Annotated in this window: 56 protein-coding genes (1 of these 56 running past the window's edge); 26 read left to right on the forward strand and 30 right to left on the reverse strand. The window is 60.7% G+C overall.

What is annotated here, in order from left to right; translation table 11 throughout:
- From FIV35_RS29790 to exaC, 11 genes are all read right to left on the reverse strand, one after another.
- The coding region (locus FIV35_RS29790; RefSeq protein ID WP_211363915.1) for a hypothetical protein at positions 1–201 on the reverse strand (201 nt) is incomplete at its 3' end.
- Positions 171–1376 (reverse strand): tyrosine-type recombinase/integrase, encoded by a 1206-nt coding sequence (locus FIV35_RS22850; RefSeq protein WP_017736573.1) that lies wholly within the window; start codon positions 1374–1376, stop codon positions 171–173. The genes FIV35_RS22850 and FIV35_RS29790, both read right to left, overlap by 31 nt.
- 364 nt (positions 1377–1740) lie before the next feature.
- Complete coding sequence (locus tag FIV35_RS22860; protein WP_034139436.1) at positions 1741–2514, reverse strand: LexA family transcriptional regulator; 774 nt, start codon at positions 2512–2514, stop codon at positions 1741–1743.
- Positions 2515–2728: 214 nt separating this feature from the next.
- On the reverse strand, positions 2729–3256 hold the full coding sequence (gene ppa / locus FIV35_RS22865) for an inorganic diphosphatase (protein ID WP_003176323.1): 528 nt from the start codon (positions 3254–3256) through the stop codon (positions 2729–2731).
- Positions 3257–3365: 109 nt separating this feature from the next.
- Positions 3366–4181: a M90 family metallopeptidase gene (locus FIV35_RS22870; RefSeq protein WP_034139435.1), complete on the reverse strand. Its 816-nt coding sequence runs from the start codon at positions 4179–4181 to the stop codon at positions 3366–3368.
- A gap of 6 nt (positions 4182–4187) precedes the next feature.
- On the reverse strand, positions 4188–4844 hold the full coding sequence (locus tag FIV35_RS22875; protein ID WP_034100938.1) for a DedA family protein: 657 nt from the start codon (positions 4842–4844) through the stop codon (positions 4188–4190).
- Positions 4845–5230: 386 nt separating this feature from the next.
- Entirely contained in the window at positions 5231–5689 is a 459-nt protein-coding gene (locus FIV35_RS22880; RefSeq protein ID WP_034139434.1) for a GNAT family N-acetyltransferase, read from the reverse strand.
- Positions 5690–5778: 89 nt separating this feature from the next.
- A complete protein-coding gene (gene eutC / locus FIV35_RS22885) occupies positions 5779–6615 on the reverse strand; it encodes an ethanolamine ammonia-lyase subunit EutC (protein ID WP_034100936.1) in 837 nt (278 codons plus the stop codon).
- On the reverse strand, positions 6612–8006 hold the full coding sequence (locus tag FIV35_RS22890; protein WP_034100935.1) for an ethanolamine ammonia-lyase subunit EutB: 1395 nt from the start codon (positions 8004–8006) through the stop codon (positions 6612–6614). Before FIV35_RS22890 ends, eutC begins: the two co-directional genes overlap by 4 nt.
- A 62-nt stretch (positions 8007–8068) precedes the next feature.
- On the reverse strand, positions 8069–9502 hold the full coding sequence (eat, locus tag FIV35_RS22895; protein WP_034100934.1) for an ethanolamine permease: 1434 nt from the start codon (positions 9500–9502) through the stop codon (positions 8069–8071).
- 146 nt (positions 9503–9648) lie between these two features.
- On the reverse strand, positions 9649–11169 hold the full coding sequence (gene exaC / locus FIV35_RS22900; protein WP_034115221.1) for an acetaldehyde dehydrogenase ExaC: 1521 nt from the start codon (positions 11167–11169) through the stop codon (positions 9649–9651).
- A gap of 274 nt (positions 11170–11443) precedes the next feature.
- Between exaC and FIV35_RS22905 the strand changes: the two genes are divergently transcribed.
- Genes FIV35_RS22905 through FIV35_RS22920 form a run of 4 tightly spaced genes read left to right on the forward strand, consistent with a single transcriptional unit; the run spans position 11444 to position 15667 of the window.
- Entirely contained in the window at positions 11444–13357 is a 1914-nt protein-coding gene (locus FIV35_RS22905) for a sigma-54-dependent Fis family transcriptional regulator (protein ID WP_034139433.1), read from the forward strand.
- Positions 13358–13414: 57 nt separating this feature from the next.
- Positions 13415–14764 (forward strand): UDP-N-acetylmuramate:L-alanyl-gamma-D-glutamyl-meso-diaminopimelate ligase, encoded by a 1350-nt coding sequence (mpl, locus tag FIV35_RS22910; protein WP_034139432.1) that lies wholly within the window; start codon positions 13415–13417, stop codon positions 14762–14764.
- A complete protein-coding gene (gene ubiX, locus FIV35_RS22915) occupies positions 14761–15390 on the forward strand; it encodes a flavin prenyltransferase UbiX (RefSeq protein ID WP_034100928.1) in 630 nt (209 codons plus the stop codon). Before mpl ends, ubiX begins: the two co-directional genes overlap by 4 nt.
- On the forward strand, positions 15383–15667 hold the full coding sequence (locus FIV35_RS22920; protein WP_034139431.1) for a YceK/YidQ family lipoprotein: 285 nt from the start codon (positions 15383–15385) through the stop codon (positions 15665–15667). The genes ubiX and FIV35_RS22920 overlap by 8 nt, the downstream gene beginning before the upstream one ends.
- Positions 15668–15729: 62 nt before the next feature.
- Here the strand turns inward: FIV35_RS22920 and FIV35_RS22925 are convergent, their stop codons facing one another.
- The 3 genes from FIV35_RS22925 to FIV35_RS22935 form a co-directional block, all read right to left on the reverse strand.
- The gene (locus FIV35_RS22925; protein ID WP_034139430.1) at positions 15730–16371 is read right to left on the reverse strand and encodes an oxidoreductase; all 642 of its coding nucleotides are present in this window, start codon (positions 16369–16371) and stop codon (positions 15730–15732) included.
- A 29-nt stretch (positions 16372–16400) separates the two neighbouring features.
- Positions 16401–18119, reverse strand: a complete 1719-nt coding sequence (locus tag FIV35_RS22930) for a C13 family peptidase (RefSeq protein WP_034139429.1) — start codon at positions 18117–18119, stop codon at positions 16401–16403.
- Positions 18120–18224: 105 nt separating this feature from the next.
- A complete protein-coding gene (locus tag FIV35_RS22935) occupies positions 18225–18680 on the reverse strand; it encodes a MaoC family dehydratase (RefSeq protein ID WP_034139428.1) in 456 nt (151 codons plus the stop codon).
- Positions 18681–18883: 203 nt separating this feature from the next.
- Between FIV35_RS22935 and FIV35_RS22940 the strand changes: the two genes are divergently transcribed.
- The 3 genes from FIV35_RS22940 to FIV35_RS22950 are packed head-to-tail and all read left to right on the forward strand — an operon-like array spanning position 18884 to position 20571.
- A complete protein-coding gene (locus tag FIV35_RS22940; RefSeq protein ID WP_034139427.1) occupies positions 18884–19246 on the forward strand; it encodes a CidA/LrgA family protein in 363 nt (120 codons plus the stop codon).
- Complete coding sequence (locus tag FIV35_RS22945; protein WP_034100922.1) at positions 19243–19959, forward strand: LrgB family protein; 717 nt, start codon at positions 19243–19245, stop codon at positions 19957–19959. Before FIV35_RS22940 ends, FIV35_RS22945 begins: the two co-directional genes overlap by 4 nt.
- 21 nt (positions 19960–19980) lie before the next feature.
- Positions 19981–20571, forward strand: coding sequence for an LON peptidase substrate-binding domain-containing protein (locus FIV35_RS22950; RefSeq protein WP_034139426.1), 591 nt, complete (start codon positions 19981–19983; stop codon positions 20569–20571).
- Here FIV35_RS22950 and FIV35_RS22955 read toward each other — a convergent pair.
- Positions 20568–21884 (reverse strand): bifunctional DedA family/phosphatase PAP2 family protein, encoded by a 1317-nt coding sequence (locus tag FIV35_RS22955; RefSeq protein ID WP_034139425.1) that lies wholly within the window; start codon positions 21882–21884, stop codon positions 20568–20570. The genes FIV35_RS22950 and FIV35_RS22955 overlap by 4 nt on opposite strands.
- Before the next feature lie 30 nt (positions 21885–21914).
- Complete coding sequence (locus tag FIV35_RS22960) at positions 21915–22598, reverse strand: DNA-3-methyladenine glycosylase (RefSeq protein WP_034139424.1); 684 nt, start codon at positions 22596–22598, stop codon at positions 21915–21917.
- Positions 22599–22772: 174 nt separating this feature from the next.
- On the opposite strand from FIV35_RS22960, the gene FIV35_RS22965 reads away from it, so the two are divergent.
- The 13 genes from FIV35_RS22965 (at position 22773) to FIV35_RS23025 (ending at position 35249) form a co-directional block, all read left to right on the forward strand.
- Positions 22773–24038, forward strand: a complete 1266-nt coding sequence (locus FIV35_RS22965) for a glutamate-5-semialdehyde dehydrogenase (protein ID WP_034100918.1) — start codon at positions 22773–22775, stop codon at positions 24036–24038.
- A complete protein-coding gene (gene nadD, locus FIV35_RS22970; RefSeq protein WP_034139423.1) occupies positions 24038–24682 on the forward strand; it encodes a nicotinate-nucleotide adenylyltransferase in 645 nt (214 codons plus the stop codon). Before FIV35_RS22965 ends, nadD begins: the two co-directional genes overlap by 1 nt.
- Before the next feature lie 69 nt (positions 24683–24751).
- Positions 24752–25246, forward strand: a complete 495-nt coding sequence (gene rsfS / locus FIV35_RS22975; protein WP_034100916.1) for a ribosome silencing factor — start codon at positions 24752–24754, stop codon at positions 25244–25246.
- 9 nt (positions 25247–25255) lie between these two features.
- Positions 25256–25723: a 23S rRNA (pseudouridine(1915)-N(3))-methyltransferase RlmH gene (rlmH, locus tag FIV35_RS22980; RefSeq protein WP_003176297.1), complete on the forward strand. Its 468-nt coding sequence runs from the start codon at positions 25256–25258 to the stop codon at positions 25721–25723.
- Positions 25724–25738: 15 nt separating this feature from the next.
- A complete protein-coding gene (gene mrdA, locus FIV35_RS22985; protein ID WP_034100915.1) occupies positions 25739–27637 on the forward strand; it encodes a penicillin-binding protein 2 in 1899 nt (632 codons plus the stop codon).
- A 31-nt stretch (positions 27638–27668) separates the two neighbouring features.
- Positions 27669–28772 (forward strand): rod shape-determining protein RodA, encoded by a 1104-nt coding sequence (gene rodA / locus FIV35_RS22990; RefSeq protein ID WP_015886065.1) that lies wholly within the window; start codon positions 27669–27671, stop codon positions 28770–28772.
- 17 nt (positions 28773–28789) lie between these two features.
- Positions 28790–29800: a lytic murein transglycosylase B gene (gene mltB / locus FIV35_RS22995; protein ID WP_034139422.1), complete on the forward strand. Its 1011-nt coding sequence runs from the start codon at positions 28790–28792 to the stop codon at positions 29798–29800.
- Positions 29800–30798: a septal ring lytic transglycosylase RlpA family protein gene (locus FIV35_RS23000; RefSeq protein ID WP_034139421.1), complete on the forward strand. Its 999-nt coding sequence runs from the start codon at positions 29800–29802 to the stop codon at positions 30796–30798. The genes mltB and FIV35_RS23000 overlap by 1 nt, the downstream gene beginning before the upstream one ends.
- A gap of 185 nt (positions 30799–30983) precedes the next feature.
- Positions 30984–32141, forward strand: coding sequence for a D-alanyl-D-alanine carboxypeptidase family protein (locus FIV35_RS23005; protein WP_034100911.1), 1158 nt, complete (start codon positions 30984–30986; stop codon positions 32139–32141).
- Between the two features lie 84 nt (positions 32142–32225).
- Entirely contained in the window at positions 32226–32501 is a 276-nt protein-coding gene (locus tag FIV35_RS23010; protein ID WP_034100910.1) for a DUF493 domain-containing protein, read from the forward strand.
- Positions 32501–33148, forward strand: a complete 648-nt coding sequence (lipB, locus tag FIV35_RS23015) for a lipoyl(octanoyl) transferase LipB (RefSeq protein ID WP_034100909.1) — start codon at positions 32501–32503, stop codon at positions 33146–33148. Before FIV35_RS23010 ends, lipB begins: the two co-directional genes overlap by 1 nt.
- Before the next feature lie 26 nt (positions 33149–33174).
- Positions 33175–34176: a lipoyl synthase gene (gene lipA / locus FIV35_RS23020; RefSeq protein ID WP_162276709.1), complete on the forward strand. Its 1002-nt coding sequence runs from the start codon at positions 33175–33177 to the stop codon at positions 34174–34176.
- Positions 34177–34328: 152 nt separating this feature from the next.
- Entirely contained in the window at positions 34329–35249 is a 921-nt protein-coding gene (locus FIV35_RS23025) for a S66 peptidase family protein (protein ID WP_034139420.1), read from the forward strand.
- A gap of 250 nt (positions 35250–35499) precedes the next feature.
- Here the strand turns inward: FIV35_RS23025 and FIV35_RS23030 are convergent, their stop codons facing one another.
- From FIV35_RS23030 to leuS, 5 genes are all read right to left on the reverse strand, one after another.
- Positions 35500–36825, reverse strand: coding sequence for a lytic murein transglycosylase (locus tag FIV35_RS23030; protein ID WP_034139419.1), 1326 nt, complete (start codon positions 36823–36825; stop codon positions 35500–35502).
- A gap of 61 nt (positions 36826–36886) precedes the next feature.
- Complete coding sequence (gene arfA, locus FIV35_RS23035) at positions 36887–37051, reverse strand: alternative ribosome rescue factor ArfA (protein ID WP_003176285.1); 165 nt, start codon at positions 37049–37051, stop codon at positions 36887–36889.
- A gap of 112 nt (positions 37052–37163) precedes the next feature.
- The gene (holA, locus tag FIV35_RS23040) at positions 37164–38201 is read right to left on the reverse strand and encodes a DNA polymerase III subunit delta (protein WP_034139418.1); all 1038 of its coding nucleotides are present in this window, start codon (positions 38199–38201) and stop codon (positions 37164–37166) included.
- A 39-nt stretch (positions 38202–38240) separates the two neighbouring features.
- Positions 38241–38852 (reverse strand): LPS-assembly lipoprotein LptE, encoded by a 612-nt coding sequence (locus FIV35_RS23045; protein WP_034139417.1) that lies wholly within the window; start codon positions 38850–38852, stop codon positions 38241–38243.
- 88 nt (positions 38853–38940) lie between these two features.
- A complete protein-coding gene (leuS, locus tag FIV35_RS23050; protein WP_034139416.1) occupies positions 38941–41547 on the reverse strand; it encodes a leucine--tRNA ligase in 2607 nt (868 codons plus the stop codon).
- Positions 41548–41809: 262 nt separating this feature from the next.
- Between leuS and FIV35_RS23055 the strand changes: the two genes are divergently transcribed.
- From FIV35_RS23055 to FIV35_RS23075, 5 genes are all read left to right on the forward strand, one after another.
- Complete coding sequence (locus FIV35_RS23055) at positions 41810–42127, forward strand: hypothetical protein (RefSeq protein WP_034100902.1); 318 nt, start codon at positions 41810–41812, stop codon at positions 42125–42127.
- Positions 42128–42226: 99 nt separating this feature from the next.
- Positions 42227–42988, forward strand: a complete 762-nt coding sequence (locus FIV35_RS23060) for a YdcF family protein (protein WP_034139415.1) — start codon at positions 42227–42229, stop codon at positions 42986–42988.
- 507 nt (positions 42989–43495) lie between these two features.
- Positions 43496–44578, forward strand: coding sequence for a hypothetical protein (locus FIV35_RS23065; protein WP_146375072.1), 1083 nt, complete (start codon positions 43496–43498; stop codon positions 44576–44578).
- 105 nt (positions 44579–44683) lie between these two features.
- The gene (locus tag FIV35_RS23070; RefSeq protein ID WP_231980900.1) at positions 44684–45673 is read left to right on the forward strand and encodes a hypothetical protein; all 990 of its coding nucleotides are present in this window, start codon (positions 44684–44686) and stop codon (positions 45671–45673) included.
- A 29-nt stretch (positions 45674–45702) separates the two neighbouring features.
- Complete coding sequence (locus FIV35_RS23075) at positions 45703–46485, forward strand: hypothetical protein (RefSeq protein WP_052199007.1); 783 nt, start codon at positions 45703–45705, stop codon at positions 46483–46485.
- 52 nt (positions 46486–46537) lie between these two features.
- Here the strand turns inward: FIV35_RS23075 and lnt are convergent, their stop codons facing one another.
- The 5 genes from lnt to miaB all read right to left on the reverse strand — a co-directional run bounded on the left by lnt (position 46538) and on the right by miaB (position 51931).
- A complete protein-coding gene (gene lnt / locus FIV35_RS23080; protein ID WP_034115195.1) occupies positions 46538–48061 on the reverse strand; it encodes an apolipoprotein N-acyltransferase in 1524 nt (507 codons plus the stop codon).
- Between the two features lie 8 nt (positions 48062–48069).
- Positions 48070–48909, reverse strand: coding sequence for a CorC family transporter (locus FIV35_RS23085; protein ID WP_010206772.1), 840 nt, complete (start codon positions 48907–48909; stop codon positions 48070–48072).
- Positions 48910–48951: 42 nt separating this feature from the next.
- Positions 48952–49410, reverse strand: coding sequence for an rRNA maturation RNase YbeY (gene ybeY / locus FIV35_RS23090; RefSeq protein ID WP_034100899.1), 459 nt, complete (start codon positions 49408–49410; stop codon positions 48952–48954).
- The gene (locus FIV35_RS23095) at positions 49403–50407 is read right to left on the reverse strand and encodes a PhoH family protein (RefSeq protein ID WP_034100898.1); all 1005 of its coding nucleotides are present in this window, start codon (positions 50405–50407) and stop codon (positions 49403–49405) included. Before FIV35_RS23095 ends, ybeY begins: the two co-directional genes overlap by 8 nt.
- Positions 50408–50602: 195 nt before the next feature.
- Positions 50603–51931: a tRNA (N6-isopentenyl adenosine(37)-C2)-methylthiotransferase MiaB gene (gene miaB / locus FIV35_RS23100; protein ID WP_034100897.1), complete on the reverse strand. Its 1329-nt coding sequence runs from the start codon at positions 51929–51931 to the stop codon at positions 50603–50605.
- 131 nt (positions 51932–52062) lie between these two features.
- Here miaB and FIV35_RS23105 point away from each other — a divergent pair, with 131 nt between their 5' ends.
- A complete protein-coding gene (locus tag FIV35_RS23105; RefSeq protein ID WP_003215457.1) occupies positions 52063–52389 on the forward strand; it encodes a DUF1820 family protein in 327 nt (108 codons plus the stop codon).
- Positions 52390–52433: 44 nt separating this feature from the next.
- Here FIV35_RS23105 and FIV35_RS23110 read toward each other — a convergent pair whose 3' ends face one another.
- The 4 genes from FIV35_RS23110 to FIV35_RS23125 form a co-directional block, all read right to left on the reverse strand.
- Entirely contained in the window at positions 52434–52988 is a 555-nt protein-coding gene (locus FIV35_RS23110) for a tetratricopeptide repeat protein (RefSeq protein ID WP_034100891.1), read from the reverse strand.
- Positions 52989–53213: 225 nt separating this feature from the next.
- Positions 53214–54497: a glutamate-1-semialdehyde 2,1-aminomutase gene (gene hemL, locus FIV35_RS23115; RefSeq protein WP_034139414.1), complete on the reverse strand. Its 1284-nt coding sequence runs from the start codon at positions 54495–54497 to the stop codon at positions 53214–53216.
- 11 nt (positions 54498–54508) lie between these two features.
- On the reverse strand, positions 54509–55138 hold the full coding sequence (thiE, locus tag FIV35_RS23120; RefSeq protein ID WP_034100889.1) for a thiamine phosphate synthase: 630 nt from the start codon (positions 55136–55138) through the stop codon (positions 54509–54511).
- A gap of 32 nt (positions 55139–55170) precedes the next feature.
- Positions 55171–55835, reverse strand: the 3' portion of a protein-coding gene (locus FIV35_RS23125; RefSeq protein ID WP_034100888.1) for a hydroxymethylpyrimidine/phosphomethylpyrimidine kinase. 133 nt of this gene lie beyond the right edge of the window; the window shows 665 of its 798 coding nt (coding positions 134–798); its start codon lies beyond the right edge, outside the window; it ends in the stop codon at positions 55171–55173.

Raw genomic sequence — 55835 nt, forward strand, 5'->3', positions numbered from 1 at the left:
TATTAACCAAGCTGCAACGGTCAACGCAGAACTGGAAAGCCACGCAACGTGGTGACCAGGTTCTGAAGCGAGGGCCAACGTCGCCTTCTTCCAGCCTGAAATTCCGACTTTTTCAACAGAATCGGCCGGTTTCTGCCTGTTGTTACCGGCTGCTTTGGGCTGGCTGTGGGTCACTTCTTGCTCGTGCAGAACTTGGCCCATTCCGCCATCAGTGCCCTGCGCTTCTCCAGAAGGTCGGAGCGCGAATAGGCCGCCTCGGTCTGGTCGCGTTCATCATGGGCAAGCGCAAGCTCGCATACCTCTCGCGGGTAGTTGGTGCATTCGTTTGCCCAGTCCCGGAAGGTCGATCGAAAGCCATGTCTCGTGATGTCTGCATATCCCAGCTTGTGCAGCAGGTTGCGTATGGCGTTGCCATGCATGACACCATTCTTCCCTTGCCCAGGGAAGAGATATATTGAATGAGTCGTATTCATGATATCCAGCATCTCGACTACCGGGGGCGATAGAGGAATGACGAAAGGTTTTCGCATCTTCATGCGCTCAGCCGGCAGTGCCCAAGTGCCAGTTTCGAGGTCAAACTCAGACCATTGAGCATGTTGGATCATGTGGTAACGAGCACCGGTCAGAATCAGTAATCTGGTTGCGATGGCGTCACGTGTATCGATGTTGGCCAGGGTGGATATCAGCTTCGGAGTGTCTTTCCACTGCAGTGCTGGGAAGTGTTGGCGCTGCCTGGCCTTCTTCTTCTCTGCCTTGCTCAGCAAGTTGTCCAAGTGCCCGCGCCAGCGGGCAGGATTGTCTCCCTCGCGTAAACGCCGAGTCTTGGCTGCATCCAGTATTTGCTCGATCTGGCCCCTGATTTCATCAGCAGTCCGTGTCTTGGTTACCCAGATGGGTTGCAATGCAGCAAGCACATGCTCGGTGCTGATGATGTCAGCCGACAACTTGCCCATGGTCGGGAAGGCGTAGAGCTCCAGTTTGCGCAGCCAGCCTTTCCGCCACTTCTCAGACCAACTGCTGCCGTGTGCTTGTTGGTATTCGCGAGCGAGATCTTCGAACGTCGTGCGACGTGCTGCAGCCTGGCGTTCCGCTTCGCGCTTGGCTTCCTTTGCTGCATCGCGGGTTGCCAGTGGGTCGCTTCCGGAAGCTAGAAGCTTGCGTTGATCGGCGGCCAACTGCCGGGCTTGGCTGAGTGTGACGGTTGGGAAGGGGCCTAGCCCCATTTCGCGGCTGCGGCCATCCAGCTTGTAGCGGAAGATCCAGCTGGTGCCGCCGCTCTTGGATACCTGGAAGTACAGGCCATCGCCATCATTGGTTTTTCCTGGCGTTGCAGCCTTGGTTATCGACTCCACGGTCTTGCTGGTCAGCTTGCCCATTACTAGCTCCTACTCCAACCCACACCCCTCGACCCACACTTTGACCCACACCTTGGTCGCGGATTTTATGGATGGTTACTGGATGTCCTAGGACGAATGCTAAGCTGCAGGGCCCGTATTTGCTAGTGCTGTAGGATCTTGTCGGATTTCTTCGGGCAATAAAAAAGCCGGCTTGTGGCCGGCTTCTCGGGGACTGCTTCAATTTGTTTTTGACAAACCTTACCAGCCTTCAAATCGCTCAGCCCACATGGCGTCGGGCTGAATAGTAGGGGCATCCGCGGGAACTCCTCCGCTTCGCCGAGCAGGGTGGATAGCTTTGGGCCACCCCCTGCCAAATGTGCGGCGGATGATACCCACATTCCTCTCAGTTGCCCACCTCCGTGTCCGAATTAGAGCCTTCCCAGCCTAATAGGTGCTCATCCAGCGGTACCGGAGGGCGGCGGTTGTTGAGGGTGGACCACCAAAACACCCAGCCTACAATCTCGAAGTTCTGTTCGAAGCGTTCCTCGTGGGTGAGGTATTCATCCGGGTGTTCGCTGGCGTTGTGACTGCGCATGCGCAAACCGCCGCCAGGCCGGTTGTAGAGGTATTTGATGCGTAGCATGCCGTCGTGTTCGACGGCGTAGATTTCGCCGTCAATGATTTGGGTACGGCCTTTGTCGATGGCGAGGGTGGCGCCTTGCTGGATGATGTCGATCATGCTGTTGTCGACCATGTAGGCGCCCAGCGCGCGGTCGGGGTTGATGTTGAGGGTTTTGAGAGCGTGCACAGAGATGCGAATACGTTCGGTTGAAGTGAAGGTGGGGTGGAGGGGGATTTCCACATCCAGTTTTTCCGGCGGGCAGGCGGGGCCTGTGAGGTATTTGCCACTTTCTTCGCGGGTGGGGAGTCCTTTCCGTGTACCGGGGCCTTCCAGCAGGAAGTTGGCCGGTGGGTGTTTGGGGCCTTCGCCGGTGCGTAGCCAACGGCTGGAGACACAGAGCAGTTCTGCGATCTCATTGAGTCGGCCCATGGGCACGCCGCGTTTGAACCAGTTGTTCACATGTTGAGGTGTGACACCGCGGTTCTTGGCGAAGTCGGAAGCGGAAAGATGAACTTCCCGCAGTAGCGCTTTTAAACGATCACCTGATTTATTCATAAACGCAGAGTTTACTGGCCGAGAAAACTAATCAAATAAACCATGCGTTGATTTGCACTTGTAGGTTTTTGCTTAGTTGTGGCCTATTTTTTCATTTTTATTGCGCGCTTAAACGTTAGTTGCTGTTTGTTGAACTATGCGTTTATTTTTTCCAAAAAAAAGCCCCGAATGAACGGGGCTTTTTCTCATGGCCTCAGGCAATGAGGATTCGGTATCAGCCTTTGTAGGCAGCCACCGACTTCATGATCTCGGCACGGGCGGCGTCTGCGTTGCCCCAACCGTCGATCTTCACCCATTTGCCTTTTTCGAGGTCTTTGTAGTTCTCGAAGAAGTGTTTGATCTGTTCCAGCAGCAGTGGCGGCAGATCGGTGTATTCCTTCACGTCCACGTACAGCTGGGACAGTTTGTCGTGAGGCACTGCGATGACTTTGGCATCGCCGCCGCCGTCGTCGGTCATGTTCAGGATGCCGACTGGGCGTGCGCGGATAACCGAGCCAGGGGTAACCGGGTAGGGGGTTACGACCAGTACGTCGAGGGGGTCACCGTCGTCAGCCAGGGTGTTGGGGATAAAACCGTAGTTGGCCGGGTAGAACATCGGGGTGGCCATGAAACGGTCAACGAACAGGCAGTCGCTGTCTTTGTCGATTTCGTATTTGATCGGCGCGTGGTTGGCCGGAATCTCGATGGCGACGTAGATGTCGTTCGGCAGGTCTTTGCCAGCCGGAATCTTGCTGTAGCTCATTGGGCGTTGCCCCCGTTAGTTGGCCAAGAAACTTGGCCGGATTGGCCTAAAAGTGGCCGCGATTATAGGCACATTCTGACGCCGATGCCATGCGCCAGACGTCTTACGGTCATTCGCCTTGTGGCTGATAGCGCGGGTCAGCGGCTTGCAGTTGGGTCAGGCGGGCCAGGGGATCCTGGCGATAGAAGCGGCTGAGTTGGGCGTATACCTGGGGATAACTGTCGACCAGCAAATCCGGGGCGCTGAAGAAATATTCGCTGGTAACGGCAAAGAACTCCGCCGGGTTTTCCGCCGCGTACGGGTCTATCTGCGTTTCGGCATCGGGGTGGGCGTCCAACTGGCGATTGAGGTCATCAAACGCGCTTTGCATCACGCTGGCCCACTCCTGCACGCGCATGTCGCTGTGCAGCGGCGGCAGGCCGTTGGCGTCGCCGTTGAGCATGTCGAGCTTGTGCGCCAGTTCGTGGATCACCAGGTTGTAGCCTTCCCACTGGCCGCTGGCTAGCACGCCGGGCCAGGCAAGGATCACCGGGCCTTGTTGCCAGGCTTCGCCGCTGTGCTCGCCATCCCACTCGTGCTCGACGCCGCTGGCGTCGCGATGACGTTGCGGGCTGAGGAAGTCGTCGGGGTACAGCACGATTTCGTGGAAGCCCTGATACCAATCGAGGTCGCCAAGGTTCATCAGCGGCAATTGCGCTTGGGCGGCGAGCAGCAGGCGTTGTTCCTGATGCAAGTCGACGCCGGGCAGGGCGGTGAGGTGTTTTTCGGCGAGGAACACCACGCAGGCTTCACGCAGCCACTGGTCCTGCTCGGCGCTGATGCCGTCGAGGAAGGTCAGGTGATGGCGCACCCGCTGCCACGTGTCGTCGGCAATCGGGTGCTTGGCCAGCAGGCGCCGACGACGCCAGGCGCTGAGGGACCACATCGCCGGTTACTGCTGTTTGGCTTCGGAGCTGGTGCGGCCAAAGCGGCTGCGAAACACGCCGATGATCATCGGCACCAGGGACAGCAGAATGATGAACACCACCAACAGCGACAGGTTTTTCTTGATAAACGGCACGTTGCCGAAGAAGTACCCGAGGGTCACCAGGCCGCCGACCCACAGCACGGTACCCAGCACGCTGAAGCCGAAAAAACGGGCGTACGGCATTTTGGCGATGCCGGCGACGAACGGCGCAAAGGTGCGCAGGATCGGCAGGAAGCGCGCCAGGGTCACGGTTTTGCCGCCGTGCTTGTCATAGAAATCGTGGGTTTTTTGCAAGTAGTCGCGGCGGAAGATCTTCGAATTCGGGTTGCTGAACAAACGCTCGCCGGCGGTTCGCCCGATCACATAGTTGGTGCTGTCGCCAAGGATCGCCGCCAGCATCAACAGGCCGGCCAACAACACCGGGTCCATACCGCCGCCGGCCGCCACCGCACCGGCAATAAACAGCAGCGAATCGCCCGGCAGGAAGGGCATGACCACCAGGCCGGTCTCGCAAAAGATCACCAGAAACAGAATGGCGTAGATCCACGGACCGTAATTGGTGACCAGCAGATCGAGGTAAACATCGAGATGCAGGATAAGGTCGAGCGGGTTGAAATCCATGGATGGCACCTGTGTGAACGGCCCGACTCAGCAGGCCTGTGCGGAAGCTCGGGTAAGTAAGGCTACAAGTGTATGCCGCGATTCTTACAACCCTGAAAGGTGCGCATTATACGGATCGGGAGGTGAAAAGCGTGTGGCTTTTGTAGCGGGGGATGTCGTTGAACCCGGTCTGCAGATCGCCACCAATCCAGCGTGTTCGCGAAAGTGGTGGGTCAGTCAGACCGTCATCGGGGGCAAGCCCCCTCCCACATTGGAGTAGTGTCAAGGTACTTGGCTCGGAGCGTTTCCCTGCATTTACACCCGCAGAGCCGGTCGCAAACCCGCCATGACAATAAGATCAATGTGGGAGAGGGCTTGCCCTCGATAACAGTGTGTTTATCCGGGCATCAGTCTTCGCTGATCGGCAACGTGTAGTTCTTGAATTCGGTGTCCTCGCGAAAACCCATCGACTCGTAGGTTTTTTGCGCCACCTGGTTATCACTGCTGGTCGACACCCGCAGCCGCACCGCGTGGGTCTCCTTGGCCATTTTCTTAGCCGTGCGCATCAGGTTGTCCGCCACCAATTGGCGACGTGCGTCTTCGGCCACATAAATATCATTGAGGATCCACACCCGCTTGAGCGACAGCGACGAAAAGCTCGGGTACAGCTGGCAAAACCCAAGCAGCTTGTTGTCGTCGTCATCGGCCAGCGCCAGGTAGATCACCGACTCCTTGCGCCGCAGGCGTTTTTCCAGGAAGGCCCGGGACGAGTCCGGGTAGGGCAGCGCCCCATAGAACTCGCGGTATTTGACGAACAAGGGGGTCAACAGGTCCAAGTGTTCCAGGGTCGCTTGAGTAATCCGCATGCCAGGCCTCAACTTCCAAATGGGGTATGACCACACAAGCGGCCGTGACCGGATGCTGCCTAATGGCGCCAAAAAGCGCAATCGTGCCGCTATTGGTCATCCGGTGAGCTGAGCAGAAAATTCCCTTTCATCAGGTCCGGATCGTCCGACTCGATCGTCTGAACCTGCGCCTCGTCCTTGAGATTGACCCCCGACAGCTGCCGTCGACACGCCTCTCGCATCAAGTAAAGCAGGCGATGCGCTGCCATGCCGTAACTTAGCCCTTCCAAACGCACGTTGGAGATGCAGTTGCGGTAGGCATCGGTGAGGCCGACCTTGGGGTTGTAGGTGAAATACAGGCCCAGGCTGTCCGGTGAGCTGAGCCCCGGTCGTTCGCCGATCAGGATCACCACCATTTTGGCGCCGAGCAATTGCCCGATCTCGTCGGCCACGGCCACACGGCCCTGTTCCACCAGTATCACCGGCGATAACGACCAGCCCTCGGCGTGGGTTTGTTCCTCCAGGCGCGTCAGAAACGGCAAGGTGTGTTTATGCACCGCCAACGCCGATAAACCATCGGCCACCACCACTGCCAGGTCCACGCCTCCCGGATTGGCCTGGGCATGCGCGCGCAGGGCCTGGGCCGATTCATCACTCAAGCGGCGGCCCAGGTCCGGGCGTTGCAGGTAGCTGTGGCGGTCGGTGGCGGCGCTGTGCAGCAACAGGCTGTCACGTCCGCGTTCGGCCAGTTGCTGGCTCAGGCCCGCATGGTCGAACGGCAGGTGCACCGCGTCGCGCGCCTGGGCGTGGGCGAACTGGAAATCCAGTTGCGCACTGGTGGGAATGCTGGTGCCGGTGCGGCCCAGGGCAATGCGCGCCGGGGTGAGGCGGCGCAGTTCCAGCCAGGGGTTGTCGGGCAGGTCGGGTTGCACGGTAGGCTCCTTCATCCCAGTTGCGCCAAGGCTTGGCGAAAAGCCGGTGGCAGGCTGCTGCCGAAGCGCACCTTACCGTCGGCCTGCGTGAAAATGCCCATTTTCGCCAGCCACTGTTCAAATTCCGGTGCCGGTTTTAACCCCAAGGTCTGCCGGGCGTATAGCGCGTCATGGAAGGAGGTGGTCTGGTAGTTGAGCATGATGTCGTCGGAGCCGGGGATGCCCATGATGAAGTTGATCCCGGCCACGCCCAGTAGCGTCAGCAGGGTATCCATGTCGTCTTGGTCGGCTTCGGCGTGGTTGGTGTAGCAGATGTCGCAGCCCATCGGCACGCCCAATAGCTTGCCGCAGAAATGATCCTCAAGGCCGGCGCGGATGATTTGCTTGCCGTTGTACAGGTATTCCGGGCCGATAAAGCCGACCACGGTGTTGACCAGAAACGGCTTGAAATGCCGCGCCACCGCGTAAGCGCGGGTTTCGCAGGTTTGCTGGTCGACGCCAAAGTGCGCGTTGGCTGACAGGGCGCTGCCCTGGCCGGTTTCGAAATACATCAGGTTTTGTCCCAGAGTGCCGCGCTTGAGGCTCAAACCCGCCTCGTAACCTTCCTGCAGCACGCTCAGGCTGATGCCGAAACTGGCGTTGGCCGCCTCGGTGCCGGCAATCGACTGAAACACCAGGTCCAGGGGCACGCCACGGTTGATGGCTTCGATAGAGGTGGTGACGTGGGTCAGCACACAGGCTTGGGTGGGGATCTCGTAGCGTTGGATGATCGCGTCGAGCATCTCCAGCATCGCGCAGATCGAGGCGATGCTGTCGGTGGCCGGGTTGATGCCGATCATGGCGTCGCCGTTGCCGTAGAGCAGGCCGTCGAGAATGCTGGCGGCGATGCCCGCCGGTTCGTCCGTGGGGTGGTTGGGTTGCAGGCGCGTCGACAAGCGCCCGCGCAGGCCCATGGTGCCGCGAAACTGGGTGACGACGCGGATCTTCTGCGCCACCAGCACCAGGTCCTGCACGCGCATGATCTTCGACACGGCGGCGGCCATTTCCGGCGTCAGCCCGGGCGCCAGGGCGCGTAGGGATTGTTCGTCGGCGGCGTCGCTCAGCAGCCAGTCGCGCAGGCCGCCGACGGTCAGGTGGCTGACTGCGCTAAATGCCTGTTTGTCGTGGGTGTCGATGATCAGACGGGTGACTTCGTCGCTTTCGTAGGGAATCAGCGCTTCTTCAAGGAAGTGTTTCAACGGAATATTCGCCAGCGCCATTTGCGCCGCCACCCGCTCGCCGTCGTTCTGCGCGGCCACGCCGGCCAGGAAGTCCCCGGAACGGGCGGGGCTGGCCTTGGCCATTACGTCTTTGAGGCTATCAAAGCGGTAGGTTTGTGCACCGACCGCGTGGGAAAAGCTTGCCATACAGTGTCTCCTTGACGACGCGGGCCAAATGAATGAACAGCGCCCGCGTCGAGGTTTACGGCTTAGTGCAAGGCGGCCTCTGCGGCCTGGATCGCGGCGAATTCTTCTTCGGGCGTGCCTGCTACCAAGTGATGCCGGCTGTAGAAAGCAAAGTAAGCAATTAATACTCCATAGATGATCGCCGCGCCAATCACCACCCGCGGATCCACCAGAAAGCCCGCCACCACGGCCACACAGGCCAGTACCAGCGCGACGCCGGACGTGAAAATGCCGCCGGGCGTGCGGTAAGGACGTTCCATTTTGGGGCGACGCACGCGCAGAGTGATGTGCGCAGCCATCATCAACACATAGGAAATCGTCGCACCGAACACCGCCACCAGGATCAGCAGATCGCCCTGGCCAGTGAGGGACAGGCCGAACCCGATGATGCCGGGGATCACCAGCGCCAGTACCGGCGCCTTGCTTTTGTTGGTTTGCGACAGCTTGCGCGGCAGGTAGCCGGCGCGGGAAAGCGCGAAAATCTGCCGCGAATAGGCGTAGATGATCGAGAAAAAGCTCGCGATCAGCCCGGCCAGGCCGACCAGATTGACGAAGCTGCCCATCCAGGTCGAGCCGCCGTAGGACAACGCCAGTGCTTCCACCAACGGGTTACCCGATTTGACCAGCGCATAGGTGCCGGCGCCGCCCGGTGCGATCACCAGAATCAGCAGGGCAAAACTGGTGAGCACCACAATGGCGCCGATCAGGCCACGGGGCAGGTCGCGCTTGGGGTTCTTGGTTTCTTCAGCGGCCAGCGGTACGCCTTCCACGGCGAGGAAAAACCAGATCGCATAAGGGATTGCCGCCCATACCCCGACGTAGCCGAAGGGCAGGAAGGTGCTGGCGCCCTTGGCTTCGGTCACCGGCACATCCAGCAAGTTGGCCATGTTGAAGTGCGGCACCATAGCCACAAGGAACACGCCCAGGGCAATCGCCGCAATGGCGGTGATCACGAACATCAGCTTCAGCGCTTCGCCGACGCCGAAAATATGGATGCCGATAAACAGGATGTAGAACGCCAGATAAATCATCCAGCCGCCAATGCCGAATAGCGACTCGCAATAGGCGCCGATAAATACCGCGATAGCGGCCGGGGCGATTGCGTATTCGATCAGGATGGCCGTTCCGGTGAGAAACCCGCCCCAGGGCCCGAAAGCGCTGCGGGCAAAGCCGTAGCCACCGCCGGCGGTGGGGATCATTGAGGACAGTTCGGCCAAGGAAAAGCACATGCACAAGTACATGGTGGCCATCAGTAAAGTTGCGAGGAACATGCCGCCCCAGCCGCCTTGGGCCAGGCCGAAGTTCCAGCCGGCATAATCGCCGGAGATCACGTAGGCAACGCCGAGGCCCACCAGCAGTACCCAGCCGGCGGCGCCTTTTTTCAGTTCGCGTTGTTGGAAGTAGTCGGTGTCGACTTTTTCGAAGTCGACAGAAGATCCAGTGGGTTCGCTAGGCATGGAAAAGTACCTTTCATTGTTATTGTTTTTAACTCGGCCTCTGTGGGCCGGATGTATTCGCAAGTACTTATAAATATCTAAATGTGGGAGGGGGCAGGCCCCCTCCCACAGTTGATGGCATTTCAAAGATGGGAGGGTGTTGTGAGTTAGAAGAAGCCCAATGGATTAATGTCGTAACTCACCAGCAAGTTTTTGGTCTGCTGGTAGTGATCCAACATCATCTTGTGAGTCTCACGGCCCACGCCGGACTTCTTGTAACCGCCGAACGCGGCGTGCGCAGGGTACAGGTGGTAGCAGTTGGTCCATACGCGACCTGCTTTGATCGCCCGGCCCATGCGATAGGCGCGGTTGATATCGCGGGTCCACACGCCGGCACCCAGGCCGAACTCGGTGTCGTTGGCAATTGCCAGGGCTTCGGCTTCGTCCTTGAACGTGGTGATGCTCACCACCGGGCCGAAGATTTCTTCCTGGAACACGCGCATTTCGTTGGTGCCCTTAAGCAGGGTCGGCTGGATGTAGTAACCGCCGGCCATGTCGCCGCTGAGTTTCTCGACCTGGCCGCCGGCCAGCAGTTGCGCACCTTCGCCCTTGGCGATGTCCAGGTACGAGAGGATCTTGTCGAATTGCTGCTCGGACGCCTGGGCGCCGACCATGGTGTCGGTGTCCAGCGGGTCGCCGCGTTTGATCTGCTCGATCTTCTTCATCACCACTTTCATGAAATCGTCGTAGATCGACTCTTCCACCAGCGCGCGGGATGGGCAGGTGCAGACTTCGCCTTGGTTGAAGAATGCCAGCACCAAGCCTTCAGCGGCCTTTTCGATGAACGACGGTTCGGCTTTCATGATGTCGGCGAAGAAGATGTTCGGCGACTTGCCGCCCAGTTCGACGGTGGACGGGATGATGTTGGTGGCCGCCGCGTGCATGATGTGCGAGCCCACCGGGGTTGAACCGGTAAAGGCGATCTTGGCGATGCGCTTGCTGGTGGCCAGGGCTTCGCCGGCTTCTTTGCCGAACCCGTGCACCACGTTCAGCACGCCCGGTGGCAGCAGGTCGCCGATCACTTCCATCAACACGTTGATGCCCAGCGGCGTCTGCTCGGCCGGCTTGAGCACGATGCAGTTACCGGCGGCCAGGGCCGGGGCGAGTTTCCAGGCGGCCATCAGCAGTGGGAAGTTCCAAGGAATGATCTGACCGACCACGCCCAGCGGCTCATGGAAGTGATAGGACGCGGTGTGCTCATTGATCTCGGCGCTGGTGCCTTCCTGGGCGCGGATGCAGCCGGCGAAGTAACGGAAGTGGTCGGCAGCGAGGGGGATGTCGGCGTTGAGGGTTTCACGCACGGCTTTGCCGTTGTCCCAGGTCTCGGTAATGGCCAGCAGTTCGAGGTTCTGCTCGATGCGATCGGCGATTTTCAGCAGCACCAGCGAGCGGTCCTGGGCTGAGGTTTTGCCCCAGGCGTCGGCGGCGGCATGGGCGGCGTCCAGCGCTTTATCGATGTCCTTGGCAGTGGAGCGGGGGAATTCGGCGATAGGCTTGCCGTTGACCGGCGAGGTGTTGGTGAAATAGTTGCCATCGACCGGCGCAACGAACTCGCCACCGATGTAGTTGCCGTACTTGGCCTTGAACGAAACGATCGCGCCTTCAGTACCGGGGTGTGCGTAACGCATGGTGGGTATCTCCTGGCTTTTTTATGTTTATTGGAGTGCAGCGCTCAAGCGCTTGGTAAAGCGTAGAGCAAAGGTTGGGCCACTGCGTTGTGGGCCAGGTAAATCAAGGGGTTGGGGTTTGTTGCAAAGGGTTGCTGTGGCACGCGCGATACAGCGGGTGTGACAGTTTGTGCCATAAACGGTACAGCTTATGACCAGTGGGCCGACTCGGGATTGCATCCATCACAGGGCTGGAGGATGCTGGACGCTCTCACGCCGGGAGAATAATAAGAACATGCACAACGATCATTTCAGTCGCCATGCCCAGCAGGTCCTGACAGTGGCGCGTGGCCGCGACCCATCGAGCGATCCTTCCATCGCTCGTTCCTGGCTGCGGTGCCTGGAGGATTACCACCTCGACCCTGCGCAAACCATCGCTCCCACCGTGCTCGAACACGGCCGCCTGCTCGAAAGCCGTGAGCGTCTGCAGCAAGTACTGCAAATCGCCGGCAGCGAGATGAACAGCCTGCACCAACAACTCTCAGGTGCCGGCCACGCGGTGCTGCTGACCGATGCGCGCGGAGTGATCCTCAACTGTGTCACCGCGCCCTCCGAGCGTAGGGTTTTCGAGCACGCCGGGTTGTGGCTCGGTGCCGATTGGAGTGAGGCCAGCGAAGGCACCAATGGCATCGGCACCTGCCTGGTTGAACGTCAACCCTTGACGATTCATCGGGATGAGCATTTTCGCGGCCGGCACACCGGGCTGACCTGTTCGGCCAGCCCAGTGTTCGACCCCCATGGCGAGCTGCTGGCCGTGTTGGATGTGTCATCGGCTCGCGAGGCGGTGTCGCGCCAGAGCCAGTTCCACACCATGGCGCTGGTGAACCTGTCGGCCAAGATGATCGAAAGCTGTTACTTCCTGCGTCACTTTGAGCACCACTGGCTGTTGCGTTTTCATTTACAGGCCGAGTCCGTGGGGTTATTCAGCGAAGGCTTGCTGGCCTTCGATGGCGAAGGACGCATATGCGCGGTCAACCAGAGCGCCTTGAACCTGCTGGGTCAAGTGCGCGACGGGTTGTTGGGGCGACCGGTGGAGGCCTTTTTCGAGTGTTCCCTGGATCAACTACTCTGTCGCGCCAGCGCTACGGCCACTGCCAGTTGGCCCCTGCGCACGCGGGAGGGGCGGCATTTGTTCGCCGCCTTGCGTGGCCGGCCGCGCCGCGTGTCGGCCGTGCTGGCGCCTGCGCCGAACCCAGCCCCGCAACCTGCGCGCCAGCCCGATATCTGCCTGGGCGACCCGTCGTTGCAGGAGGGGTTTCGCAAGGCGCTGCGGGTATTCGAGCGCGACGTGCCGTTGCTGATCAACGGCGAAACCGGCTCCGGCAAGGAAGCCTTCGCCAAAGCCGTCCACCACGCCAGCCAGCGCGTCGACAAGGCCTTTATCGCCCTCAATTGCGCGGCGATCCCGGAAAGCCTGATCGAAAGCGAACTGTTCGGTTATCGCGGTGGCAGCTTTACCGGTGCACGCAAAGAAGGCATGCCCGGCAAATTGCAGCAGGCCGACGGTGGCACGCTGTTTCTGGATGAAATCGGAGACATGCCGCTGGCCCTGCAAACCCGGCTATTGCGGGTGCTGGAAGACCGCCAAGTGGTGCCCATTGGTGGCGAGCCCCAGGCGGTGAACGTGCGCATCATCAGTGCCACTCACCGAAACCTGTCGGAGCGCGTACGGAACGGTAGCTTTCGCGAAGATTTGTATTACCGGCTCAACGGTCTGGAAGTCAGCCTGCCACCGTTGCGTGAACGCAGCGATAAGGCGCAGTTGCTGGAGTTTCTCCTGGCGCAGGAGGCGCATGGGCAGACAATAGTGTTGGATGCGGCGGCGCGCTCGGCACTGTTGGGTTTCAGCTGGCCGGGGAATGTGCGGCAACTGCGTACGGTGCTGCGCACGCTGGCAGCGCTGTGTGACAACGGACGTGTGGGCTTGGAAGATCTGCCTGTCGCGATCCGTCAGGCCCACCCGCAGGCCCTGACCGAGGCGGCGCAGCTGGAGTCGCCGTTGGACGATGCCGAGCGCCTGGCGTTACTGGCCGTGCTGGAGCAACAACGCTGGCATATGACACTCACGGCGCAGCAGCTCGGTATCAGCCGCAATACCCTTTATAGAAAGCTGCGCAGACACGGGATCGCCCGCCAGGCTATCAGCTAAAGAGTGCGAATTTCCCCACCCTACGCTAACCTGCCTCGATGTTTTACGAGGTCGACTATGCACATTCATATTCTCGGTATTTGCGGCACGTTCATGGGCTCGATGGCGGTTCTGGCCAAAGAGCTGGGCCATCATGTCACCGGCTCCGATGCCAATGTTTACCCACCCATGAGCACGCAACTGGAAGCTCAGGGCATTGAGTTGACCCAAGGCTACGACCCGGCGCAATTTGAGCCGGTCCCGGACCTGGTCGTGATCGGCAACGCTATGTCCCGTGGCAATCCGGCGGTCGAGTACGTGCTCAATAAAGGCTTACCTTATGTGTCCGGCCCGCAGTGGCTGGCGGACCATGTGTTGCAAGGTCGCTGGGTATTGGCTGTTGCGGGCACCCACGGCAAGACCACCACCAGCAGCATGCTGGCCTGGGTGCTGGAGCATGCGGGCATGAGCCCGGGCTTCCTGATCGGCGGCGTGCCGCAGAACTTCTCGGTATCGGCGCGTCTGGGCGAGACCCCGTTTTTCGTGATCGAGGCGGATGAATACGACAGCGCTTTCTTCGACAAGCGTTCCAAGTTCGTGCACTACCGTCCGCGCACGGCGATTTTGAACAATTTGGAATTCGATCACGCGGATATCTTCCCCGATCTGGCGGCGATCGAACGGCAGTTCCACCATTTGGTGCGCACCATTCCGAGCGAGGGGCTGGTGATCCACCCGACCACCGAACCGGCCCTGCAGCGAGTGATCGATATGGGCTGCTGGACCCCGGTGCAAACCACCGGTGTCGGCGGGCAGTGGCAGGTCAAGTTGCTCAGTAACGACGGCTCGCGATTTGAGGTGCTGTTCGAAGGCGAGGCCCAAGGTGTTGTCGATTGGGGCATGACCGGTCAGCACAACGTGGCCAACGCATTGGTGACCCTGGCGGCGGCGCGGCATGTGGGCGTGGTTCCGGCCATGGGCATTGCGGCGTTGAGCGCATTTAAAAGCGTGAAGCGCCGGATGGAAAAAGTCGCCGACGTGAATGGGATTACCATCTACGACGACTTTGCCCACCACCCGACGGCCATTGCCACCACCCTCGACGGCCTGCGCAAACAGGTCGGTGATGCGCCGATCATCGCCATTGTCGAACCGCGCTCCAACTCCATGAAACTCGGCGCCCACCGCGACGGCTTGCCGGAAAGCGTCAATGATGCCGACCAGGCCGTGTGGTACGCCCCGGCCAACCTCGGCTGGGACCTGCCGGCCATTGCCGCGCAGTGCACAGTGCCTTCGCAAGTGTGCGACTCCATCGAAGGCATCATTGCGTTCGTCAAACAAAAAGCCACGCCGGGCACCCATGTGGTGGTCATGAGCAACGGTGGTTTCGGCGGCCTGCATGGCAAGCTGGCCGAGGCCCTGAAATGAGCGGGCCGGAACGCGTCACCCTGGCGATGACCGGCGCATCCGGCGCCCCCTATGGCTTGCGCTTGCTCGATTGCCTGGTGCGCGAGGACCGGGAGGTGCACTTCTTGATTTCCAAAGCCGCGCAATTGGTGCTGGCCACAGAGACCGATGTGGCGCTGCCCGCCAAGGTGCAATCGATGCAAGCCTTTCTCACCGAGTACACCGGTGCGGCGGCGGGGCAGATCAAGGTCTACGGCAAGGAAGACTGGATGTCGCCGGTGGCCTCGGGCTCCGGTGCCCCGGCGGCGATGGTGGTGGTGCCGTGTTCTACCGGCACCTTGTCGGCGATTGCCACCGGCGCCTGCAACAATTTGATCGAGCGCGCGGCGGACGTGACCTTGAAGGAGCGGCGCCAACTGATTCTGGTGCCGCGCGAGGCGCCGTATTCGAGCATTCACCTGGAGCACATGCTCAAGCTATCGAATATGGGCGTGACGATTTTGCCGGCGTCGCCGGGCTTCTATCACCAGCCGCAAACCATCGATGATCTGGTGGATTTTGTAGTGGCGCGCATTCTCAACCTGTTGAATATCCCCCAGGACATGCTGCCGCGGTGGGGCGAGCACCATTTGAGCAGCGATGAATAAGGCGCTGCTGGTGCTGCTGGCGTTGCACCTGACCGGCTGCGCCACGGCGCGCACGTTGGACGCAGCCAAGCCGAACGCGCCGGTGGTGTATGCCGGCACGCGTTTGGATTTATATGCGATGAATGGCGGCTGCTGCGCCAAGGACCGGTTTGGGGCCGAGGCGCCGAGCTATCCCGGCATCGACCTGCCGGCCAGTGCGTTGCTCGACACCTTGCTGTTGCCACTGTCGGTGTTGACGGTGCTGGGGGTGGGGTTCAACGCCACGGGCGGGCTTTAACCTGGGTTTACAGGTCAGTTGCCCCTCCGGCATCGGGGGCAAGCCCCTTCGCACATTTGGGTTTATTTACCGAGCTTGCGCAGTTCGTCTGACTCCACCACCCGCACCCCGTCTTGCTCTTCCAGCGCCAAGCGCCACATGGCGCGGGCCAGTTCGCACACTTCGATGCCGTGGTATTTACCCGGAATCAGACGCGACAGCGGGCCGGCCAGTTGTTCGGCCAGGCGCGGTTTGAGGCGTTCGCCCAGCAGCAACGATGGGCGCACGATGGTCAGTTGTGGCCAGTCCTGAGCTTTGAGCGCTTCTTCCATTTCCCCTTTCACGCGGTTGTAGAAGATCGAAGACTTTGGATCGGCGCCAATTGCGCTGATTACGATCAGGTGCCGCGCGCCCATTTCCCGGGCGCGCTTGGCGAAAGCCACCACCATGTCCAGGTCCACCGCGCGAAACGCTTCTTCGGAGCCTGCTTGCTTGATGGTGGTGCCCAGGCAGCAGAAAGCAATGTCTACCTGGCCGCTGAGCTGGGGCAGGAACACCGCCGGGTCGCCCACTGGGTTTTCCAGGCGCGGATGTTCGGCCAACGGTTTGCGGCTGGGCGCAAGTACACGGGTGACGGTGGGTTCGTTGAGCAGGCGGTCGAGCAGGTGTTCGCCCGTTAGGCCGGAGGCTCCGGCAAGCAAAATATGCTGAGGCGTCAGGTACATGGTGTTTCCCCCTTGTTACAAGGTTCAGCTTAGTTGCCTTTGGCTTCCTTGCTATTCATTGAGACGCTTTCGAGCGCCTTTCGTGCCTGCTGTTTACGCAAGAGTTGCCAATGGGCGATCACGCCTTTGGGAGCCCAGATCTGCGGCTCGGACGCTTCGAAGTTGTCCGCCTGTTCGCGTTCGCTCACATGCCCTTGGGCCAGCTTGAAGGCCTGTTGCAAATCGTCGGTCTGGTTGAGCGCCTGGGCGAAGAGGGCGTCGCCGAAGTAGGTGAAGTCGGCTTCTTCGGAACAACCGAAGGACACGCGGTCGGCGCGCGACGCCGTCATGATCAGGGTGCGGTCGTCTTTCAGCGCGGGGATGAACCCGCCGGAGTAACAGGCGGAAATCACAATAATTTTGTCGCGGTTTTTCAGCGGCGCCATTACGGCCGCCAGTTCGTCGGCGGGCAGGTCGGCCAGCTCCATGCGCGGTTGGTCCAGGACCAGTTCGTGTTCATGGGTGCCGTGGCTGGTCAGGTAGATGAACACCAGGTCTTCCGGCCCAGTGCGATCTGCCAGGGTTTGTACGGAGCGGCGCAGGCTCTCGCGGGTGGCCAGCGGGCGGTCGGCAATGTGGTCGCGGTGATTGACCAGGCGAATCTGCCCGCGTGCGCCAAAGCGGATCGCCAGTAGATTGCTGACGTAATCGGCTTCGCGCAGGAACACGCTCTGTTTGCCGTCACCGGCCAACACCAGGGTGTACAGCTCGACGGCGGAGGTGGAGGCCGGTACCGCCGCGAGAGCGGCATCGAGCAGATGGCCTTGGGCCAGAACGCCGATTTCCAACGGGTCGGGTAATAACTTGCCCTCCGCGTCGCGTACGCGCATGCCGTTGACCCAGGTGCCGGCCTGTACGGTGCCGTCGGTGAGTACGAGGGTGCCACGGCCCTGGTAGTTATCGCTGTCGAAGCCACCGATATAGAAACTGCCGTCGGTGAGGTTCAGGCGGCCTTGTCCACTAAAGCGCCAGTCGGCGAACTCGCCGACATAGTGGCTGCCATCCGCGCCGATCAACTCGCCCTTACCGGTCAGCGCGCCTTCCTTGAACTGGCCGATCCATACGTCACCATCGGCGTTTTCGTAACGGCCCTTGCCGTTGAGCTGGTTCTGTTTGAATTGGCCGATGTAAATGTCGCCATCGGCGCTGTTGAAGGTGCCGTTGCCTTCCAGTTGGCCATCGACGAAATGGCCGCTGAACTGGTTGCCGCTGTCGTCGTTGCGCTGGCCTTCGCCATTGGGTTTGCCGTGGGCGAACTGGCCTTGATACTGGCTACCGTCGGCCAGTTCCAGGCGACCGAGGCCGGAATATTGGTCGTCCTTGAACTCGCCACGGTAGGTCATCTGCCCTTCTTTGAGGGTGCCTTCGCCATGGCGACGACCGTTCTTGAACCCGCCCACATACTGGCTGCCAGCGGTGGTCAGGCTGCCTTGGCCGTCGAACAGGCCCTGCTTGAACTGCCCTTTATAGACCTCGCCGTTACTGCCATGCCATTCACCCTGACCGTGCCACTGGCCCTTGTCGAACGTGCCGGCGTACCAACTGCCGTTGGGGTAATCCACGCGGCCCTGGCCTTGCAGCAAACCATTGACCACATCGCCCCGGTAACGGCCGCCATCGGGCAGGCGCGCATCCGGCGGCAGCAGCGATTCGCCATCTCCGCAAGCGGTGAGCAACAGGACAAGGGCAAGGGGGGCGAGTGGGCGCATAGCGGGATCCGGATAATTGAGCGCCGAGTATGCCGCAGCTGCGAGTTTCATACATAAATTTACATACCCTGTGGTGAGTGTGCGTGCCTCACCACAGGCAGACCCTTATACGAAGCAGAGCGACAGGGACTCGGCAATGTAAGCAGGTTTTTCCTGGCCTTCGATCTCCAGGGTGGCGGTGGCCTTGAACAGCCATTGGCCGGGCTTTTTCTCGGTGACGTCCGTGAGCGTGACGCTCAGGCGCACCTTGGAATTGACTTTCACCGGCTGGATGAAGCGCACGCTGTCGAGGCCATAATTGATCGCCATTTTCAGGCCTTCTGGCACGATCAGGATGTCTTCCATCAACTTCGGCATCAGTGACAGCGACAGAAACCCGTGGGCGATGGTGCTGCCGAACGGCGTCTGCGCGGCCTTGACCGGGTCGACGTGGATGAACTGATGATCGCCGGTGGCCTCCGCGAACAGGTTGATACGGGCCTGGTCGATGGTGAGCCATTCGGAACGTCCCAGTTCCTTGCCGACATAATCGTTGAGCTGCGCTACGGGTACATAGGGCATTGCGTCTCTCCTTGGTTCATCGGTTTTATGCCCGGCACAGCCATATGTTTATCCAGTGGCGGCGGGACTTTTATGGGTGACAGAGATCCACTGTAGATCATCATGGCCCATCAGCTCGGTCAACCCACCATGCTTATGGCGAATGCCTGGGCATAGCGCCAGCGTGCTTATAATGCGGGCGGGTTCTAAAGGGGAGAGGACGGATGCTGTTACGTGGCCTGACGTGGCTGGTGCTGTTTCAACTGATCGGCACGGCGCTCAATCATTTGCTGTTGCCGGTTCTGCCGGGGCCCATCATCGGCCTGCTGCTGATGCTGGGCTTTCTGGTGTGGCGCGGCGAGGTGGGTGAGCCCCTGAGCCTGGCCGCCGGCAGTCTGTTGCGCTACCTGCCGTTGCTGCTGGTGCCGCCCGCAGTCGGGGTGATGGTGTATGCCAAGGCTATCGCTGCGGATTTCTGGGCTATTGTCGGCGCCCTCGTGTTGTCGCTGGTAATTGCCATGGCCGTGATCGGCGTGATGATGGAGCGTTTGGCCAAGCGGCATGCCAGTGAGGAGGAGGGCCAATGATCTTCGACTGGCACGGAGCCTGGACGGCAGTGATTCATCATCCCTTGTTCGGGATCGGTATCACCCTGGGCGCCTATCAACTGGTGCTGGCGGGCTTCGAGAAAACCCGCTGGATCTTCCTGCAACCGGTGTTGGTGTCGATGCTGCTGGTGATCGGTGTGTTGCTCAGCTGTGGCCTGAGCTACGCCGAGTACCGCAAGAGCACCGAGATCATGGGCATCCTCTTGGGCCCGGCGACGGTGGCCCTGGCAGTGCCGCTGTACCTGAATCTGCGGCGGATTCGCCAATTGTTCTGGCCGATTTTTACTACGCTGGTGATAGGTGGGGTCTTCGCCACCGGTCTTTGCGTGCTGCTGGGATGGTGGTTTGGCGCCGAACACATGGTGCTGATGACCATGGCGCCCAAGTCGGTGACGTCGCCGATCGCCATGCTGGTGGCCGAGCAGATCGGCGGCGTGGCGGCGCTGGCGGCGGTATTTGTGTTGATCACCGGCGTGGTCGGCGCGATGGTCGGCCCGGCGTTGTTGTCGCGTCTGGGCGTTCACAGCGCCGAGGCGCGTGGCATGGCCCTGGGCATGACGGCCCATGCCGTCGGTACTTCAGTGGCCTTGCAGGAAAGCGAAGAGTGTGGCGCCTTCGCGGCGCTTGCCATGAGTTTGATGGGCGTGGCTACGGCGGTGTTCCTGCCGCTGGCCGTGTCGGTCATTGTTTAAACCGGGTTTAAGGAACGCTTTATGAGTCTGGCGCTGTTTCCACTCAATACCGTGCTGTTTCCTGGCTGCACGCTCGACTTGCAGATCTTTGAGGCGCGCTACCTCGATATGATCGGGCGCTGTATGAAGAAGGGCGAAGGTTTCGGGGTGGTGTGCATCCTTGGAGAAGCCAGTGCCGACGATATGACGGACGCTTACGCGGTGGTCGGTTGTGAAGCGCTGATCCGCGACTTCAAACAGCAGGACAACGGCCTGCTGGGCATTCGGGTTGAGGGCGGGCGACGTTTTCATGTGTCTGACGTCACGGTGCAGAAAGACCAGCTGCTGGTGGGCGAGGTGCGCTGGCTGGATGAGCAACCGGACAGCGCCCTGGAAGAAGAGGACGAAGACCTGCTGGCCTTGCTTCAGGTCCTGGCCGAACACCCGATGGTCGCCTCATTGGACATGGACACCAACGCTCAGGGCCAGCAAGCGTTGGCCAATCAGCTGGCGTATTTGCTGCCGTTCACCGATGACGACAAGATCAAGCTGCTGGAAATGGACAGTCCGCAACAGCGCCTGGATATGATCCAGTTCCTGCTCGACGAACTTCAGGGCGAGCTGTTCACTTAATAGGCGTAGCGCAACAGGGCATGGGATGTGCCGGCCAGCGCGATAAAACTCAGCACCGCCACCAGCGCCGGTAGTAGCAGCCACCAAGTTTTCCGTGGCATGGCGGGCAAGGGGCTTCGATATTCGCTAAGCCCCAGGCTGAACGCGCACACCGTCATTGCCAGCAACGTGCCGGCGAGGATGTCCGTGGGCCAATGGGCGCCGAGGTAGACCCGCGACAGTGCGATGAACGCCGCCGGAATACAGCCCAGCAGCATCCAGGTCAGGCGCAGCCGTGTGGGCTGACCGCGACCGGCCAAGACCGCCAACGCCAGGAAAAACGCGAACGCGCCGGACGCATGGCCGCTGGGCATGCTGAAACTGGTCAATGGGTCTGTGAGGATTTCCGGGCGGCCGCGGGCGAAAAACAGTTTGGTCCCGGTATTGATAAGCGCAGACCCCGCCAGCGTGGCACCGACAAACAGCGCGTGGCGCCATTGCTGCGCCAATACCAGCAAGCCGGTAAACACCGCACTGGCGAAAAACATCTTTTTGAATTCGCCCAGTTGAGTGATCCGCACCATTACTTCATCCAGCCAAGGGCTGCGATGCTCCTGCACCAGCGCACTCAGGCCATGGTCAAAATTGTCCAGCGAGTGATAGCCGATAAACAGCGCGATCAATAACGTCAGGCTGGCGCCGCCTATCCATAACGTGGCGCGACGATGCCCCCGCAGGCTGCTATTCAGGCTTAGCCCGATCACGACCGCAAGGCACCCTGCGACTACCGCCGCTTCCGGCCAGAACCCTTGCGGCAACGGTAGGCGGAACGCGGCGCCGGTCGCCCAACCCGGCAGCAAATAGGCCACCGACCAACCCGCCGCCGCCAGAATGCTCACCCCGGCGAAACGCGGGAACGGCATGTCGCACATGCCGGCCACCATCGGCAGCATGGGGCGTAACGGGCCGATAAAACGGCCGACCAGCAGGCTGGCGATCCCGTATTTGTGAAAGTAGGTCTCGGCGCCGTTCATCCATTCGGGGTGATGACGTAAGCCGGGCAAACGCCGTATGTTCTGATGGAAATGTCGTCCCAGAAAGTAGGAAACCCCATCGCCGAGCAAGCCGCCGAGGAACCCCAGCAGCAGCGTCTCGCTCAAGGACAGCGCGCCGCTACCGGCCAAGGCGGCGATAGCGAACAGCAGCACTGTGCCCGGTACGATCAAGCCGGCAATCGCCAGGCACTCCACGCACGCGACGATGAACACCGCCACGGCCAGCCATTGAGGGTTGATGCTCAGCCAGCCAGTAATGCTATCGAGCCATTGGCCCATACAATCCACTCCATCGGTGTTCTTGGGAATTCACAGCAAAAAATAATCGCGGCCTTCGACCTGGCCTCGGCGCAACGGGTTCCGCGTGCAATAAGGCGCGTAGCCAGCATCGACGAAGCGGTACATCAGGTGTTCGTCACGCCCGCTGGGGATGCCCAGGCGGGTGGTCTGGATGATCTGCGTCGGGGTCTGGCCGACGTCTTCGACGTAAAGCAGTTCTTGGTCAAACCGTTTGGCGTCCCACATCGGCACCTTCAGCCCCAGCGCCTTGCACAACAGCGTCTGGCCCGCGCACAGCTTGTGCGAAGGGCGGGGCAGACCTTTGGCGTCCGGGTTGTTCAGCAGCATCTGCGCCAGGCTGGCTGGGCCGGCGATTTCGTCGACCCATGGATAGGCGGATTTGATCAGCACCGCATTGCCTGGGCCATGGGCGCTGAAATTCAGAGAATCGCCGCCACGGGCGTAATACATGTAGATGTGCCCCCCATCCAGAAACAAAGCCTTACGCTTTTCTGTGTAACCGAGGGACGCGTGGCTGCCCTTTTCGGCCGCGTAATAAGCTTCGGTTTCGATAATTCGCGCCGAAAGCCAGGTTTCGCCGACTCGGTGGCGAATGACTTTTCCGAGCAATTCACGCGCGAGCACTTGCGCATCGCGGTCGAAGAAGCTGTCGGGCAGGGCGCTGGCGGGAGTTGGAAGAGCGGAACTGGGCATGGCGTCGGCAGTTATTACGGCTAAATGTGACCGGATGATAACAACTCCCACCTTAATTACGGCTGAAGCCCAGGTTTTTACAGTTCATTTCGACCATCCGCCCCTCACCGCTGTCAGTCGGGCGGCGTCACGGCTATAATCTGCCGCTTTCCTCTTTGCCAAGACTCCCCGACCATGACTGAGTCCGTTCTTGACTACATGACCCGCCTGGGTCGCGCTGCCCGCCAGGCGTCGCGGTTGATCGCCCGTGCGAGCACTGCGCAGAAAAATCGCGCCCTGCTGGCGGCCGCCGACGCTCTGGATGCCTCGCGCTCCGAGCTGACCGCCGCCAACGAACAGGATCTGGCCAACGGCCGCGCCAATGGCCTGGAGCCGGCCCTGCTGGACCGCCTGGCACTGACCCCGGCGCGTATCGACGACATGATCGAAGGCCTGCGTCAGGTAGCCAAGCTGCCTGACCCCATCGGTGAAATCCGCGATATGCGTTACCTGCCGTCCGGCATCCAGGTGGGCAAGATGCGCGTGCCCCTGGGCGTGATCGGCATCATCTACGAGTCGCGTCCGAACGTGACCATCGACGCCGCAAGCCTGTGCCTCAAATCCGGCAACGCCACCATCCTGCGCGGCGGTTCCGAGGCTATCCATTCCAACCGTGCCATCGCCGCGTGCATCCAGCAGGGCCTGGCCGTGGCCGAGTTGCCGGCCGAAGTGGTGCAAGTGGTGGAAACCACCGACCGCGCCGCCGTTGGTGCGTTGATCACCATGCCGGAATTCGTCGACGTCATCGTGCCGCGCGGCGGCAAAAGCCTGATCGAACGCGTGAGCCGCGATGCCAAGGTGCCAGTGATCAAGCACCTGGACGGCGTGTGCCATGTGTACATCGACATTGCGGCCGATATCGACAAGGCGATCCGCATCGCCGACAACGCCAAGACCCATCGCTACGCGCCGTGCAACACCATGGAAACCCTGTTGGTGCACGCCGGCATCGCCGAGCGCGTATTGCCGCCGTTGGCCGCGATCTACCGCGACAAGGGCGTTGAACTGCGCGGTTGCGAGCGTACCCGCGCGTTGCTGGGCGCCGACGTGATCGAAGCCACCGAGCAGGACTGGTACACCGAATACACGGCGCCGATCCTGTCGATCCGCATCGTTGACGACCTGGATCAGGCCATCGAGCACATCAACACCTACGGTTCCAAGCACACCGACGCGATCGTGTCCGAGCATTTCAGCGATGCCCGGCGCTTCCTCACCGAAGTGGACTCCGCCTCGGTGATGGTCAATGCCTCGACGCGCTTTGCCGACGGTTTCGAGTACGGCTTGGGCGCGGAGATCGGGATTTCTACCGACAAGCTCCACGCACGCGGCCCGGTGGGCCTGGAAGGCCTGACCAGCGAGAAGTACGTGGTGTTCGGCGACGGGCACGTGCGCACTTGATGGCTAAGCGCATTGGGCTGCTCGGCGGTACCTTCGACCCTGTGCACATCGGCCATCTGCGCAGCGCTCTGGAAGTGGCGGACGCACTGGCGCTGGACGAACTGCGCCTGATCCCCAATTTTCGGCCGCCCCATCGCGATACGCCGCAAGTGTCGCCCCAGGAGCGTCTGGAAATGGTGCGTCTGGCGGTGGAAGGCATTGCACCGTTGGTGGTGGACGACCGCGAGCTCAAGCGCGATAAACCGTCCTACACTGTCGACACCCTGGAACTGATGCGCGCCGAACTGGCCGCGGACGACCAGTTGTTTCTGCTTTTGGGCTGGGACGCATTTTGCGGCCTGCCCTCTTGGCATCGCTGGGAGGATCTCCTCCAGCATTGCCACATCCTGGTTTTGCAACGCCCGGATGCCGACAGCGAACCGCCGGATGCCTTGCGCAACCTGCTGGCCGCGCGGTCGGTAAGTGACCCCTTGGCCCTGACCGGGCCGAACGGGAATATTGCATTCGTCTGGCAGACCCCGCTTGCGGTGTCCGCCACCCAGATCCGTCAACTGCTGGCCAGCGGTAAGTCGGTACGGTTCCTGGTGCCTGACGCGGTCCTGGCCTACATCGATGCGCACGGGCTTTACCGTGCGTCGAACTGAAAAGGCGTGCTTGAAGGTACGAACAGTCGTACAGCGAGCGCCCGAACATACGAGCAAAACGAGTTTTATATGACCAACAAAGACGTAAGCAAAGTTAAGCGCAAAGGCACGTTCAAAAGCGCCCCTCTGCCGGTAGAAGCCCACACCGGTCCGGAACTGGTCGGCGAAGAGCTGGTGAAAGTCGCCGTGGCGGCCCTGGAGGACGTGAAGGCCCAGGACATCCAGGTGCTGGACGTGCGCGACAAGCAGAGCATCACCGACTACATGATCATCGCCACCGGTACCTCCAACCGCCAGATCGGCGCGATGCTGGACAAAGTGCGCGAAGCCGTCAAAGCCCAGGGCGTCAAGCCGTTGGGTGAAGAAGGCAAGGGCGACAGCGATTGGGTGCTGCTGGACATGGACGACGTGATCGTCCACATGATGACCTCCAACGCTCGCCAGTTCTACGACCTGGAGCGTCTGTGGAAAGGCGCCGAGCAGAGCCGTGCCGCCGATGGCAAGCACCACAGCCCGGAAGTGGGCCACGCTCACTTCGACAAGCTCAACAAAGACCAGGAATAAGGAACGGCTGTGCGCCTGCGTCTGATTGCTGTCGGTTCACGCATGCCCAAGTGGGTGGAAGAAGGCTGGCACGAGTATGCCAAGCGTCTGCCCGCCGAGTTGTCGCTGGAACTGGTGGAAATACCGCTCAACACCCGGGGCAAGAATGCCGACGTGGCGCGCTTTATCCGTCAGGAAGGCGAAGCCATGCTGGCCAAGGTCGGCCCCAATGAGCGTATCGTCACCCTCGAAGTGCACGGCAAGCCCTGGAGCACCGAGCAGTTGGCGGTGGAGCTGGATCGCTGGCGCCTGGACTCGCGCACGGTCAACTTCATGGTCGGTGGTCCCGAAGGGCTGGCGCCGGAAGTCTGCGCGCGGGCGGACCAGCGCTGGTCGCTGTCGGCACTGACGTTGCCGCACCCGTTGGTAAGGATTCTGATCGGTGAACAGCTGTATCGCGCCTGGACAGTTCTGTCCGGGCACCCTTACCACAAATAGTCTGCGCCCCTCCCGATGACTCAGCCGATCCGCATCAAGGACCATGAGAAAGACGCACGTCTGGTACGTGCGCGCGTGGTGTTTGGCGCGATCATGGTGGTGGCGCTGATCGGGGTGTTGATTGCGCGCCTGTATTTCCTGCAGGTGATCCAGTACGACTATCACTCCACGCTGTCGGAAAACAACCGGGTGCATGTGCAGCCGATTCCGCCGACCCGTGGGCTGATTTTCGACCGCAATGGCGTTGTCGTGGCGGATAACCGGCCCAGCTTCAGCCTGAGCATGACCCGCGAACGTTCCGGCGATTGGCAGCAAGTGCTCGACGTGATCGTCGAAGTCCTGCAGCTTACGCCGGAAGACCGGGTGATCTTCGAAAAACGCATGAGGCAGGGGCGCCGGCCATTCGAGCCGGTGCCGATTCTGTTCGAGCTGACCGAAGAGCAGATCGCGCGCATCGCGGTGAACCAGTTCCGCCTGCCGGGGGTGGAAGTGGTGGCGCAGTTGGTGCGGCACTACCCGCAAGGGCCGCACTTTGCTCACTCCGTCGGCTATATGGGGCGCATCAACGAGAAAGAGCTGAAAACCCTCGATCCGGTGAATTACAGCGGCACCCATCATATCGGCAAGACCGGCATCGAGCGTTTCTACGAGCCCGAGCTGCACGGCCAGGTGGGTTACGAAGAAGTTGAAACCAACGCCCGCGGCCGTGTGCTGCGCGTGCTCAAGCGTACCGACCCGGTGCCGGGCAAGGACATCGTACTGAGCCTGGACATCAAGCTGCAGGAAGCGGCCGAGATGGCGCTGGGCGGCCGACGCGGCGCGGTGGTGGCGCTGGACCCGAAGACGGGCGAAGTGCTGGCCATGGTCAGTCAACCCAGCTTCGACCCGAACCTGTTCGTGACCGGTATCAGCTTCAAGGCGTACGCCGAACTGCGTGATTCCATCGACCGGCCGTTGTTCAACCGTGTGCTGCGTGGCTTGTACCCACCGGGTTCGACCATCAAACCGGCGGTGGCGATTGCCGGCCTGGACGCTGGCGTGGTGACCGCTTCCAGCCGGGTGTACGACCCCGGTTACTACATGCTGCCCAATTACGATCACAAGTACCGTAACTGGAACCGTACCGGTGACGGTTATGTCGACCTGGACACCGCAATCATGCGCTCCAACGACACTTACTTTTATGACCTTGCCCACAAGCTGGGCATTGATCGTCTGTCGGCCTACATGGGCAAGTTCGGCCTCGGCCAGAAAGTTTCCCTGGACATGTTCGAAGAATCGCCAGGCTTGATGCCATCGCGGGAATGGAAGCGCGCGACCCGCCGCCAGGCGTGGTTCCCGGGGGAAACCCTGATCCTGGGGATCGGCCAGGGCTATATGCAGGCCACGCCGCTGCAACTGGCTCAGGCCACGGCGCTGGTGGCCAATAAGGGCGTGTGGAACCGTCCGCACCTGGCCAAGACCATCGAAGGCGAGAAGCCGGTGGATGACAACCCGATCCCGGACATTGTGCTGCGCGACCCGTCGGACTGGACCAAGGTCAACCACGGCATGCAGCAGGTGATGCACGGTGCGCGCGGCACAGCGCGCAAGGCGGCGATCGGTGCGCAATATCGCATCGCCGGCAAGAGTGGTACCGCCCAGGTGGTGGCGATCAAGCAAGGCGAGAAATACGACCGTTCCAAGGTTCAGGAACGTCACCGCGACCACGCCTTGTTTGTCGGTTTCGCGCCGGCGGACGACCCGAAAATCGTGGTGGCGGTGATGGTTGAGAACGGCGAGTCCGGCTCCGGCGTCGCCGCGCCCGTGGTGCGCCAGGTGATGGACGCCTGGCTTCTGGCCGAGGACGGCAGGCTCAAGCCTGAATATGGCGGCCCCCCTTCAAGCCCCGAGGTTACGGCCAGTGAAGAGTAATTTTGACCGCATCCTCTCCAGCGAGGATGTGATGCGTCGCCGTGCGACGTTGCTGCAACGCATGCACATCGACGGCCCGTTGCTGATCCTGTTGCTGACCCTCGCGGCCGGCAGTCTGTTTGTGTTGTATTCGGCCAGTGGCAAGAACTGGGACCTGCTGATCAAACAAGCGTCGTCGTTCGGCCTGGGCCTGTTGTCGATGGTGGTGATCGCTCAGCTGGAGCCGCGCTTCATGGCGCGCTGGGTGCCGCTGGGCTATGTGGCGGGGGTGTTGCTGTTGGTGGTGGTGGACGTGATGGGCCACAACGCCATGGGCGCGACGCGGTGGATCAATATCCCAGGGGTGATTCGCTTCCAGCCGTCGGAATTCATGAAGATCCTGATGCCGGCGACCATCGCCTGGTACCTGTCAAAGCGCACCCTGCCGCCGCAGCTCAAACACGTAGGCATCAGCCTGATCCTGATCGGCGTACCGTTTATCCTGATTGTGCGCCAGCCCGACCTCGGCACCTCACTGCTGATCCTGGCCGGTGGCGCGTTCGTGCTGTTTATGGGCGGGTTGCGCTGGCGCTGGATCCTCAGCGTGCTGGCCGCTGCGGTGCCGGTGGCGGTGGCGATGTGGTTCTTCTTTATGCACGACTATCAAAAGCAACGGATCCTGACGTTCCTCGATCCGGAAAGCGATCCCTTGGGCACCGGCTGGAACATCATCCAGTCCAAGGCGGCAATCGGTTCGGGTGGGGTCTTCGGCAAAGGCTGGTTGCTGGGTACCCAGTCGCACTTGGACTTTCTGCCCGAGAGCCACACCGATTTCATCATCGCGGTGCTGGGCGAAGAGTTCGGCCTGGTGGGGATCTGCGCGTTGCTGCTGATCTACCTGTTGTTGATCGGGCGTGGCCTGGTGATTACCGCGCAAGCGCAGACGCTGTTCGGCAAATTGCTTGCCGGCGCGCTGACCATGACGTTTTTTGTTTACGTTTTCGTCAACATCGGTATGGTCAGTGGCCTGTTACCGGTGGTTGGGGTGCCGTTGCCATTCATTAGCTACGGCGGAACTTCGCTGGTGACATTGCTGTCAGCGTTTGGGGTTTTGATGTCGATTCATACGCATCGCAAGTGGATCGCACAGGTTTGAATAAGGTGAAGATGTCAATGCAAGTAATGCGCGGCTGGGCGACTCGGCATGCGTCCTGGATGGGCCTGATCGGGCTGCTGGGGGCAACGCAGGAGACCCTGGCCGGTGACTACGATGGTTCACCTCAGGTCGCCGAGTTTGTCGGTGAAATGACCCGCGACTACGGTTTCGCCGGTGAGCAGTTGATGGGCGTGTTCCGCGAGGCGCAGCGCAAGCAGGCGATCCTCGACGCCATTTCCCGCCCCGCTGAACGTGTGAAACAGTGGAAAGAATATCGCCCGATGTTCCTCACCGACGCCCGCGTGGCCCGCGGTGTGGACTTCTGGCGCGAGCACGAGGCCGCCCTGGCCCGCGCCGAACAGGAATACGGTGTGCCGGCCCAAGTGATTGTGTCGATCATCGGCATCGAAACCTTCTACGGGCGCAACACCGGCAGCTACCGGGTGATCGACGCGTTGTCGACCCTTGGCTTCGATTACCCGCCCCGTGCCGACTTCTTCCGCAAGGAACTGCGCGAATTCCTGCTGCTGGCCCGCGAAGAGCAGGTCGATCCATTGACCCTCAAGGGCTCCTACGCCGGAGCGATGGGCTTGCCGCAATTCATGCCGAGCAGCTTTCGCGCCTACGCGGTGGATTTCGACAACGACGGCCACATCAATATCTGGAGCAATCCCGACGATGCCATCGGCAGCGTGGCCAGCTACTTCAAGCGCCACGGCTGGGTTGCTGGCGAGCCGGTGGTGGTCCGCGCGGATGTCACCGGGGAGCGTGCCGACGAAGGCCTGACCCAGGGGATCGAGCCGGCCAAGACCGTCGGGGAGTTGCGGGCGCTGGGTTGGTCGAGTCAGAATGCGCCACACGACGACACGCCGGTAACGGCATTCCGCCTGGAAGGCGAAAATGGCCCTGAATACTGGATGGGCCTGAAGAATTTCTACGCAATCACGCGTTATAACCGCAGTGTGATGTACGCCATGGCCGTGCATCAGCTGTCAGACATGCTGGTCCAAGCACGGGGCAACAAGTAATGCGGGCATCGCCGTTCAATAAACCGCTCAAGCTGGTGGCGTTCACCGCGTTGTCCTTGCTGGTTGTCAGTTGTTCCACCAGCCGCGCGCCGACGCAGAAGTCCGGCGGCGCGGTGGTTCGATCCCAACCGGGCCTGGACATCAACCGCGCGCACAAAGACGGCGCGCCGTGGTGGGATGTGGATGTCTCGAAAATCCCGGATGCCACGCCCACCCTGCACACCGGCCCCTACAAGGCCAACCCGTACACCGTGCTGGGCAAGACCTATTTTCCGCTGCAAGAATCCAAGACCTACGTGCAGTCCGGCACGGCCTCCTGGTACGGCACCAAGTTCCATGGCCAGAACACCGCCAATGGCGAAGTGTATGACCTGTACGGCATGAGCGCGGCCCACAAGACCTTGCCGTTGCCCAGTTATGTACGCGTGACCAACCTGGACAACCACCGTACGGTGATCCTGCGGGTCAATGACCGTGGGCCGTTCTACTCGGACCGTATCATCGACTTGTCCTACGCTGCCGCCAAAAAGCTCGGCTACGCCGAAACCGGCACCGCGCGGGTCAAGGTCGAAGGCATCGATCCGGCGCAGTATTGGGCTCAGCGTGGCAAGCCAGCGCCGTTGATGCTCAACGAGCCGCAGACCCCGCAACCGCAGATCACCGCATCGGCCGGCAAGGTCGAACAGTGGACGCCGCCACCGCAACAGCACGCCCCGGACACCGTGGCCGTGCCCCAGGCCGCGCCGGGTGCTTCCCTGGCGGGCGGGCAGTACCTGCAGGTCGGCGCTTTCGCCAACCCGGATGCGGCGGAACTGTTAAGGTCCAAACTCAGCAGCATGGTCAATGCGCCGGTCTTCATCAGCTCCATCGTGCGCAACCAGCAAACCCTGCACCGCGTGCGGATGGGCCCGATCGGCTCGCCGAGCGAGGTGGCGCAAGTGCAGAACAGTGTGCGTCTGGCCAACCTGGGGCAACCCAGTGTGGTCACCGCCGAGTAAGCAGTAACGGATTGATGGTTCAGGCACGTACGCGGGCTTGAACTCTGGTTGTTGGCTCGTTTGAACAATAAAAACCCGGGAGCAAGGGGTGAGCGGGCAACCGAACACGCGACAGTCTGGTAGCGGGCTGTCTGAATAAGTTTTGCCCGCGAGGGCAAGTTTCCATAAGCAATTTCGAGAGACGGATGAACATCACCACCTTAGCCAAACGCACGTGCCTGCTTATCTCGCTGATCATCACCCCGGCCGCCTGGGCGGTTGAAATGGTGCCGGCTTCACCGCAACTGGCCGCCAAGGCCTGGGTGCTCATGGATGCCGCCAGCGGCAACGTGCTGGTCGAGAACAACGGTGACCAGCGCCTGCCGCCGGCCAGCCTGACCAAGTTGATGACCGCCTATATCGCGACCCTGGAAATCCGTCGCGGCCAGATCGGCGAAAACGACCCGGTGACCGTCAGCGAAAACGCCTGGCGTACCGGCGGTTCGCGGATGTTCATCAAGGTGGGCTCCCAAGTCACCGTCAGCGACCTGCTGCACGGCATCATCATCCAGTCCGGTAACGACGCCAGCGTCGCCCTGGCCGAGCACATCGCCGGCAGCGAAGACGCGTTCGCCGACATGATGAACAAAACCGTGGCCGATCTGGGCATGACCAACAGCCACTTCATGAACCCGACCGGTCTGCCGAACCCAGAGCACTACTCGTCGGCCCATGACATGGCGATCCTGGCGCGCGCGATCATCCGCGTCGACCCGGTGCACTACGCGATCTACTCCCAGAAGGAGTTCTTCTGGAACAACATCAAACAGCCTAACCGCAACCTGCTGCTGTGGCGCGACAAGACCGTCGACGGCCTGAAAACCGGCCACACCGAAGAGGCCGGCTACTGCATGGTGTCCTCGGCGGTACGTGACGGCCAACGCCTGATCGCCGTGGTGTTCGGTACCAACAGCGAACAGGCCCGTGCGGCCGAGACGCAAAAGCTGCTGACCTACGGTTTCCGCTTCTTCGAAACCCAGACCTTCTACCAGAAGGGTGCTGAGCTGGCGACCGCCCCGGTGTGGAAAGGCGCGGCTTCCCAAGTCAAGGCCGGCCTGGCCGAAGACCTGACCCTGACCATGCCTAAAGGCCAGCTGAAAAAGCTCGCTGCCAGCATGACCATGAATCCGCAATTGGTCGCACCAATCGCCAAGGGCGATGTGATCGGTAAAGTCGAAGTGAAACTGGACGACAAGGTGGTGCACAGCGCCGACCTGATCGCGCTGGACGCCGTCGACGAAGGTGGTATCTTCCGCCGCGTGTGGGATAGCATCCGTCTATTCTTCTACGGCTTGTTCAACTGATTGTGTGCACCTGCATAGCCCCGCGTTGAACCGACGCGGGGCTTTGCCGTCGCCACGGCTTACCGCTTACGAGGCCGTTCTGCCATGACCGATAAAGAAGTGAAGGCGCCCAAGATCGAGTTCCCGGTGACGGATTATCCCGTCAAGGTGATCAGCGATACCGGTGTTGGCAACAAAGACAAGATCCTCGACATCGTGCGTAAACACGCCACGATCAACGACAACCGTGTGGACGAGCGCTCCAGTACCAACGGTAAATACACCACGATCCAGTTGCACATCGTGGCGACGGATCAGGACCAGCTCTACAACATCAACAGTGAACTGCGGGCCACCGGCTTCGTACACATGGTGTTGTGATGTCGCAGGTCCTGGGCTTTCGTGAACTTGGCCAGATGGCCTACGAGCCCGTCTGGCATGCGATGCAGCGCTTCACCAACGAGCGCGGCACCTCGGCGCCGGATGAGGTCTGGCTGGTGGAGCATCCACCGGTGTTCACCCAGGGCCAGGCCGGCAAGGCCGAACATCTGCTGCTGCCGGGGGAGATTCCGGTGGTGCAGGTCGACCGGGGTGGCCAAGTGACTTACCATGGCCCCGGTCAGCTTGTGGCTTACCTGCTGTTGGATGTGCGCAAGCTGGGGTTTGGTGTGCGTGATCTGGTCAGCCGTATCGAGGCGTGCCTGATCGAGCTATTGGCCAGTTACGGCGTCACCGCCGCGGCCAAGCCCGATGCTCCGGGGGTGTATGTGGATGGCGCGAAAATCGCTTCCCTGGGGCTGCGGATTCGCCACGGTTGTTCCTTTCATGGCCTGGCCCTGAACGTGGACATGGACCTGGCGCCCTTCCGGCGCATCAACCCGTGCGGTTATGCCGGGTTAGCGATGACACAGCTGAGCGAGCATGTGACACCGATTAAATTTGCCGAGGTAAGTGCCCGGCTGCGCGCGCAGCTCGTCAAACACCTCGACTATGCTGAGCAGACGACCCTCACGGGCGGAATCGACTGACTATGACTACTGATGCAGTGCAAACCATGATCCCGACGCTGGACGTAACCGAGCGTCCGGCCCCGGCCCCGCGTGCCAAGGTGGAAGCCGGCGTCAAGCTGCGCGGCGCCGAGAAGGTTGCACGCATCCCGGTAAAGATCATTCCGACCACCGAACTGCCGAAAAAGCCTGACTGGATCCGCGTGCGCATCCCTGTCTCGCCGGAAGTCGACCGTATCAAAGCCCTGCTGCGCAAACACAAGCTGCACAGTGTGTGCGAAGAGGCCTCCTGCCCGAACCTGGGTGAGTGTTTCTCCGGCGGCACCGCCACGTTCATGATCATGGGTGACATCTGCACTCGCCGTTGCCCGTTCTGCGACGTCGGCCACGGCCGGCCGAAGCCACTGGACGTCAACGAGCCGGAAAGCCTGGCCATCGCCATCGCCGACCTCAAACTCAAGTACGTGGTGATCACTTCGGTGGACCGCGACGATTTGCGTGACGGCGGTGCCCAGCACTTTGCCGACTGCATTCGCGAAATTCGCAAACTGTCGCCGAACGTTGTGCTCGAAACCCTGGTGCCGGACTACCGTGGCCGTATGGACGTGGCGTTGGAAATCACTGCCGCCGAGCCGCCGGATGTGTTCAACCACAACCTGGAAACCGTGCCACGCCTGTACAAGGCCGCGCGTCCCGGTTCGGACTACCAGTGGTCGCTGACCCTGCTGCAGAAGTTCAAGCAGATGATGCCGCACATCCCCACCAAATCCGGCCTGATGCTGGGCCTGGGCGAGACCGATGAGGAAGTGATCGAAGTCATGAAGCGCATGCGCGAACACGACATCGACATGCTGACCTTGGGCCAGTACCTGCAACCATCGCGTAACCACTTGCCGGTGCAGCGTTTCGTGCACCCGGACACCTTCGCCTGGTTCGCCGAGGAAGGCTACAAGATGGGCTTCAAAAACGTGGCATCGGGCCCGCTGGTGCGTTCTTCGTACCACGCCGACGAGCAGGCCAAGCTGGTCAAGGCAAGCCTGATCTCCTGATCGGAGTTTAAATCCGGAATGGGAGGGGCTTATGTGGGAGGGGGCTTGCCCCTGATAGCGATAGGTCAGTCACTCATGTGCTGGCTGATCCACCGCTATCGGGGTAAGCCCCCTCCCACATTTCGTTGTGCGTTAACCAGGGAGAGTTGTGTATGACAACCGCCGTTCCAGCCCTTCGTTCTGAAGGCACCATCGCCCTGATCGCTCCCGCCGGCCCCGCAGCGCTGGACGTTGAAAAGGCCGGCCAATGGGTGCGCACCCGCGGCTACGACCTGCGGATTTTTGCTGGGGTGTATGAGCGTGACGGCTACCTCGCCGGCAGCGATGAGGTGCGCTTGCATGATCTGCACGCCGCCTTCGCCGACCCTGAAATCGATGCGATCTTCTGCCTGCGGGGCGGCTACGGCACGCCACGGCTGTTGGACTGTTTGGACTTCGACCTGCTGCGCGCCAACCCCAAACCCTTCGTCGGCTACAGCGACATCACCGCCTTGCACCTGGCCATCAACCGCTACGCGGGCTTCGTGACGTTCCACGGGCCGATGCTCAATGCCGACCTGTTGGGCGACAAGCAGCAACCCACCGAGTCCTCACTGTTCAGTCTGCTGCGTGGTCAACTGGGCGCGGGCAACCTCATCACGCACCCGGCGGCCTACCCGCTGACCACCATTGAGCCTGGCATCGCCTGTGGGCGTTTGCTGGGAGGCAACCTGTCGATGATTGCGGCGGTGATGGGCACGCCTTACGAAATCGACGCGCAGGGCATCATCTTGTTTATCGAAGACGTCAACGAGCCGATCTACCGCATTGACCGCCTGCTCACCCACCTGCGACTGGCGGGCAAATTGGCTCAGGTCGCCGGTGTGCTGGTCGGGGACGTGGCGGGAGTGGATAACGTCGCGCTGCAGCGCCTGCTCAAACAGACATTTGAACCGTTGTGCATTCCGGTGCTGGCCGGCTGGCGCAGTGGGCATTGCGATCCGAACCTGACCCTGCCGATGGGCGCGTGGGTGCGGCTGGATGCGGGGGAGCAGCGGGTGGTGTTGGAGCAGGATGTGGTCGTTACACTTTGAATCTGGGATCACTCGCTAAACCGTCATCGGGGGCAAGCCCCCTCCCACATTGATCAGTGATCGACATTACAACTTGGTCAGCTGTGGGAGGGGGCAAGTCCCCTCTCACATTGATCAGTGATCGACATGACAACTCGGTCAGCTGTGGGAGGGGGCAAGCCCCTCTCACATTGATCAGTGATCGACATGACAACTTGGTCAACTGTGGGAGGGGGCTTGCCCCCGATAGCATTAGCCGCCATCAGCCGATCTAGCGGTTTTGCAGCGACTCCAGCAACTTCACCGTCGGATACCCGTCCGCCGGCCAGCCCAGTGCCTGTTGCGCCGCGCGAATGGCCTTGCGGGTATTGGCGCCGATGATGCCGTCCGGGTTGCCCGCGTCGTAGCCTTTAGCGCTGAGTACCGTTTGCAGCTCAATGCGCTGTGAACGGCTCAGGGGCAGTTCATCCTTGGGCCAATCGCCACGAATCACACCGCCACCGCCGAACCGTTCGGACAGCAGGCCAACCGCCAGTGCATAAGACGACGAGTTGTTGTACTTGAGGATGGCGCGGAAGTTGTCCAGCACCAGGAACGCCGGCCCACGGTAGCCCGCAGGTAGCAGCAGGGCGGCGGACAGTTGGTCGACATTGGGCGGCATGCTGGCGCCTGGCGGCAACTGGAGGCCCAGTTTCAGCCATTCGCCAACGGTCTTGCGCGTGCCGCCGTCGGCCAGGGCGTAATCGAAGTTGCTTGGCAGTTGTTTGACCTCAAAGCCCCACGGCTGCCCTTTCTGCCATCCGGAGCTTTGCAAGTAGTGCGCGGTGGAGGCGAGGGCGTCGGCCGGGCTGTTCCAGATATCGCGGCGGCCGTCGCCGTCGAAGTCCACGGCGTGGGTGTTGTAGGTGGTGGGAATGAACTGGGTCTGGCCCATGGCCCCGGCCCAGGAGCCTTTCATCTGGTCGGCTGCGATATCGCCATGCTGGATGATCTGCAGGGCCGCCAGCAATTGTGCCTGGGCAAACGCCGGTCGGCGGCCTTCGTAGGCCAGGGTCGCCAGGGAGCGGATCACCGAGTTGTTACCCTGGAACTGGCCGAAGTTGCTCTCCATGCCCCACACCGAGACCAGCGCCTCTCGGTCGACGCCGTAGCGCTGCTCGATGCGTTGCAGAATATCGGCGTACTTGATCAGCAACGCCTGGCCATTGCGCACGCGCACCGGTGACAGGGCGCCGTCGAGGTATTCCCACACCGGGCGAGAAAATTCCGGCTGGCTGCGGTCGGCGCGAATCACCGCCATATCAGGCGTGACGTTGGCAAAGGCAGTATCGAAAACAGCGGGGGTGATACCGGCCTTTAGCGCCTCTGCACGAAAGCCAGCCTGCCATTCGGCGAAGGTCTGGGTCGGTTGGATATCCAGGTTGTCTACGGCCAGCGGAGCCACAACGGCGGGCGCTACCACAGGGGCGGGCTGAAGCGTCTGCAAGGGCTGGGCGTCGGCGGCGGTAGGTTTTTCCGCGCAGGCGACGAGCAGAATGAGGCTGGAGGCAGCGATCAATTGGCGCAGGTGCCAACGACGGGAAAGGCTAGAGGGCATGCACAGGTCCAGGGATTACAAATCAGGTGCAGACCTTATCATGCCAGAGGGGCGCTTGCCTTCAGGCAGCCAGAAAGTAAGAAGCCTCCCAGCTATTAGACTGGAAGGCTTCGCGGCGGTAGCTGCCTTTGCCCTTGCCGGCGCGTTCCTGACGGCTGCGGAACAGTGGCTGGGCGATGATGGATTTGGCCTTATTGGGGCCATGCTTGGATGGCTTTTTGCTCATGGTCGGGACTCTCGGTAGGTGGTTACAACGGCGCAAATCATCTGCCGAAGTTTGGCCGCTGTAAAGCCCGACAAGGTTTTTGAAATGTTAACGCGGTCAACAGATGGGAGGGCTATTCGGCGGGGAGTGTCAGGCGTTGCCCGGACATCAGCAGCGCCAAGCGACTCAGGCTCATCCATGGCGAACCGGCCGCTTGTCCCTTGATTTGCGCATCGATGCGCTGTGCTTCGAGCAGAAGCTGCGCCCAACGTTGCGCCGAGTGCCGTTGCAGGGCTTTGCTCATCAGGGGTTTGCGTTTGTCCCATACCGGTGGTCGTGCCTGGCTGAAACATTTGTCCAGCGGCGTACCTTGGCTGTATTGCAGGGAAATATTGGCCAGTACCCGCAACTCACGGGCCAGGGCCCAAAGAATCACCGGCGGCTCCACCCCTTCGCCGCGCAGCCCTTCGAGCATGCGCAGGGCATGGGCAGGTTCGCCGTTGAGAATCGCATCCACCAGCCCGAACACATCAAAGCGCGCGCTATCGGCCACGGCGCTTTGCACGGTTTCGACAGTGATCTGCCCGTCTTCGGCCATCAGCTTGAGCTTCTCGATTTCCTGGGCGGCGGCAAGCAAGTTACCTTCAACCCGGGCCGCGATCAGCTCGACCGCGTCTTGAGTCGCCGCCAGGCCCGATTGGGACAGGCGCTGACGAATCCATTGCGGCAATTGGTTACTGTCCACCGGCCAGATCTGGATGAACTGGGTCTGCGCGCCTTCCACCAACGCCTTGCCCCATTTGGTTTTCTGCGCACTGCCGTCGAGTTTGGGCAGGCTGATCAGCAACACCGTATCCTCGGCGGGGCGTGCGCAGTATTCCATCAGGGCAGAGGCACCTTTGTCGCCGGGCTTGCCTGAAGGCAGGCGCAGTTCCAGCAGGCGTTTTTCGGCGAACAGCGACATGCTCGCACCGGCTTGCAGCAAGGTGCCCCAGTCGAAGCTGGCATCCGCGCTGAAGACCTGGCGTTCATCGAAACCTTGCTGGCGAGCAGCCGTGCGAATGGCGTCGGCGGCTTCCTGGCACAGTAGCGGGTCGTCACCGCTGACAATGTAGACAGGCGCGAGGCCACCTTGCAGGTGTTTGGCGAGTTGGGCGGGAGCGAGTTTCATAGGCAGGGCGAACGGGGCGCCAGGGGCGCCCCGTCTGGCTTACTCAGCTGGTACCGGTACTTCGACAGGCGATTGTTTCGGCGTGTTGTCTTCGTACTCCTGTGCCGCTTTAAGCGCGTCGGCTTCTGCCTTGGCCTTGTCGTCAGCGGTGCGTTGCAGCACTTCCAGCTGTTCAGGTGTGAGCAGTTGCAGGCGCAACATCATGCGTTGAACCAGGTCGCGACGCATTTCCTTGCGCACTTGAACGACTTCCGAATCCGAACCCACCAGGTTGTTGCCGTCGTGGCTCACTACCTTCTGGATCTGAATCTTGTCATCCATCAACGGCAGGTGGTCACGGCCCTGCACCTCAAAGCTGAGCACGGTGCTCAGTTCGATGTCCGACGCACGGCCTGCGCTGGCGTAGCTCAGGTTACGTTGGGTTTCTTTCTCGTCCACCAGTACCAGCTTGTAGGGCGCGCCGGTGTAGACATGCACGCCGCTGTTTTCCAAGACCTGACGCAGTTGCGTCACGGTTTCGCCATAAGCGTTACGGGCGCTGACGTCCAATTCTTTGATGGACAGGTCATTGGTGCCCGTGCCGCGCAGCTGGAAGCCGCAAGCGCTCAGCAGCACGGCAAGGCCCATAACCAGCAAGTTGCGTTTGATCATTTTGTTGCTCCCCTTGAAACCAGGCGGGCCTTATCGCGGCCCTGAAGGTTTAGTTCGGCGCAGGGCTCAAGCCCTGCGCCCGATCCGATTAGCTGGCGACGATATTGACCAGTTTGCCTGGCACAACGATCACTTTGCGGATCGTCAGGCCTTCGGTAAAGCGCAGCACATTCTCGTTGCTGCGCGCGGCCGCTTCGACTTCTTCGCGGCTGGCGCTGGCTGGCATGTCGATCTGACCACGCAGTTTGCCGTTGACTTGGATGACCAGTTGCAACGTGTCCTGCACCAGGGCGCTGTCATCCTGTACCGGCCAGCGCGCATCGATGACCGCGTCGCTGTGGCCCAGGCGGCTCCACAGTTCGTGACTGATGTGCGGCGTGATCGGGGCCAGCAGCAGGGTGACCGTTTCCAGACCTTCCTGTACCAGCGCGCGATCCTGCTCGGTAGCCTGCGGGGCTTTTTCCAGCACGTTCATCAGCGTCATCACCTGGGCGATGGCGGTGTTGAACTTGTGGTTCTGGCCCACGTCTTGGCTGGCTTGCTTGATGGCCAGGTGGATGCTGCGGCGAATGGCTTTCTGCTCGTCGTTCAGCGCGGCCACGTCCAGCTTGGCCGGCAGACCCTGGCTGACATGGGCATGGGCCAGACGCCAGACGCGTTTGAGGAAGCGATGCGAACCTTCCACGCCGGAGTCGGACCACTCGGCGCTCATGTCGGGCGGCGAGGCGAACATCATGAACAGACGGCAGGTGTCGGCGCCGAACTGGTCGATCATCGACTGCGGGTCGACGCCGTTGTTCTTCGACTTGGCCATCTTCTCGGTGCCGCCGATTTCCACCGGCAGGCCGTCGGCGATCAGTTTGGCGCTGATGACCTTGGCTTTGCTGTCGCGTTCCAGCTCTACATCCGCCGGGTTGAACCAGGTGTAGGCGCCATTGGCTTCGCGGCGATAGTAGGTCTCGGCGATTACCATGCCTTGTGTCAGCAGGTTCTTGAACGGCTCGTTGGAGGTGACCAGGCCTTCGTCGCGCATCAGCTTGTGGAAGAAGCGCGCGTACAGCAGGTGAAGAATGGCGTGTTCGATACCGCCGATGTACTGGTCGACCGGCAACCAATGGTCGGCTGCGGTTTTTTCTACCAGGCCGCCTTCGTAGTGAGGCGAGGCGTAGCGCGCGTAGTACCACGAGGACTCGACGAAGGTGTCCATGGTGTCGGTTTCACGCTTGGCCGGCTGGCCGCATTTCGGGCAGCTGCACTCGTAGAACTCGGGCATGCGCGCCAGGGGCGAACCGGCGCCGTCCGGCACCACGTCTTCCGGCAGCACCACGGGCAGTTGATCTTCGGGCACCGGCACGTCGCCGCAGCTGGCGCAGTGGATGATCGGGATCGGGCAGCCCCAGTAGCGCTGACGGCTGATGCCCCAGTCGCGCAGGCGGAACTGGGTGCGCGAAGCGCCGAGGTTTTTCTTGATCAGCGCCACTTCGATGGCGTCGAAGGCGCCGGCGAAGTCCAGGCCGTCGAACTCACCGGAGTTGATCAGGGTGCCGTGCTCGCCATACGCGTCTTGCCATGGTGCCGGGTTGCTGTCGCCCGAGCTGGTGCGCACTACGGTTTTGATCGGCAGGTTGTACTGGGTCGCAAATTCGAAATCGCGCTCATCGTGCGCCGGCACGGCCATTACCGCGCCATCGCCGTAGTGCATCAGCACGTAGTTGGCGACCCATACTGGCAACTTCTCGCCGGTCAGCGGGTGCTCGACGAACAATCCGGTCGGCAGGCCTTTCTTCTCTTGGGTGGCGACGTCGGCTTCGGCCACGCTACCGCCTTTGCATTCGGCGATGAATGCCTGCAGCTCAGGGTTATTCTGCGCGGCCTGGGTGGCCAGCGGGTGTTCGGCGGCCACGGCGACGTAGGTCGCGCCCATGAGGGTGTCGGGACGGGTGGTGAACACTTTGAGGGTGCCCGCTTCGCCGATGGAGTCGACGTTGTACGGGAACTGTACTTCCATGCCCTTGGATTTGCCGATCCAGTTGCGCTGCATGGTCTTGACCTGTTCCGGCCAGCCCGGCAGATCATCCAGGCTCGACAACAGCTCATCGGCGTAGGCGGTGATCTTGAAGTAGTACATCGGGATTTCGCGCTTTTCGATCAGCGCGCCGGAACGCCAGCCGCGACCGTCGATCACCTGCTCGTTGGCCAGTACGGTCTGGTCGACCGGGTCCCAGTTCACGGTGCCGCTCTTTTTGTAGATCACACCTTTTTCGAACAGGCGCGTGAACAGCCATTGCTCCCAGCGGTAGTAGTCCGGCTTGCAGGTGGTCACTTCACGGGACCAGTCCACGGCCAGGCCCAGGCTGCGCAGCTGGGTCTTCATATAGGCGATGTTTTCGTAGGTCCACTTGGCGGGCGCTACATTGTTTTTCATCGCGGCGTTTTCCGCCGGCATGCCAAAGGCGTCCCAACCCATGGGTTGCAGGACGTTTTTGCCTTGCATGCGCTGGTAACGGGAGATCACGTCGCCGATGGTGTAGTTGCGCACATGCCCCATGTGTAGCTTGCCGCTGGGGTAAGGGAACATCGACAGGCAGTAGAAAGTCTCCTTGCCCGGCTGTTCACTGACTTCAAAGGACTTCTGCTCGTCCCAGAAGGCTTGGGCGGCATTTTCTATTTCACGGGGCTGATATTGTTCGTGCATGGCTACTTTTTGAACTGAATAGGGGTGGCCTAATCCTCTTCGGTGCATTGTCCGGGTAGATCGACACCCAAAAGCGCCGCATCCGTGCCCAAACCCTGCGGGAAGTGGAGTTACAGGAAGCGCCGTAGCATACATGACCCCACTCTATCGAGGGAAACCCTGATTGCGCGGCCAAGGCCGTCTGTCGCGGCGCCGGGCAGGCGCAGCCACGGGGGCTACGCTGTTTATTGGGGAGCAAGTCTTTCTTCAATGAGGTGAGGGGATGGTTGAATCGCAGCGAATCGCAACGAAACCGGAAATCTACGAAGGACTGATCGACCGATTGGGTCGTGCATTGGATGCAGCGAGAACTGCGGGCCGATTGCGTGATGAGCGGCCTGTGGAGTTGGAACTGCGCGGTTTGAGCCGCGCGGAATTGGAACTGATCAAGGCTTATCTGGAACGCAACAAGTGCAGTGCGCCTCCCATGGCGGCAACCCCGCCAGTCAAGGAGCCCACGCAGTCTGCCAAGGTGGTGTGGCTCAAGGATTTGCCGGCCGGTCGTGGCCCGGAGAGATTCCGGTCCGCCCGCTGCAAGTAGTTCGCTCCCCCCTGAACAACACCATTTAAACGTGCAACTTTCTAGATTGTCGCTAGACCCCGTTACACCTTAGGCTTCGGGCATCTGTGGAGATGCCCGATGCCTATTCGTTATTTCATCAAACAACTGCTCCTGCCGCCCGGCATTCTCTTGCTGCTGCTGGCGTTTGCCTGGTGGTTTCGCCGTAGCCGCCCGAGGTTGGCCGGTTGCTGCTTTGCCCTGGGCCTGGGCGGTATGTGGTTGATCAGCCTGCCCGTGATGGTGGAGTGGGGCGCCCGTGCGCTTGAGACCGAGCCGCCATTGGCTCGGGAGGACTGGTCCACCCTGGCCCAACGCGCCGACGCCATCGTAGTGTTGGGTTCCGGGCGTGAGCGAGGCGATCCCGCGTGGGGCGCCGATCAGCCTACGGGCATTGGGCTGGAACGCCAGCGTTACGCCGCGCGCTTGGCCAAAGCGTCGGGGTTGCCGGTACTGACCACCGGAGGTTTGCATTACGGCACGCCCCCCAGCGAAGCGCAGTTGATGGCGGTGTCGATGCAGGATGACTTTGGCGTCACGGTGCGTTGGAAGGAAGAACGCAGCCGTACCACCTGGGAGAACGCGCAAATGAGCGCCGAGATTCTATTGCCCGAGGGTATCAAGCGCGTGGTCGTGGTCACCCAGGCCTGGCATATGCCGCGCTCGGTGTGGAGCTTTGAAAAGGCCGGTTTCACCGTCGTACCGGCCCCGGTCGGTTTTTTGGGGGTGGATAATGCCCGTCCTCTGGGCGGTTGGATGCCGGAATTCAAATCGGTGTGGCAGAGCGGGCAGTTGATTAACGAAGCGGTCGGGCAGGTGGGGTATCGATTGTTTTATCGCTGAATTGCGTCATAAGAAATCAGCCGTTGGGCTGATTTAGAGAAGGTCAGTTTTCGGTATGAACGCAATGTTCTAACTGGCCTTATGGCGCAAGCAGTCAGACGTCTTTTTGTTTGTAAGATATGTAGGCCGCTCTGGTGTGCGTAGTGCCTTAGGTACTGTGTGATGAATATGAGCTAATAACTTTTCGTTGTTATGTTGATTGACTGTTTATGGCGATTCGTAACCCTTGGTTATGTAAGTTTTAGATTAATGCATGGTCATTTAAAAGCTGTTGTATGAGTAAGTTGTTTTTGCTTGTGCGGGTTCGCTGCGCGCCGTAATTTTTTGTGCGTTGATAACGTGGAATTTTTAAGAAGGTGGCTGCCACTAGTCTGTGCGAACACTGACGCTGCGCAGTGCGACAAATTAAACTTGCGGGGTGAATTAATCGCTCCTCTCGTGCATTAAGTTGTCGCAGGTGTTTCCGTGGCGAGCTATGTGCTAACTGAGCTAGAGAGGCGGAGTTGTGTGAATATATTGTCAGCAGCAAATAATCACCGAATAAGCCGTTTGGGTAATGCCTTTGTCGGTGAAGAGGCTCCTGCTACAGCTGGAGCGGGAAACTGGTCAGCGAAACCAGGTGAGCATTTCACGGCTTACAGCCCTAACGTTCTTGGCCCTTTAAAACAGGACGACGCGCAATTAGGTCAAACGCTGACGACGTTGCTTTTGTTATTGAAAAACGTCACCGACAGCTTGAAACAGTTTTTGGATGCCGACGCGATATTGCCGGCGCCCGCAAACGACGTAGCGCCCAAGCCACCCTCGATTATCCCGCCCAAACCGCGTGAACTCGAAGCGCTGCCAGCAGTTGATATCAAGGTCAGGCACCTCGTAGACCGCTTGCCTGTGGCTGACGAGGAGCTTGATCCGTTTGATGCACTGGACTTCGCTGATGGCAAGCATGGCGGCGCGGGCGTTGCACTTGAGGATTATGAATGGCGGCGGATATGGAGCGAAGTGATCAATGAAGACGATTGGGCGATGGAGTTGTCTGGAAAACCCAAGGGGCAAAAACCGGATGATCTGAAAGCGGGGGTGTCCTGGCAATACAAGCCGTACCCGTGGTTGGGCCATGACAGCCGTGTTCCTTATTTGGAAGTCATTAAGTTGGCCATGTCGAAGTATGGCCAGAGTGTGGACAGTGTCCTGGAAAAAGTAACGGCCGTGCCTGGCGGGTACGACATCATTATGAAAGATGGTGTCGCGTTGAACATCACTCATAAAGAGTTGCACTTGGCGTCCAAGGCCTGTGGGTTTGTGGGGTTCGACGAAGGCATGGTGAACGATGCTTCATTTTTATTTGGGGTTCTGTGCAAGCGCATCTATTTGACTGAGCAAGCGAAGCACTTCGCCGACAATGAACCTTGGACGCGCCCATCGGCTGAAAAAGGTCCGAAAATGCGCACCTATGCCGGTGTATTAGCGCTCACGCCATTTAATACGAACAAACATGAAATTCTGGCGGCGCTTGGATTGCGCGACGCGATCAGCACCACCGAACTGGCCAAAGGTCCTCGTGAAAGAAAGGTACGGCAACATAATTACTGAGCCTCTGATGGAAGATATTTCAAGGGTTATTAGGGCTATCTGTTGATGAGTGCCGGTTAGTTTTGGCTGGCCGTGGCAGTTAATGAAAACCAGGGAGAAAAAGGTATGAGTCATTCGGTTGCCAGCCCCGTAAATGGTTACTACGGGCGTTATCAGGCTGAGGTGCATAAAAGTTATGTGGGTGCGGCGCCTGAAAGGCCGCACGGGGCAGGGGCGTTCGACAGGGCTGCAAGCCCCGATGCCGCAGCAGCCAATAGTGCGGCCCCCCATGCCCAGGCTTCGTTCTCCGCGATCACTGACATGTTGCGCGAGTTAAATAACATGATCACTACGCTGTCCGCACGCATGGGTGGGCAGCAGCACAGGCCATTACCCGCTGCTACGTTGACCCCTGATCAAACACGATCAGTGCTTGCGCCCCATAGCCCGCCATTGGAACGCTCGGCGCTCGGCGTAGATTCGCATTCAGATGTTCCCGGGACGCCGCATCGAAAATTTATCCGGGGCAACGCAGAGAATGCCGGCATAAAACCGACCCATATTTGGGGGGCGTTCTCTCAGGAAGGGCTGGGTAACTGCGTCACCGTCAGTGCAATCAAGGCTGCCATGGCTAAGTTCGGCCATAACCCTCATGGCATCTACAAGCAAATCACCGAAGTTAAGGACGGTTTTGAAGTCACCATGCGGGACTCTTTCAAGTTGCATATTTCCTTTGAGGAATTGGAAGAGGCCCAAGAAGGTGCCGGGCTTAGGCCGGGTCACTCGGAGGATGTTCTGATCAATGCGCAGTTTTTATACGCCGTCAGTGCCAAACGAGCGCAGCTTGAAAACAATGATGGAGACGCTGAGGACAGCTTCGAGGATGCCATGGTGACGCTGGCCGATGGAGAGCTTGCGGGCGAGGGGCTTATTCGCCTGGGATTGCGGGCGCACATGGCGCCTACCACCGTGAGGGAACTGGCCGAGGGTGCCATCGGAGTTCTCTGCAATGGGCCGCACCAAATGGCGGTAGTCGATGGCGCGCTTGATATGTGGGGCACCAAGACCAGCGTCTATAAGGACTTTCATTGGCGTTATGGCGCCAAACTGATCTAAACCAATCAAGTGAGTAAGGAATACTGCTGATGAGCGTGTCCAGAATCGCTAACAGTTTTTACGAAGGGCGTTACGGTCAGCCTGTCACCGCCCAGCGCAACAATAACGAAAACACCTATTCATCGTACCGGTCGCCTCTCAATAAGCCGTCCGCAAACCAGGCGTATGCCAGCCTCGACAACGGAGCAGAGCCCGGCAATTCATTGATCAAGGGCGATGCGGATTCACCCAGCGTTATCCCGACGAATATCTTTCGCGATTTCTACCAGGGCGGCAGTGGAAATTCGGTGGTTATTTCGGCGATTAAACTGGCCATGATGGAGTTTGGCCACAACCCTCATCATATCTATAAAAAAATAGAGGCAACGGCTGATGGGTTCAATGTGAGGATGAGGGACGGCTATAAGCTCTTCATTACTCATGACGAAATTCGGCAGGCTGCCGCCGCTTCGGGATTTATAGGCGACGGTTCCAATGATGTGCTGGTTAACGCCCAGTTTTTATATGCGGTCAGCGCCAAACGCATGCAGCTCGACAAGTTTTACGAGCGCAGCAGTGAAACCTTTGCCTCGGCGCTGCAAATGCTCAGTTCAGGTGATTATCCAGGTGAGGCATTACGACGGTTGGGGCTGAAGCACCAGATGGTCGCCGCGTCGATGCGCGAGCTACGAAAGGGCGGAACGGGCTCGATGTATACCCCCGGCCATATGCTGGCCGTTGTCGACGGTCACATGGATTATTACGGGCGACGCGTGAAACTGGCTGGGTCGGGCATGGCAATCACCGGCAGAATCGCCATGACGCTAAGGTAGAGTGCAAGGGCTTTCTCCTCGGAGAAAGCCCTGCCTGCGGGTGGGGCTCTTGTCAGCCGATTTTCGACAGGCGGCCCGCCAGCAGCGCCCAGCCAAACAGCCCCAGACACACGATGATCAACGGCCACGAACGCCATTGCAGGTACGGCGTCAGGTTATGCATGGGCACCACTTCGCCATACAGGATGCCGCGTTCGAACTGCGGGATCTGCACGGTGATCTGTCCGAACGGGTTGATCAGCCCGGTCACGCCGTTGTTGGTGGCGCGGATCATCCAGCGCCCTGCTTCCAGCGCACGCATCTGCGCCATTTGCAGGTGTTGCAGAGGGCCGATGGAGCGCCCGAACCAGGTGTCGTTGCTGATGGTCAGCAACAGGTCGCTCTGGGCTGAAAGGCCAGCGGCAAACTCGGGGTAAACCACTTCGTAGCAGATGAACGGGGCGATCTGATAGCCCTTGGCTTGCAGCATGGCCTGGTCGGAGGGGCCACGGGCAAAGTCCGACATCGGCAGGTCGAAGAACGCAATCAGCCCGCGCAATATGTCCTGCAACGGTACGTACTCACCGAAAGGCACCAGTTTTTGCTTCAGGTAGGTGCCGTCGCCTTCGCCCACTACGGTGATGCCATTGAAGTAACGCTTCTGGTGGTGCACTTCCTGACGAATCGGCACGCCGGTAATCAGCGCGGTATGCCGGTCGGCCGCGAACCGCCCCATCATCCCCAGGTAACCCTCCACCGACTCCTTGAGCACCGGCACCGCTGTTTCGGGCCAGACCAGCAGGTCCACAGGCTTGGAGCTGAAACTCATGTCGCGGTACAGCGCCAATTGCGCATTGAGCTGCTGCGGGTCCCACTTCATGCTCTGTTCGATGTTGCCCTGGATCGCGGCCACCTTCAGCGGAGCGCCGGATGGCTCGGTCCAGGCATGATGTTTGAGCGCCAGCCCGATGCCCCATGGCGCGACCAGCAGCACCAGGCCCGCGGCGACAAAGCCATTGCGTTTGGCGGCCAGCAGGCGCGGCAGGTTGCACAGCACCGCAGCCGTGAGCGCCAGGGCAAAGGAAATCAGCCACATCCCGCCGAGCGGGGCCAGCCCTGCCAGTGGGCCATCGAGTTGACTGTAGCCGGAATAGAGCCACGGGAAACCGGTGAGGAACCAGCCGCGAAAGGCCTCTTGACCGACCCATAGCGCGGCGAATGTCAGGGCGTCCGCCAGCGGCGCTTCGTTGCGGCGTAGCCAGCGTGCCCACAGCCAGGCGGGCAGGGCGAAGAACCAGGCAATGGCGGCCGTGAACAACAGCATCAGGAACCCCGCCAGCAGCACCGAAGCGCCGCCGAAGTGGTGGATGCTGTAGTAGATCCAGCTGGTGCCGGCACCGAACAGGCCGAAACCGAAGCACCAGCCACGCCCCAAGGCCTGGCGCGGTGTGAGCTCTCGCAGGCCGATATAGAACAGCCCGACGGCCACCAGCGCAAACGGCCACAAATCGAACGGCGCCAGCGCCAGGGTAGTGATGGCGCCGGCCACCACGGCCAGCAGGTTACCGGGCCAGCCGGGTGCGATAAGACGGCGCATGTCAGTCCTTAGCGGGCGATAGGTGTCAGGCGAATCAAGTGGATACGACGGCTGTCGGCATTCAGGATGCGGAAGCGATAGGCGCCGATTTCGGTGGTTTCGTTGCGCTTGGGCAGGTGGCCAAACGCGCTCATCACCAAACCGCCCACTGTGTCGAACTCGTCGTCGGAGAATTCGCTGTCGAAGAACTCGTTGAAGTTCTCGATCGGCGTCAACGCCTTGATCAGGAAGTCGCCGCTGGGCAGGGGCTTGATGTAGCTGTCTTCTTCGACGTCGTGTTCGTCTTCGATGTCGCCGACGATCTGTTCCAGTACGTCTTCGATGGTCACCAGGCCCGCCACGCCGCCGTATTCGTCAATCACGATGGCCATGTGGTTGTGGTTGGCGCGGAATTCGCGCAGCAGCACGTTCAGGCGCTTGGACTCGGGCACGAAGGTGGCCGGGCGCAGTAGATCCTTGATGTTGAAGCTGTCGCCGTTCTCTTTGAGGATCAGCGGCAGCAGATCCTTGGCCAGCAGCACGCCCATGACGTCGTCATGGCTTTCGCCGATCACCGGGTAGCGCGAGTGCGCCGAGTCGATCACGGCCGGGAGGAACTCCCGTGGGGTCTGGGTCGCCTTGATGCTGATCATCTGCGAACGCGGGACCATGATGTCCCGGACCTGCAGGTCAGCCACTTGGATGGCGCCTTCGACGATGGCCAGCGCTTCGCTGTCCAGCAACTTGTTCTGATGGGCCTCGCGCAGCAGCTCCAGCAGCTCCTGGCGGTTTTTCGGCTCGTGGGCAAAAGCCTGGGTCAGTTTACCCAGCCATGACTTCTGCCCGTTGCTCGATCGGTCTTCGCTCATAGCGATTACTCTGAATCCTTTGTTGTTACAGTTGAGTGTTTTTTAAGCTTCGTCATCGGCATAAGGGTCGGGATGACCCAATTGCGCAAGCAACGTTCGTTCCAGTGCTTCCATTTCCTCGGCTTCGTCATCGTCTATATGGTCGTAACCCAAGAGATGCAAGCAGCCGTGGATGACTAGATGGGCCCAGTGCGCCTCAAGTTCCTTGCCTTGTTCCCTGGCTTCACGCTCGACGACTTCGACGCAGATCACCAGGTCGCCCAGCAATGGAATGTCCAGCAACTCGTCGGGAACATCGGCGGGGAAGGACAACACGTTGGTCGCGTAGTCCTTGTGGCGCCAGGTGTGGTTCAGCTCGCGGCCCTCGGCCTCGCCCACCAGACGGATGGTCAGCTCCGAGTCGGCGCTGCGCTGGCGCAGTGCCAGTGCACACCATTGGCGAAACTGCTCCTCGCTGGGGGCTGGCGCGTCGGTGGCCAGCTGTAGATCCAGTTCAAGCATCGCCGCGAACGTCCTTGGCCGGGGCACCATCGCGATGGTCGAAGCGCTCGTAGGCTTCGACAATGCGCTGCACCAGCGGGTGGCGCACCACGTCCTTGGGCATAAAGTGCGTGAAGCTGATACCCGGAACGTCCTTGAGTACCTCGATCACCTGGGCGAGGCCGGACTTTGTGCCCTTGGGCAGGTCGACCTGGGTGACGTCGCCGGTAATCACGGCCGTGGAGCCGAAACCGATACGGGTGAGGAACATCTTCATCTGCTCGACGGTGGTGTTCTGGCTTTCGTCGAGGATGATGAAACTGTTGTTCAAGGTACGGCCGCGCATGTAGGCCAGCGGAGCGATCTCGATCACCTGGCGCTCGATCAGCTTGGCCACATACTCGAAGCCGAGCATCTCGTAGAGCGCGTCATAGAGCGGGCGCAGGTACGGGTCGATCTTCTGGGCCAGGTCACCGGGCAGGAAACCGAGCTTTTCACCGGCCTCGACCGCTGGGCGTACCAGCAGAATGCGGCGTACTTGCTCGCGTTCCAGCGCATCGACCGCGCAGGCCACGGCCAGGTAGGTCTTGCCGGTACCGGCCGGGCCGATGCCGAAGTTGATGTCGTTGCCGAGGATTTCCTTGACGTAGCGCTGCTGATTCAAGCCGCGTGGGCGAATCATGCCTTTCTTGGTACGCAGGGCCACGCTGGCTTCGGCTACAGGGTTGTTGGCCAGGTCTTCCACTGCCGACTCCTGCAGGTACAGGTGCACGGTTTCCGGTGACAACTCGCTGCCCTTCGTCTCGCGGTAGAGACGGCGCAGCAGGTTTTCTGCGGACGTGGTGTGCTGGGGGTCGCCAATGAGTTCGAACTGATTGCCGCGGTTGCGGATCTCGATGCTCAGGCGTTGTTCGATCAGACGCAGGTGCTCGTCGAACTGTCCGCACAGATTGGCGAAACGGCGAGCCTCAAACGGCTCGAGGAGAAAACGATGGGGTTCTGCTATGGGTGCGTTCAAGGTTGCTTTTAGCCGCCCTTTGGCTGTTTAAGTGAAAGAGAGGATAACGCCAGTGACGCGGGTACGAAAGCACTTACGTCATTGGAATGTTGCACGGTTCCAATGTAGGTGGGGGGCTCGCCCCCGATAGCGGTGTGCCGGCAATAAAATGAGTGGTCTGATTCGCCGCCATCGGGGGCAAGCCCCCTCCCACGTTTATTGCACCAGCGAGCCGCGCAACGAATGCGGCTGCGCCGCATCGATGTGCACATCGGCAAACTGACCGATCAACGTTGGATTATCACAACGGAAATTGACGATCCGGTTGTTCTCGGTGCGGCCTTGCAGTTCGCCGGGGTCTTTCTTGGAATAGTCGGTGACCAGGATGCGCTGGATCGAACCGACCATTTGTCGGCTGATCTCGAAGCCCTGCTGATTCAGGCGATGTTGCAGGGCATTCAGACGTTCTTTTTTCACGGTCTCCGGGGTTTCGTCCACCAGGTCCGCCGCCGGGGTGCCGGGGCGTTGGCTGTAGACGAACGAGTAGGAGAAGTCGAAGCCGACGTCTTCGATCAGTTTCATGGTTTGCTGGAAATCTTTCTCGGTTTCGCCGGGGAAACCGACGATAAAGTCCGAGCTGATGCAGATCCCCGGTACGGCCGCGCGCAATTTGCGCAGCTTGGATTTGTATTCCAGGGCCGTGTGGTTGCGCTTCATGGCCGCCAGAATGCGATCCGAGCCCGATTGCACCGGCAAATGCAGGTGTTTGACCAGTTCCGGCACTTCGGCGTGGGCCTGGATCAGGCTGTCGGAGAATTCCAGTGGGTGCGAGGTGGTGTAGCGGATGCGCTCGATGCCGTCCACCGCCGCGACCACGCGGATCAGTTCGGCAAGGTCCGCCAGCCGCCCGTCGTGGGTCTGGCCGCGATAACCGTTGACGTTCTGACCCAGCAGCGTCACTTCGCGCACGCCGTTCTCGGCCAGGTGGATGATTTCCGACAGCACATCGTCAAATGGACGGCTGACTTCTTCGCCACGGGTGTAGGGCACCACGCAGAACGTGCAGTACTTGCTGCAACCTTCCATCACCGACACATAGGCGCTGGGCCCGTCGATGCGCGGCTCGGGCAAGTGGTCGAATTTTTCGATTTCAGGAAATGACACGTCAACCTGCGGCAGCTTGCTGGTGCGCGCGGCGTCGATCATCTCGGGTAGGCGATGCAGGGTCTGCGGGCCGAAAACCACGTCGACATAGGGCGCGCGATCGCGAATCGCAGCGCCTTCCTGACTGGCCACGCAACCGCCGACGGCGATCACCATGTCCGGGTTGGCCAGTTTCAATTCGCGCCAACGACCCAGCTGCGAGTACACACGGTCCTGGGCCCGTTCACGGATCGAGCAGGTATTGAGCAGGATCACGTCGGCATCTTCGGCGCGGGCGGTGACTTCCAGGGCCTGGTGTTCGCCCAGCAGGTCCACCATGCGCGAGCTGTCGTACTCGTTCATCTGGCAACCGTGGGTTTCGATGTAAAGCTTCTTGGCCATGGGAATCGTCAACTGGTGGTAAAGAACCGCGCATTATAGGGGGCATGCCCATTGGTTCCTAGCGCTGTGCATCGGGTGCCATGCTATAGTTCGCGCCCTCTTTTATATCCCCGATGTGTTATTCGCCCACCATGACCAAACGTGAAGCTCCAATCTACAAGGTGATTTTCCTCAACCAGGGCCAGGTGTTCGAGATGTACGCCAAGCAGATCTATCAAAGTGATCTGTGGGGCTTCCTGGAAGTGGAAGAGTTCGTCTTTGGCGAGCGCACCCAGTTGGTCGTCGATCCGGGCGAGGAAAAGCTCAAGGCGCAGTTCGAAGGTGTGGTGCGCAGCTTTGTGCCGATGCACTCGATCGTGCGCATCGATGAAGTCGAGCGCCTGGGTACACCGAAGATCAGCGAAGCACGGGGCATGAGCAATGTCATGCCGTTTCCGATGCCGATGCCTGAGAAGTAAGGCTGTTGCGGGGAGGGAGCAAGTTCCCTCGCCCGAGAATGGAATCAAGGCAGGGGCGAGAAGGGCGAGCGCCCGTCGGCGCTTTGCAATTCCAGCAGGTACTTGCGGAAGATCTGACCCAGTACCTGGGTAGCCACTTCCAGTTCATCGCGCTGCATGTGTTCGGCGACTTCGTCGGCGGTGTCCAGCGCGTCTTCGGCGCCGTTGACCGCCGCCATTTTCAACACGATGTAAGCCTGGACGTTATTGGCCGGCACACCTTCACCGTGGAAGAACATGTTGCCCAGCTCGAATTGCGCCTGCGCGTGGCCCTGTAACGACGCTTTTTCGAAATAGCTCAGGGCTTTGTTGAGGTCGCGAGCGGGGTTTTTGCTGTCATGGTAGTACTCGCCCAACTCGTATTGCGCCTGGGCATCCCCGTCGTCGGCCTGTTTCTGGCACGCGCTCAGCGCTTCGGCCTGGCTGTCTGGCTGGGTATTGAGGGTGCAACGACCCATCGCTGGGATTAACAACGAGTTGCCGCCTGCTTGTGCATGTGCCAGCAGCGGCTGAAGGAGCAACAGGCAGCCCAGAACCAGGGTGCGGCCGGTGCGTTTCATGGGAATCGACTTACCTCTGACGGGGCGCGCGGACCCTCGTGGGATCCAATAAGCGCGCATTATGAAATAAGCAGGCCCCTGCTTACAAAGTCTTTACTCGTTTTTCTGCTGGTTGGGCAAGTTATCTGCCGGATTGCAGGTTATTTCTCGAAAAAACTCGGAAATATCCGTAGGCAAAGTAGTCCATCAGGCGCCACTGGGGTGGCGCCTACCGGTTTCAAATGTTTATTTCAGAGCGGCGAAGGCGCGTTCAGCGGCATCCAGGGTCAGTTTCAACTCGGCGTCGCCATGGGCGATGGAGGTGAAACCGGCTTCGAACGCGCTTGGCGCCAGGTAAACGCCGCCCTCGAGCATCAGGTGGAAGAAGCGCTTGAACAGGTCCGCATCGCTGCCCATCACGTCGTCGAAGGTGACGATATCGTCGGCGCCGCTGAAATACAGGCCGAACATACCGCCGGCCTGGGTGGTGACGAATGGGATACCGGCCGCATCGGCGCGCTGTTGCAGGCCGTCGAGCAGGCGGGTGGTGTAGTCGGTCAGTTCGGCGTGGAAGCCCGGACGGCTGATCAACCGCAGGGTGGTCAGGCCGGCGGCCATGGCCAGCGGGTTACCCGACAGCGTGCCGGCCTGGTACACCGGGCCCAGTGGGGCGATGTGCTGCATGATTTCGCGCTTGCCGCCGAAGCAGCCCACCGGCATACCGCCGCCGATGATCTTGCCGAAGGTGCTCAGGTCCGGCGTGACGCCGTAGTACGCCTGCGCGCCGCCCAAGGCGACGCGGAAACCGGTCATCACCTCGTCGAAGATCAGCACCACGCCATGTTTGTCGCATTGCTCGCGCAGGCCTTCGAGAAAGCCCGGCGCCGGCGGTACGCAGTTCATGTTGCCCGCCACCGGCTCGACGATGATGCACGCCACGTCCTGGCCGACTTCACTGAGCATGTGCTCCACGGCGGCGATGTCGTTGAAGGGCAGGGTCAGGGTGTGTTTGGCGAACGCCGCCGGCACACCGGCCGAGCTCGGTACGCCTTGGGTCAGCGCGCCGGACCCGGCCTTGACCAGCAGGCTGTCGGAGTGGCCGTGGTAGCAGCCTTCGAACTTGATGATGCTGTCGCGCCCGGTAAAGCCGCGAGCCAGGCGGATCGCACTCATGGTGGCTTCGGTGCCGGAACTGACCATGCGCACCATCTCCATCGACGGCACGATGGAGCACACCAGGTCAGCCATCTCGGTTTCCATGGCGGTTGGCGCGCCATAGGACAGGCCGTGTTCCAACTGCTTGCGCACGGCGTCCAGCACGTCCGGATGGCTGTGGCCGAGGATCATCGGACCCCACGAGCCCACGTAGTCCACGTAGCGCTTGTCGTCTTCGTCAGTGACGTAGGCGCCTTCGGCATGTTTGAAGAACAACGGCGTGCCGCCCACGCTTTTGAACGCACGCACGGGGGAGTTCACACCACCGGGGATGTGTTTCTGGGCACTGGCAAACAGGGTTTCGGAACGGGACATGAGCGGGCTCTCTAAACTGAAGATTTAAGAAGGTCGTTGAAGGCACGGGCGCGGCGCGTCACTTCCTGGGTGCTGTCGGCACCGAACAGGCCGTGGACCACGGCGAGCAGGTCGGCGCCCTGGGCCACCAGCGGTTCGGCGTTCTCCAGGGTGATGCCGCCGATCACGCAGATGGGCACATGCAGGCGCTGATGCGCTTCGGCCAGCATCTCCAGCGTGGCGGCCGGGGCGCCGGGCTTGGTGTTGGAATTGAAGAAGCGGCCAAAAGCCACGTAACTGGCGCCTTCCTTGGCGGCCTGTTCGGCCAGTTCGATCTGGCTGTGGCAGGTGGCGCCGATAATGGCTTTGGGGCCGAGCAACGCACGGGCCGGGGTGAGCGGGCCGTCGGTCTGGCCCAAGTGCACGCCGACGCCCAGGCGCGCGGCCAGTTCGGCGTCGTCGTTGATGATCAGTTGGGTCTTGTAGCGCGAGCACAGTTCTCGCAGCTTTTCGGCTTCGCGCAGGCGGCGCGCGTCATCGCTGCTTTTGTCGCGGTACTGCAGCAGGGTCACGCCACCGTCCAACGCCGCTTCGACGTAGGCGAGGAATTTGCCGGCCAACAGTTGGCCGTCGGTTATGGCGTAAAGGCCACGTAATTTCATCGGGCATGTCCCTTGAAGTGGCGAGCAGGCGCCTACGAGCAGAAATCCAGCGGCAGCCGGCGCGGTACGAACTGGCCCTGGCCGAGTTGTTCGGCGTCACGCAGCGTGCGCCAAGTGTAGTTGAGGGCCGATTGCACGGCGCTGACCAGGCCCTCGCCCTGGGCGAGACGCCCGGCCAAAGCACTGGCCAGCGTGCAGCCCGAACCGTGATAGCTGCCCGGCAGGCGCTGACAGGTGAAGGTCTGGCGCGTGCCGTCGCGGCTATACAGGCGGTTGTGCACTTCATGCTCGTCGCCATGACCACCGGTGATCAACAGGTGTTTGATAAACGGCAGCAGCTTGTCGGCGCACTCGTCCGCCGTGCCTTCGGGCAGTTCGGCGAGGATACGTGCCTCGGGCAGGTTAGGCGTGGCGATCAGCGACAGCGGCAACAACCGCTCACGCATCGCGTAGCCCACTTCGTCCTTGCCCAGGCTACCGCCGCCGCCGGCGCGCAGCACCGGGTCGCAGACCACCGGCAGGTGCGGGTGCGCCTGCAGCAGCTCGACCACGGTGTCGACCATCGCGGTGGAGCCGAGCATGCCCAGCTTGACCGCCGCCACCTCGGAGTCGCTGAGCACGGCGTTGGCCTGGGCCAGCACCCACTCGCGGTCGAGCACGCGGAAGTCGCTGACGTTCACCGTGTTCTGCACGGTCA

This window comes from Pseudomonas rhodesiae (assembly GCF_007858255.1).
Classification (GTDB): Bacteria; Pseudomonadota; Gammaproteobacteria; order Pseudomonadales; family Pseudomonadaceae; genus Aquipseudomonas; species Aquipseudomonas rhodesiae.

What these genes read in the sequence shown, in the direction of transcription:
- FIV35_RS22850 (WP_017736573.1), bottom strand. Translation starts at nt 1,376, where the DNA reads ATGGGCAAGCTGACCAGCAAGACCGTGGAGTCGATAACCAAGGCTGCA.
- FIV35_RS22860 (WP_034139436.1), bottom strand. Translation starts at nt 2,514, where the DNA reads ATGAATAAATCAGGTGATCGTTTAAAAGCGCTACTGCGGGAAGTTCAT.
- ppa (WP_003176323.1), bottom strand. Translation starts at nt 3,256, where the DNA reads ATGAGCTACAGCAAGATTCCGGCTGGCAAAGACCTGCCGAACGACATC.
- FIV35_RS22870 (WP_034139435.1), bottom strand. Translation starts at nt 4,181, where the DNA reads ATGTGGTCCCTCAGCGCCTGGCGTCGTCGGCGCCTGCTGGCCAAGCAC.
- FIV35_RS22875 (WP_034100938.1), bottom strand. Translation starts at nt 4,844, where the DNA reads ATGGATTTCAACCCGCTCGACCTTATCCTGCATCTCGATGTTTACCTC.
- FIV35_RS22880 (WP_034139434.1), bottom strand. Translation starts at nt 5,689, where the DNA reads ATGCGGATTACTCAAGCGACCCTGGAACACTTGGACCTGTTGACCCCC.
- eutC (WP_034100936.1), bottom strand. Translation starts at nt 6,615, where the DNA reads ATGAAGGAGCCTACCGTGCAACCCGACCTGCCCGACAACCCCTGGCTG.
- FIV35_RS22890 (WP_034100935.1), bottom strand. Translation starts at nt 8,006, where the DNA reads ATGGCAAGCTTTTCCCACGCGGTCGGTGCACAAACCTACCGCTTTGAT.
- eat (WP_034100934.1), bottom strand. Translation starts at nt 9,502, where the DNA reads ATGCCTAGCGAACCCACTGGATCTTCTGTCGACTTCGAAAAAGTCGAC.
- exaC (WP_034115221.1), bottom strand. Translation starts at nt 11,169, where the DNA reads ATGCGTTACGCACACCCCGGTACTGAAGGCGCGATCGTTTCGTTCAAG.
- FIV35_RS22905 (WP_034139433.1), top strand. Translation starts at nt 11,444, where the DNA reads ATGCACAACGATCATTTCAGTCGCCATGCCCAGCAGGTCCTGACAGTG.
- mpl (WP_034139432.1), top strand. Translation starts at nt 13,415, where the DNA reads ATGCACATTCATATTCTCGGTATTTGCGGCACGTTCATGGGCTCGATG.
- ubiX (WP_034100928.1), top strand. Translation starts at nt 14,761, where the DNA reads ATGAGCGGGCCGGAACGCGTCACCCTGGCGATGACCGGCGCATCCGGC.
- FIV35_RS22920 (WP_034139431.1), top strand. Translation starts at nt 15,383, where the DNA reads ATGAATAAGGCGCTGCTGGTGCTGCTGGCGTTGCACCTGACCGGCTGC.
- FIV35_RS22925 (WP_034139430.1), bottom strand. Translation starts at nt 16,371, where the DNA reads ATGTACCTGACGCCTCAGCATATTTTGCTTGCCGGAGCCTCCGGCCTA.
- FIV35_RS22930 (WP_034139429.1), bottom strand. Translation starts at nt 18,119, where the DNA reads ATGCGCCCACTCGCCCCCCTTGCCCTTGTCCTGTTGCTCACCGCTTGC.
- FIV35_RS22935 (WP_034139428.1), bottom strand. Translation starts at nt 18,680, where the DNA reads ATGCCCTATGTACCCGTAGCGCAGCTCAACGATTATGTCGGCAAGGAA.
- FIV35_RS22940 (WP_034139427.1), top strand. Translation starts at nt 18,884, where the DNA reads ATGCTGTTACGTGGCCTGACGTGGCTGGTGCTGTTTCAACTGATCGGC.
- FIV35_RS22945 (WP_034100922.1), top strand. Translation starts at nt 19,243, where the DNA reads ATGATCTTCGACTGGCACGGAGCCTGGACGGCAGTGATTCATCATCCC.
- FIV35_RS22950 (WP_034139426.1), top strand. Translation starts at nt 19,981, where the DNA reads ATGAGTCTGGCGCTGTTTCCACTCAATACCGTGCTGTTTCCTGGCTGC.
- FIV35_RS22955 (WP_034139425.1), bottom strand. Translation starts at nt 21,884, where the DNA reads ATGGGCCAATGGCTCGATAGCATTACTGGCTGGCTGAGCATCAACCCT.
- FIV35_RS22960 (WP_034139424.1), bottom strand. Translation starts at nt 22,598, where the DNA reads ATGCCCAGTTCCGCTCTTCCAACTCCCGCCAGCGCCCTGCCCGACAGC.
- FIV35_RS22965 (WP_034100918.1), top strand. Translation starts at nt 22,773, where the DNA reads ATGACTGAGTCCGTTCTTGACTACATGACCCGCCTGGGTCGCGCTGCC.
- nadD (WP_034139423.1), top strand. Translation starts at nt 24,038, where the DNA reads ATGGCTAAGCGCATTGGGCTGCTCGGCGGTACCTTCGACCCTGTGCAC.
- rsfS (WP_034100916.1), top strand. Translation starts at nt 24,752, where the DNA reads ATGACCAACAAAGACGTAAGCAAAGTTAAGCGCAAAGGCACGTTCAAA.
- mrdA (WP_034100915.1), top strand. Translation starts at nt 25,739, where the DNA reads ATGACTCAGCCGATCCGCATCAAGGACCATGAGAAAGACGCACGTCTG.
- rodA (WP_015886065.1), top strand. Translation starts at nt 27,669, where the DNA reads ATGCGTCGCCGTGCGACGTTGCTGCAACGCATGCACATCGACGGCCCG.
- mltB (WP_034139422.1), top strand. Translation starts at nt 28,790, where the DNA reads ATGCAAGTAATGCGCGGCTGGGCGACTCGGCATGCGTCCTGGATGGGC.
- FIV35_RS23000 (WP_034139421.1), top strand. Translation starts at nt 29,800, where the DNA reads ATGCGGGCATCGCCGTTCAATAAACCGCTCAAGCTGGTGGCGTTCACC.
- FIV35_RS23005 (WP_034100911.1), top strand. Translation starts at nt 30,984, where the DNA reads ATGAACATCACCACCTTAGCCAAACGCACGTGCCTGCTTATCTCGCTG.
- FIV35_RS23010 (WP_034100910.1), top strand. Translation starts at nt 32,226, where the DNA reads ATGACCGATAAAGAAGTGAAGGCGCCCAAGATCGAGTTCCCGGTGACG.
- lipB (WP_034100909.1), top strand. Translation starts at nt 32,501, where the DNA reads ATGTCGCAGGTCCTGGGCTTTCGTGAACTTGGCCAGATGGCCTACGAG.
- lipA (WP_162276709.1), top strand. Translation starts at nt 33,175, where the DNA reads ATGATCCCGACGCTGGACGTAACCGAGCGTCCGGCCCCGGCCCCGCGT.
- FIV35_RS23025 (WP_034139420.1), top strand. Translation starts at nt 34,329, where the DNA reads ATGACAACCGCCGTTCCAGCCCTTCGTTCTGAAGGCACCATCGCCCTG.
- FIV35_RS23030 (WP_034139419.1), bottom strand. Translation starts at nt 36,825, where the DNA reads ATGCCCTCTAGCCTTTCCCGTCGTTGGCACCTGCGCCAATTGATCGCT.
- arfA (WP_003176285.1), bottom strand. Translation starts at nt 37,051, where the DNA reads ATGAGCAAAAAGCCATCCAAGCATGGCCCCAATAAGGCCAAATCCATC.
- holA (WP_034139418.1), bottom strand. Translation starts at nt 38,201, where the DNA reads ATGAAACTCGCTCCCGCCCAACTCGCCAAACACCTGCAAGGTGGCCTC.
- FIV35_RS23045 (WP_034139417.1), bottom strand. Translation starts at nt 38,852, where the DNA reads ATGATCAAACGCAACTTGCTGGTTATGGGCCTTGCCGTGCTGCTGAGC.
- leuS (WP_034139416.1), bottom strand. Translation starts at nt 41,547, where the DNA reads ATGCACGAACAATATCAGCCCCGTGAAATAGAAAATGCCGCCCAAGCC.
- FIV35_RS23055 (WP_034100902.1), top strand. Translation starts at nt 41,810, where the DNA reads ATGGTTGAATCGCAGCGAATCGCAACGAAACCGGAAATCTACGAAGGA.
- FIV35_RS23060 (WP_034139415.1), top strand. Translation starts at nt 42,227, where the DNA reads ATGCCTATTCGTTATTTCATCAAACAACTGCTCCTGCCGCCCGGCATT.
- FIV35_RS23070 (WP_231980900.1), top strand. Translation starts at nt 44,684, where the DNA reads ATGAGTCATTCGGTTGCCAGCCCCGTAAATGGTTACTACGGGCGTTAT.
- FIV35_RS23075 (WP_052199007.1), top strand. Translation starts at nt 45,703, where the DNA reads ATGAGCGTGTCCAGAATCGCTAACAGTTTTTACGAAGGGCGTTACGGT.
- lnt (WP_034115195.1), bottom strand. Translation starts at nt 48,061, where the DNA reads ATGCGCCGTCTTATCGCACCCGGCTGGCCCGGTAACCTGCTGGCCGTG.
- FIV35_RS23085 (WP_010206772.1), bottom strand. Translation starts at nt 48,909, where the DNA reads ATGAGCGAAGACCGATCGAGCAACGGGCAGAAGTCATGGCTGGGTAAA.
- ybeY (WP_034100899.1), bottom strand. Translation starts at nt 49,410, where the DNA reads ATGCTTGAACTGGATCTACAGCTGGCCACCGACGCGCCAGCCCCCAGC.
- miaB (WP_034100897.1), bottom strand. Translation starts at nt 51,931, where the DNA reads ATGGCCAAGAAGCTTTACATCGAAACCCACGGTTGCCAGATGAACGAG.
- FIV35_RS23105 (WP_003215457.1), top strand. Translation starts at nt 52,063, where the DNA reads ATGACCAAACGTGAAGCTCCAATCTACAAGGTGATTTTCCTCAACCAG.
- FIV35_RS23110 (WP_034100891.1), bottom strand. Translation starts at nt 52,988, where the DNA reads ATGAAACGCACCGGCCGCACCCTGGTTCTGGGCTGCCTGTTGCTCCTT.
- hemL (WP_034139414.1), bottom strand. Translation starts at nt 54,497, where the DNA reads ATGTCCCGTTCCGAAACCCTGTTTGCCAGTGCCCAGAAACACATCCCC.
- thiE (WP_034100889.1), bottom strand. Translation starts at nt 55,138, where the DNA reads ATGAAATTACGTGGCCTTTACGCCATAACCGACGGCCAACTGTTGGCC.